42 protein-coding genes, 1 tRNA gene and 2 pseudogenes (2 of these 45 running past the window's edge) are annotated in these 57,671 nt (G+C 72.6%); 20 read left to right on the top strand and 25 right to left on the bottom strand.

The features are described from left to right. From FB465_RS36195 to FB465_RS01240, 3 genes are all read left to right on the top strand, one after another. Positions 1-435, top strand: the 3' portion of a protein-coding gene (locus FB465_RS36195) for a 3-oxoacyl-ACP reductase (RefSeq protein WP_145786785.1). Its footprint begins 333 nt before the window's first position; only the last 435 of its 768 coding nucleotides appear in the window; the start codon falls outside the window, past its left edge; it ends in the stop codon at positions 433-435. A gap of 142 nt (positions 436-577) precedes the next feature. After that, positions 578-1,063 carry a hypothetical protein gene (locus FB465_RS01245; RefSeq protein ID WP_145786783.1) on the top strand — a complete coding sequence of 162 codons (486 nt, stop codon included), beginning with the start codon at positions 578-580 and terminating at the stop codon, positions 1,061-1,063. A 2-nt stretch (positions 1,064-1,065) separates the two neighbouring features. Further along, the gene (locus tag FB465_RS01240) at positions 1,066-3,786 is read left to right on the top strand and encodes a M48 family metalloprotease (protein WP_145786781.1); all 2,721 of its coding nucleotides are present in this window, start codon (positions 1,066-1,068) and stop codon (positions 3,784-3,786) included. Positions 3,787-3,817: 31 nt separating this feature from the next. Here the strand turns inward: FB465_RS01240 and FB465_RS01235 are convergent, their stop codons facing one another. The 3 genes from FB465_RS01235 to FB465_RS01225 are packed head-to-tail and all read right to left on the bottom strand — an operon-like array spanning position 3,818 to position 7,877. Further along, positions 3,818-5,443, bottom strand: coding sequence for a thiamine pyrophosphate-binding protein (locus FB465_RS01235; protein ID WP_145786779.1), 1,626 nt, complete (start codon positions 5,441-5,443; stop codon positions 3,818-3,820). After that, on the bottom strand, positions 5,440-6,393 hold the full coding sequence (gene speB / locus FB465_RS01230; RefSeq protein WP_145786777.1) for an agmatinase: 954 nt from the start codon (positions 6,391-6,393) through the stop codon (positions 5,440-5,442). Before speB ends, FB465_RS01235 begins: the two co-directional genes overlap by 4 nt. A gap of 29 nt (positions 6,394-6,422) precedes the next feature. Further along, the gene (locus FB465_RS01225) at positions 6,423-7,877 is read right to left on the bottom strand and encodes a sodium:solute symporter family protein (protein WP_145786775.1); all 1,455 of its coding nucleotides are present in this window, start codon (positions 7,875-7,877) and stop codon (positions 6,423-6,425) included. Positions 7,878-8,068: 191 nt separating this feature from the next. On the opposite strand from FB465_RS01225, the gene FB465_RS01220 reads away from it, so the two are divergent. Next, positions 8,069-9,490 carry a PucR family transcriptional regulator gene (locus tag FB465_RS01220; RefSeq protein ID WP_145786773.1) on the top strand — a complete coding sequence of 474 codons (1,422 nt, stop codon included), beginning with the start codon at positions 8,069-8,071 and terminating at the stop codon, positions 9,488-9,490. Here the strand turns inward: FB465_RS01220 and thrS are convergent. The 4 genes from thrS to FB465_RS01200 form a co-directional block, all read right to left on the bottom strand. Further along, a complete protein-coding gene (gene thrS / locus FB465_RS01215) occupies positions 9,468-10,772 on the bottom strand; it encodes a threonine--tRNA ligase (RefSeq protein WP_281292316.1) in 1,305 nt (434 codons plus the stop codon). The genes FB465_RS01220 and thrS overlap by 23 nt on opposite strands. Positions 10,773-10,900: 128 nt before the next feature. Beyond that, a complete protein-coding gene (locus FB465_RS01210; RefSeq protein WP_246192433.1) occupies positions 10,901-12,973 on the bottom strand; it encodes an MMPL family transporter in 2,073 nt (690 codons plus the stop codon). Positions 12,974-12,987: 14 nt separating this feature from the next. After that, positions 12,988-16,689, bottom strand: a complete 3,702-nt coding sequence (locus FB465_RS01205) for an ATP-binding SpoIIE family protein phosphatase (RefSeq protein WP_170290453.1) — start codon at positions 16,687-16,689, stop codon at positions 12,988-12,990. A gap of 82 nt (positions 16,690-16,771) precedes the next feature. Next, on the bottom strand, positions 16,772-17,719 hold the full coding sequence (locus tag FB465_RS01200; protein ID WP_145786767.1) for an ROK family protein: 948 nt from the start codon (positions 17,717-17,719) through the stop codon (positions 16,772-16,774). 200 nt (positions 17,720-17,919) lie between these two features. On the opposite strand from FB465_RS01200, the gene FB465_RS01195 reads away from it, so the two are divergent. The 3 genes from FB465_RS01195 (at position 17,920) to FB465_RS01185 (ending at position 22,447) form a co-directional block, all read left to right on the top strand. Continuing rightward, positions 17,920-19,854: an FUSC family protein gene (locus FB465_RS01195; protein ID WP_246192432.1), complete on the top strand. Its 1,935-nt coding sequence runs from the start codon at positions 17,920-17,922 to the stop codon at positions 19,852-19,854. Between the two features lie 151 nt (positions 19,855-20,005). After that, positions 20,006-21,217: an MFS transporter gene (locus FB465_RS01190; RefSeq protein WP_145786765.1), complete on the top strand. Its 1,212-nt coding sequence runs from the start codon at positions 20,006-20,008 to the stop codon at positions 21,215-21,217. A gap of 471 nt (positions 21,218-21,688) precedes the next feature. Then, positions 21,689-22,447, top strand: a complete 759-nt coding sequence (locus FB465_RS01185; protein WP_145786763.1) for a LysM peptidoglycan-binding domain-containing protein — start codon at positions 21,689-21,691, stop codon at positions 22,445-22,447. An 84-nt stretch (positions 22,448-22,531) separates the two neighbouring features. On the opposite strand, the gene FB465_RS01180 is transcribed toward FB465_RS01185, so the two are convergent. Beyond that, entirely contained in the window at positions 22,532-23,335 is an 804-nt protein-coding gene (locus tag FB465_RS01180; protein ID WP_246193392.1) for a hypothetical protein, read from the bottom strand. Positions 23,336-23,482: 147 nt separating this feature from the next. Continuing rightward, positions 23,483-23,650: pseudogene (locus FB465_RS36500) on the bottom strand (helix-turn-helix domain-containing protein); the annotation flags it as partial. A 317-nt stretch (positions 23,651-23,967) separates the two neighbouring features. On the opposite strand from FB465_RS36500, the gene FB465_RS01175 reads away from it, so the two are divergent. Both FB465_RS01175 and FB465_RS01170 read left to right on the top strand, forming a co-directional pair. After that, positions 23,968-24,369, top strand: coding sequence for a hypothetical protein (locus FB465_RS01175; RefSeq protein ID WP_145786759.1), 402 nt, complete (start codon positions 23,968-23,970; stop codon positions 24,367-24,369). Positions 24,370-24,422: 53 nt separating this feature from the next. Then, positions 24,423-24,932: a hypothetical protein gene (locus FB465_RS01170; protein ID WP_145786757.1), complete on the top strand. Its 510-nt coding sequence runs from the start codon at positions 24,423-24,425 to the stop codon at positions 24,930-24,932. 276 nt (positions 24,933-25,208) lie between these two features. On the opposite strand, the pseudogene FB465_RS01165 reads toward FB465_RS01170, so the two are convergent. Continuing rightward, positions 25,209-25,892, bottom strand: a pseudogene (locus FB465_RS01165) (discoidin domain-containing protein); the annotation flags it as partial. 280 nt (positions 25,893-26,172) lie between these two features. Here FB465_RS01165 and FB465_RS01160 point away from each other — a divergent pair. Continuing rightward, positions 26,173-27,054 (top strand): hypothetical protein, encoded by an 882-nt coding sequence (locus FB465_RS01160; protein ID WP_145786755.1) that lies wholly within the window; start codon positions 26,173-26,175, stop codon positions 27,052-27,054. A 413-nt stretch (positions 27,055-27,467) separates the two neighbouring features. After that, a complete protein-coding gene (locus tag FB465_RS01155) occupies positions 27,468-27,818 on the top strand; it encodes a hypothetical protein (RefSeq protein ID WP_145786753.1) in 351 nt (116 codons plus the stop codon). 132 nt (positions 27,819-27,950) lie between these two features. Here FB465_RS01155 and FB465_RS01150 read toward each other — a convergent pair whose 3' ends face one another. After that, complete coding sequence (locus FB465_RS01150; RefSeq protein WP_425461237.1) at positions 27,951-29,444, bottom strand: M1 family metallopeptidase; 1,494 nt, start codon at positions 29,442-29,444, stop codon at positions 27,951-27,953. 186 nt (positions 29,445-29,630) lie between these two features. Between FB465_RS01150 and FB465_RS01145 the strand changes: the two genes are divergently transcribed. After that, on the top strand, positions 29,631-30,173 hold the full coding sequence (locus tag FB465_RS01145; protein ID WP_145786749.1) for a gamma carbonic anhydrase family protein: 543 nt from the start codon (positions 29,631-29,633) through the stop codon (positions 30,171-30,173). Between the two features lie 13 nt (positions 30,174-30,186). On the opposite strand, the gene FB465_RS01140 is transcribed toward FB465_RS01145, so the two are convergent. Next, positions 30,187-30,849, bottom strand: a complete 663-nt coding sequence (locus FB465_RS01140; RefSeq protein ID WP_145786747.1) for a response regulator — start codon at positions 30,847-30,849, stop codon at positions 30,187-30,189. After that, positions 30,846-31,979 (bottom strand): sensor histidine kinase, encoded by a 1,134-nt coding sequence (locus FB465_RS01135; protein ID WP_145786745.1) that lies wholly within the window; start codon positions 31,977-31,979, stop codon positions 30,846-30,848. The genes FB465_RS01140 and FB465_RS01135 overlap by 4 nt, the downstream gene beginning before the upstream one ends. A gap of 195 nt (positions 31,980-32,174) precedes the next feature. Between FB465_RS01135 and FB465_RS01130 the strand changes: the two genes are divergently transcribed. From FB465_RS01130 to FB465_RS01115, 4 genes are all read left to right on the top strand, one after another. Beyond that, positions 32,175-33,095: an ABC transporter ATP-binding protein gene (locus tag FB465_RS01130; protein WP_281292315.1), complete on the top strand. Its 921-nt coding sequence runs from the start codon at positions 32,175-32,177 to the stop codon at positions 33,093-33,095. Further along, positions 33,092-33,946: an ABC transporter permease gene (locus FB465_RS01125; RefSeq protein WP_145786741.1), complete on the top strand. Its 855-nt coding sequence runs from the start codon at positions 33,092-33,094 to the stop codon at positions 33,944-33,946. The genes FB465_RS01130 and FB465_RS01125 overlap by 4 nt, the downstream gene beginning before the upstream one ends. A 188-nt stretch (positions 33,947-34,134) precedes the next feature. Next, positions 34,135-34,223, top strand: a tRNA-Gln gene (locus FB465_RS35490). 453 nt (positions 34,224-34,676) lie between these two features. Then, complete coding sequence (locus tag FB465_RS01115) at positions 34,677-35,960, top strand: NAD(P)/FAD-dependent oxidoreductase (protein ID WP_145797061.1); 1,284 nt, start codon at positions 34,677-34,679, stop codon at positions 35,958-35,960. 168 nt (positions 35,961-36,128) lie between these two features. Here FB465_RS01115 and FB465_RS01110 read toward each other — a convergent pair whose 3' ends face one another. The 4 genes from FB465_RS01110 to FB465_RS01095 form a co-directional block, all read right to left on the bottom strand. Further along, on the bottom strand, positions 36,129-37,856 hold the full coding sequence (locus FB465_RS01110; RefSeq protein ID WP_145786738.1) for an ABC transporter ATP-binding protein: 1,728 nt from the start codon (positions 37,854-37,856) through the stop codon (positions 36,129-36,131). Continuing rightward, complete coding sequence (locus FB465_RS01105; RefSeq protein ID WP_145786736.1) at positions 37,853-39,634, bottom strand: ABC transporter transmembrane domain-containing protein; 1,782 nt, start codon at positions 39,632-39,634, stop codon at positions 37,853-37,855. Before FB465_RS01105 ends, FB465_RS01110 begins: the two co-directional genes overlap by 4 nt. A gap of 60 nt (positions 39,635-39,694) precedes the next feature. Next, positions 39,695-40,906: an FAD-dependent monooxygenase gene (locus FB465_RS01100; RefSeq protein WP_145786734.1), complete on the bottom strand. Its 1,212-nt coding sequence runs from the start codon at positions 40,904-40,906 to the stop codon at positions 39,695-39,697. A gap of 95 nt (positions 40,907-41,001) precedes the next feature. Further along, on the bottom strand, positions 41,002-42,612 hold the full coding sequence (locus FB465_RS01095; protein ID WP_145786732.1) for a serine/threonine-protein kinase: 1,611 nt from the start codon (positions 42,610-42,612) through the stop codon (positions 41,002-41,004). Positions 42,613-42,759: 147 nt separating this feature from the next. Here FB465_RS01095 and FB465_RS01090 point away from each other — a divergent pair, with 147 nt between their 5' ends. Beyond that, positions 42,760-43,683 (top strand): AurF N-oxygenase family protein, encoded by a 924-nt coding sequence (locus FB465_RS01090; protein ID WP_145786730.1) that lies wholly within the window; start codon positions 42,760-42,762, stop codon positions 43,681-43,683. A 68-nt stretch (positions 43,684-43,751) separates the two neighbouring features. Here FB465_RS01090 and FB465_RS01085 read toward each other — a convergent pair whose 3' ends face one another. The 6 genes from FB465_RS01085 to FB465_RS01065 all read right to left on the bottom strand — a co-directional run bounded on the left by FB465_RS01085 (position 43,752) and on the right by FB465_RS01065 (position 51,105). Then, on the bottom strand, positions 43,752-44,198 hold the full coding sequence (locus tag FB465_RS01085) for a hypothetical protein (RefSeq protein ID WP_145786728.1): 447 nt from the start codon (positions 44,196-44,198) through the stop codon (positions 43,752-43,754). A 52-nt stretch (positions 44,199-44,250) separates the two neighbouring features. Further along, positions 44,251-45,114 (bottom strand): C40 family peptidase, encoded by an 864-nt coding sequence (locus tag FB465_RS01080; RefSeq protein ID WP_145786726.1) that lies wholly within the window; start codon positions 45,112-45,114, stop codon positions 44,251-44,253. Between the two features lie 183 nt (positions 45,115-45,297). Beyond that, the gene (locus FB465_RS01075; RefSeq protein WP_145797060.1) at positions 45,298-49,056 is read right to left on the bottom strand and encodes an nSTAND1 domain-containing NTPase; all 3,759 of its coding nucleotides are present in this window, start codon (positions 49,054-49,056) and stop codon (positions 45,298-45,300) included. 216 nt (positions 49,057-49,272) lie between these two features. Then, entirely contained in the window at positions 49,273-49,923 is a 651-nt protein-coding gene (locus FB465_RS01070) for a class I SAM-dependent methyltransferase (RefSeq protein ID WP_145786724.1), read from the bottom strand. A gap of 58 nt (positions 49,924-49,981) precedes the next feature. Further along, entirely contained in the window at positions 49,982-50,302 is a 321-nt protein-coding gene (locus FB465_RS37375; RefSeq protein WP_281292314.1) for an acyl-CoA thioester hydrolase/BAAT C-terminal domain-containing protein, read from the bottom strand. Next, positions 50,299-51,105 (bottom strand): acyl-CoA thioesterase/BAAT N-terminal domain-containing protein, encoded by an 807-nt coding sequence (locus FB465_RS01065; protein ID WP_281292313.1) that lies wholly within the window; start codon positions 51,103-51,105, stop codon positions 50,299-50,301. Before FB465_RS01065 ends, FB465_RS37375 begins: the two co-directional genes overlap by 4 nt. Positions 51,106-51,458: 353 nt before the next feature. Between FB465_RS01065 and FB465_RS01060 the strand changes: the two genes are divergently transcribed. The 3 genes from FB465_RS01060 to FB465_RS01050 all read left to right on the top strand — a co-directional run bounded on the left by FB465_RS01060 (position 51,459) and on the right by FB465_RS01050 (position 55,668). Next, entirely contained in the window at positions 51,459-52,853 is a 1,395-nt protein-coding gene (locus FB465_RS01060) for an NAD(P)/FAD-dependent oxidoreductase (RefSeq protein WP_145786722.1), read from the top strand. A 72-nt stretch (positions 52,854-52,925) separates the two neighbouring features. After that, entirely contained in the window at positions 52,926-53,450 is a 525-nt protein-coding gene (locus FB465_RS01055; protein WP_145797059.1) for a methylated-DNA--[protein]-cysteine S-methyltransferase, read from the top strand. A gap of 106 nt (positions 53,451-53,556) precedes the next feature. Then, complete coding sequence (locus FB465_RS01050) at positions 53,557-55,668, top strand: SpoIIE family protein phosphatase (RefSeq protein ID WP_145786720.1); 2,112 nt, start codon at positions 53,557-53,559, stop codon at positions 55,666-55,668. A 44-nt stretch (positions 55,669-55,712) separates the two neighbouring features. Here FB465_RS01050 and FB465_RS01045 read toward each other — a convergent pair whose 3' ends face one another. Both FB465_RS01045 and FB465_RS01040 read right to left on the bottom strand, forming a co-directional pair. Further along, positions 55,713-57,143, bottom strand: a complete 1,431-nt coding sequence (locus FB465_RS01045) for an NF041680 family putative transposase (protein ID WP_145786718.1) — start codon at positions 57,141-57,143, stop codon at positions 55,713-55,715. A 138-nt stretch (positions 57,144-57,281) separates the two neighbouring features. Next, on the bottom strand, positions 57,282-57,671 hold the 3' portion of the coding sequence (locus tag FB465_RS01040; RefSeq protein WP_145786715.1) for an NAD(P)-dependent oxidoreductase. The gene runs 234 nt beyond the window's last position; only the last 390 of its 624 coding nucleotides appear in the window; its start codon lies beyond the right edge, outside the window — the gene reads right to left on this strand; it ends in the stop codon at positions 57,282-57,284.

The following is a 57,671-nucleotide window of genomic DNA, read 5'->3' as shown; positions in this document are numbered from 1 at the left end:
AACCTGACCAGCGTCTACCTCTGCTGCAAGTACGCCATCCCGCACATGCAGCGGCAGGGCAAGGGCTCGATCATCAACACCGCCTCCTTCGTCGCGGTGATGGGCGCGGCCACCTCGCAGATCTCCTACAGCGCCTCCAAGGGCGGCGTGCTCGCGATGTCGCGCGAGCTGGGTGTGCAGTTCGCCCGGGAGGGCATCCGGGTCAACGCGCTCTGCCCGGGGCCGGTCAACACCCCTCTGCTGCAGGAGCTGTTCGCGAAGGACCCGGAGCGGGCCGCCCGCCGCCTGGTGCACATCCCCCTCGGCCGGTTCGCCGAGCCGGAGGAGATCGCCGCCGCCGTCGCCTTCCTGGCCAGTGACGACTCCTCCTTCATGACCGCGAACACCTTCCTGGTGGACGGCGGCATCTCCGGCGCGTACGTGACTCCTCAGTGACGCTGCAGTGACGGGTGTGGCGCGCGACGGTTCCCGACGGGGGCCGTGGTGCGCCGCCTCCGCACGACGAGGGGCTGTCCTCCTGTCGGTGGAAGTTGATAGAACGTCATCTGACGTAACGTCAACAAGCCAAGGGGGGCAGATGGGGACGCGCAGGGAGCACGACTTCGTCACCGCGCACGCCCGGCGGGTGGTGGCGGCCGTGGCGCCGGAGGAGCTGGCGGCCTTCGGCGCCGTCGCCGAGGCGTACCGGCGTGACCCGGGCAAGGTGATCGCGGGCAGGCGGCGGTCCGACGAGGTGCTCGGGTCCGGCCTCGACGCCATGGTGACGCTGGTCTCCCCGGTGGCGCTGGCCGTGCTGTCCAGCGTGTACACGCATCTGCTGAACCGGGCGGGTGAGGAGCTGTCCCGGCGCGGGGAGCAGGGGCTCGGGAAGCTCTGGCGCCGGATCCGCCGGCGGCCGGCGGACGAGGCCGGGCCGGACAACGCGGTTCCGCCGTTCGACCAGCGGCAGTTGGAGAAGGTCAGGGAGGTGGCCACGGCACGAGCGCGGGCACTGGGCCTGTCGGAAGGGCAGGTCGACCTGCTGGTGGTCGCGCTCGTGGCGAGCCTGGACGGGGGCGAGTAGCCGTGTCCGAGCAGACCCTCGCCGGTGACGGCGGGCCATTACGCGGTGGCGCCCGGCTGTTCTCCACCCCCTCCGGCACTCGGCTGCGCTTCGCCACGCTGATCGGGCTCGCCCTCGGCACGACCGCGCTGGTCCACACCAACTTCGCCGGGCTCATGCTGCACCGCCAGGGCACCTCCGACCCCTCGGCGCGCTGCCAGGTGAGGAGCGGCCTGTACCTCCTCAGGGACGGGTGGTCGGATCCGGACGAGGGGAAGTGGCAGACCTACTGGGGCTGCATGCGGCACCAGACCGTGCCGGTCCTGACCTGGGTGCTCGTCGCGGTCCTCCTGCTGCTCCTGCTCGCGGCGGTCCTCCACCGGGTCCAGCCCACCTGGCGGGTGCGCCGCCGCCGGCTCGCCCCGCTGGACCTGAACGCCGACGCCGCACTCGCCGAGGAACTGGCGGCCCTGGTCCGCCGCGCGGAACTGACCGACCCGCCGACGTTCCTGACCGACCCGCTCGGCCATCGCACCGGGGGAGTGGCGTTCGGCCACCGCCGTCGCCGCCTCGTCTGCCTGGACGCGGGCCTGCTCGCCCTGCGCGGACGCGACCCCGAGGCCTTCCGGGCCGTCGTGCTCCACGAGCTCGCGCACCTCAGGAACCGGGATGTGACGGTCACCCACGCCACCCTCGCCGTCTGGCGCGCCTTCCTCGTCGTCACGCTGGTGCCGTTCGCGCTCACGATCGTCGACCCGATGCTGGTCACCGCCACTCCGCTCACGCTGCCCCGGTGGTCCCACTACACGCTGGCCTTCAACGCGAACACCGCTTGGCGGATCGTGGCGCTGGTGATGCTCGTCTACGCCTCCCGGGCCTCGGTGCTCCGAGCCCGTGAGCTGTACGCGGACGCCCGGGTGGCATTGTGGACGGGCACCGCCGACCCCTACCGGGGCTTCACCGACCAGGCCCGTCCCCGGTTCTGGCGATGGCACACCTGGTGGGCCAACCACCCCGGCAGGGCCGCCCGGACGGCTGCGCTGCAGCGGCCGCACTCGCTGCTGCGCCCCGGCGTCGGAGAGATGCTGGCCGCGGGCATCGCCGTGCAGATCACCTGGAACCACCTGTGGCAGACCCTGGTGACGGCGGGTGTGGCCAACGCGGAGAACAGCTGGCACATGGTCCTGCGGATCGCGTGGAGCTCGGCCGTGGCCGCGCTGTTGGGGGTGTCGGGCCTGCGGTACGCCGAGTTCCGGCGCGCGGGCGGCCGGGCACGCGGCGCCGCCGCCCTGTCGGGGCTCGCCCTCGGCCTCGGCCTGGTGGCCGGGCGGTTCCTCGACGTCGCCGCCGCCGGCCGTGAGCGCTCGCTGCCGGTCACCTGGATCGGGGCCGCGGACGCACTTCTGCTGCTCGGCTGCGCGACCGCCGTGTCCTGCTGGGCCGGGTACCTGGCCGGGCTGCTCGGCTCCCGGAGGCGGTCCCGGCACGGCCTGCTCGCGGCAGCGGCACTCCTGCTGCTCTGCTACGTCCTGCTGGGCCGCTGGACGGAGGAGGACGGTGCGGACGGAGTGCTCCGCTACCTGCTCGCCCCCGAGTCCGCCCAGCTGCGCCGCTATGCGGCGGAGGTGGGATGGACGACGTGGGACTCCGGGGCCGTCCATGCCGTGGTGTTCGCCTTCATCGAGGACAGCGACCGGGTGCTGATGGTCGCGGCCCTGGCAGCCCTGTGGCTGGTGCCGCTGTTGCTCGGGGGAATACCGATGCCGCGGGTCCGGGCCGCGCTGCTCGCGGGCCTGGGCGCCGGGGCGGCCTGGGCCGTCCTGGACGTGGCGCTGCGCGCGGCCGCCCACCGGTCGGTCGCGGCCGGAGTGAGGGCGGGGGACGCCTTCGCGGTGGTCTTCTCCTCCTGGGAGATCGTGGGTATCGCCGCCGTCCAACTGGTGCTGTCGGTGCTGCTCGCGCGCCGACGCTTCGGTCTGCCCTCAACGCTGCTGGCCTGCACGGTCACCGGAGCGGTAGGTGCTGCCGGTCTGGTGGGGCTGCACCTGGCCGACGGCTGCGGCCTGGTCGGGGCACTGGCCCGGACGACGTGCACCCGCACGATGGACGACGCGCTGGCGGCCCGGCCGCTGCAGGTCGTACCGATCCTCGGCACGGTCGCGGCACTCGTCGGGGCGGCGCTCGGCGGCGGCCTCCGGCTGCTGCGTGAGCGTACCGAAGGCCTGGCCGCCGTCCCCGACCACCGGGTCGCGGCCGGTGGCCGCACGGTGCGGGTCGTGGCGGTCGCGATCGTGGCCGCCTGTGTGGCTTCGGTGGCGTTCCCGCCGGCGGCCACCCGGGACGTGCTCAAGGTCGACGAAGCGGGGCGGAGCGCACCGCCTCCGAACCGCGGCGAAGCGGTGCGCGCCATCTGGTACGTGGGAGGAGGCTGGGACCGGATCCTGGGCGTTCAGCGGCGCATGGGGTGGATGTTCGAGGCGTTCCAGCCCTTCGACCCGGCCATGGCCCAGGACCGGTGTACGCAGCTCGCCTCGTCGGTGCGCGACGCTCGGGCCTTTCCGGCGCCACCCGAAGCCACGTCGGCGGAGGCCTGGACGGGCCTGCTCGACAGCGTCGAGCGCGGCGCCGAGCTGTGCGCGAAGGCAGCCGATCCGTTCGACGACAGCCTCATGAGCGAGTCCGCCCGGTCCTTCAAGGCGGCCAACGCGCGGATGGCGGAGCTGGTGGCCATGGTGCCGCGCTGACGGTGGGGCCCGTCAGCGCGGCAGTGGGCGGTCAGCCCAGGTGGGTCGGTTCGAACATCCGCAGCACGGCGGGGAGGACGACCACCGACGGCCCCGGTTCGGCGAGGGCCTTGGCGAGGTCGCGCTCCAGGTCCTCCGGGGTGGTCTCGGTCGCCGAGACGCCGAAGGACTCGGCCAGGCGGACGAAGTCCGGGCGGGCGAGCTCGGTCGCCGTCGCCTGGCCGAAGGTGTCCGACATGTACTCGCGCAGGATGCCGTAGCCCCCGTCGTCGACGATCAACCAGGTGACGTCCAGGCCGAGTTGGCGGGCCGTGGCCAGCTCGGCGATCGAGTACATCGCCCCGCCGTCGCCCGACACCGCCAGCACCGGCTCGCCGCGCCGGGCCGCTGCCGCGCCGAGGGCGGCCGGGAAGCCGTAACCGAGGCCTCCGGCGCCCTGCGCCGAGTGCATCGCGTTCGGCCGGCGGGCGTCGAAGGCCGACCAGGCCCAGTAGCCGAGGATGGTCATGTCGAAGAAGACCGGGGCGTCGTCGGGGAGTGCCCGCCGCACCGAGGCCAGCAGCTCACGCTCCAACTCCAGTCCCTGGGAGTCGAGTCGGGCCTGCACCCGCTTGAGCAGATCGGTCACGACCTGCTCGGCCCGCCCGTCCGCCTCCCTGGCCGGGATCGCGTTGTGCAGGGCCGCCAGGGCGAGCCGGGCATCGGCGTGGATGCCGAAGGCGGGGTGGTTGGACTCCAGCTTTCCCAGGTCGGCCTCGATCTGGATCAGCCGGCCGCGCGGGGCGAAGGTGTGGTAGTTGCTGGAGAGTTCGCCGAGCCCGGAGCCGACCACCAGCAGGACGTCGGCGTCCTCCAGGAGATCGGTGGTGTGCCGGTCCTCCAGCCAGGACTGCAGCGAGAGCGGGTGCTCCCAGGGGAACGCGCCCTTCGCGCCGAAGGTGCTCGCCACCGGAGCCCGCAACAGCTCTGCCAGCCGCAGCAGTTCATCCGTCGCCCCCGCTCGGACGACTCCACCGCCGGCCAGGATCACCGGCCGCTCGGCCTCGGCGAGCAGCACCGCGGCCTCCGCGACCAGCTCGGGCCGCGGCACGAGCGGACGCGGCTCGGCCCGCACCCCGGTCACCCGCGGGACGGTGGTCGGCGCGAGCAGGACATCCTGCGGGATCTCCACCCAGACCGGCCCGAACGGCGCGGTGAGCGCCGACTCCCAGGCCGCAGCCATTGCGGACGGGATCTGGGAGGCGGAGCGGGCGGTGTGCACCGACTTCACGATGTCGCGGAAACTCGCCTGCTGGTCGACCAGTTCGTGCAGGTAGCCGCGGCGGCGGCCGCCGAGCCCGGCCGAGGGGATCTGGCTGGAGACGGCCAGCACCGGGACGGACGCGGCGGCCGCCTCCTGCAGTGCGGCCAGCGAGGTGAGCGCGCCGGGGCCGGTGGAGAGGAACAGCGGAGCGACGGTGCCCGCCGTCCGGGCGTACCCGTCGGCGGCGAAGCCCGCGTTGTTCTCCACCCGCAGCCCGACGTAGCGCAGGGAGGAGCGGCGTAGCGCGTCGAAGAGGCCGAGGGCGTGCTGGCCGGGGAGGCCGAAGACGGTCTGGGCGCCCAGCGCGGAGAGGGACTCGACGACGAGGTCGCCGCCGTTGCGCACGAGCGTCACTCGGCCACCTGCCGGGCCATCAGGGTGACGAGCTCGTAGGCCGTGTGGGAGGCGGCCACCGCGGTGATCTCGGCGTGGTCGTACGCCGGGGCGACCTCGACCACGTCGGCGGAGACGAGCCGGCAGCCCGCGAGTCCGCGCAGGATCTCCAGCAGCTCGCGGGAGGTCAGGCCGCCCGCCTCGGGGGTGCCGGTGCCGGGCGCGTGGGCCGGGTCGAGCACGTCGATGTCGATGGAGACGTACAGCGGGCGGTCGCCGATCCGCTCGCGCAGCTGCTGGGCGATCTCGTCCACGCCACGGCGCATGACGTCGGCCGAGGTGACGATGCCGAAGCCCAGCTTCTCGTCCTCGGTGAGGTCCTGCTTGCCGTAGAGCGGGCCGCGGGTGCCGACGTGGGAGAGGGCGGAGGTGTCGAGGATGCCCTCCTCGACGGCGCGGCGGAACGGGGTGCCGTGGGTGTACTCGGCGCCGAAGTAGGTGTCCCAGGTGTCGAGATGGGCGTCGAAGTGCAACAGGGCGACCGGGCCGTGCTTCTTGGCGACCGAGCGCAGCAGCGGCAGCGCGATGGTGTGGTCGCCGCCGAGGGTGAGCAGGCGGGCGCCGGTGGCGAGCAGCTCGTCGGCGGCGGCCTCGACGGTCTCGACCGCCTCGTTGATGTTGAACGGGTTGGCGGCGATGTCCCCGGCGTCGGCCACCTGGGCGAGGGCGAACGGGGAGGCGTCCTGTGCCGGGTTGTAGGGGCGCAGCAGCCGGCTCGCCTCGCGGATGGCGTTGCCGCCGAAGCGGGCGCCGGGGCGGTAGGAGACGCCGGAGTCGAACGGGACGCCGACGACGGCGATGTCGGCGCGGCCGACCTCGTCCAGCCGGGGCAGCCGGGCGAAGGTGGCGGGCCCGGCGTAGCGCGGGACGCGGGAGGAGTCGACGGGGCCGCGGGGTTCGGTGGAACTCATGGTGGGTCAGCCTCTCTGGGGGCAGGCGGTCAGACGGTCGCGGCGGCGGGTTCGGAGCTCGCGGCCTCCGAACCCGCGAGGCGGCGGCGCCAGGCGTCCAGGACGGCGGCGTCGGTGGGCTTGGTGGCGAGGCTGACGGCGGCGTACGAGACCAGGCTCGCCAGCAGCCCGTAGTAGATCGGCTCGTTGGCCAGCACGCCGTCGACGGCCATCAGGACGACGACGCTGACGCCGCCCGCCACGATCGAGGCCAGGGCGCCGGCCGCCGTGCCTCGCTTCCAGACCAGTCCGCCGAGGATCGGCACCAGCAGGCCGCCGACCAGCAGGTTGTAGGCGACGGTGAGGGCCTCCACCACGTTGTCCAGCGCGATCGCGATGGCGATCACGGCGATGCCCATGACCAGGATGAAGATCCGGTTGCCGCGCACCTCGTCATGGTCGTCCTTCGGGGTGGCCCGGCCGCGCAGGCGCGACCAGATGTCGTTGTTGGCGACGGTGGCACAGGCGATCAGCGCGCCGGAGGAGGTGGACATCACCGCCGACAGCGCGGCGGCCAGCACCAGGCCCTTGACGCCCACCGGCAGTGCGCCCTTGACGATGGTGGCGAAGGCGTTGTCGGTGCTGCCGAGCGTGGGGTAGAGCACCTTGGCGGCGGTGCCGATGACGGCGCCCGCGATCGCGTACACCAGGCAGTAGATCCCGGCCACGGTGCCGCCGGTGCTGGCGATCTTGTCGGTGCGGGCGGTGAAGACGCGCTGCCAGATGTCCTGGCCGATCAGCATGCCGAAGGTGTAGATCAGCGTGTAGGTGAAGACGGTCTCCAGGCCGATGCTCATGGGGGAGAAGTACCCTCCGGGCAGCTTCTCCTGCATCGCGGCGAAGCCGCCCGCCTTGACCACCGCGATCGGCAGCAGCAGGAGCAGCACGCCGATGGTCTTGACGACGAACTGCACCATGTCGGTGATGGTGATCGACCACATGCCGCCGAGGGTGGAGTAGCCGACCACGATGACGCCGCCGAGGATGATCGCCGGGGTGCGGCCGAGGCCGAACAGCACGTCGAAGATGGTGGCGTAGGCGATGGTGGAGGTGACGGCCAGCATCAGGGTGTACGCCCACATGACGATGCCGGAGATCAGGCCGGAGGAGCCGCCGTAGCGCAGGTCGAGCATCTGGGAGACGGTGTAGACCTTGAGCCGGGCGATCCGGGCCGAGAAGAAGATGCTCAGGGCGAGCAGGCCGAGGCCGATGGTGACGACCATCCAGGCGCCCGACAGGCCGTACTTGTAGCCGAGGCCGACGCCGCCGATGGTGGAGGCGCCGCCCAGGACGATGGCGGCCATGGTGCCCGAGTACATCACCGGGCCGAGGCGGCGGCCCGCGACCAGGAAGTCGCTCTTGGAGCGGGCGCGGCGCATGCCCCACCAGCCCATGGCGAGCATGCCCGCCAGATACAGGACGATGATGCTGTAGTCGATGGCCATCCGGTCCTCCGCAGTCGGGGGTAGCTGGGGGATGTGGCGCGACCGGGCGTGCGCGGGCCCGGCCGGGGGAGACGGCCCGCCGGACGGGGGGAATCCGGCGGGCTCAGGCCATGACTCTAGGTGTCACGCCGACGGCCGATGAAGTGTATGTTCTGACCCTGATCACCCTCAGGGCAGGACGAACCATCCATATGAGCTCTCTCGACACCCCCTCGATCCCGCTGAGCGCGCTGCTCTCCCGGACCGACCTCGGCCTGCGCCAGGTCGCCGGGCCGCGCCAGGGGGACGTCCCGATCCAGTGGGTGCACACCTCGGAGATGGCCGACCCGGCGCCGTACCTGCTCGGCGGCGAACTGCTGCTCACCTCGGGGATCTTCTTCGGCGAGGAGGGCGGCGCGGCCTTCGACCACGACCGCTACGTCGCCCGGGCGGTCGAGGCCGGGGCGGCGGCGCTCGGCTTCGGGGTGGCGCCGGTGCACGACCGGGTGCCCGAGGTGCTGGTGGAGGCCTGCGAGCGGCACGGCCTGCCGCTCGTGGAGATCCCGCCGCCGACGCCGTTCGTCGCCGTCAGCCGCGCCCTGTGGCTGGCCCTGGCCGAGGCCCGGCACCGCGAGTTGCGGCGGGTCACCGAGGCGCAGCAGGCGCTCGCCACCGCCGCGTCCCGCCCGGACCCGCTCGCCGCGGTGCTGCGCAGACTCGCGGCGGCGCTGGACGCCTGGGTGGTGCTGCTCGACGCCGACGGCCGGGAGCTGCACGCCGCAGGGCCGCGCCCGGATGAGCCCGTCCCGGCCGAACTGGCCGCACTCGCCGCCCGGTTGCACGGCGACCGGCCGCTGGCCACCGGCGCCGCCCACGCGGGTGAGCAGCACCTGACGGCGCACGCCCTCGCGGGCACCGGCCTGGTCCTGGGCATCGCCGCCCGCCACCAGGACCCGGTGGACCGCTCGGTCGGCGGTATGGCGGCCGTGCTGCTCGCCCTGCTCAGCGGGCCGCGTCCGCGCACGGTGGCCTCCGGCGCGGCGGTGGTCCGGCTGATGCTCGGCTCCCGGCCCGAGGAGGTGGCCGAACTCCTCGGGCCCGGGCCGTGGTTGGTGGTGCGGGGACGACGGCACGGCCGCTCGGGACCGGCCGCGCTCGGCACGCCGTACCTCGACCTGGACGGGGACGAGCTCTGCGCGCTGCTGCCCGCCGACGCGCCCGTCCCCGAACTGCCCGGCTGGACGCTCGGGGTGAGCGCCCCGGCGCCCGCCGCCGAGCTCCCGCTCGCCGACGGCCAGGCCGCGACCGCCCTGCGCCGCGCCCTCGCCGGCGGGGCCGCGCTGCTGCGGCACCGCAGCCGGGACTGGGGCGTCGCGGAGCTGGTCCCGCAGGCCGAGGCCGCCGAGCTGGCCCGACGTCGGCTGGCCCCGCTGGACGGCTCCCCGGCCGTGCTCGACACCCTGCGCACCTGGCTGTCGCTGCACGGCAGTTGGGACCGTACGGCGGCCGCCCTCGGCATCCACCGCAACACCGTCCGCCAGCGGATCGCCCGCGCCGAGGCGCTGCTCCGGCTGGACCTCGCGGACCCGGACACCCGGATGGACGTCTGGTTCACCCTGCGCTGGCTGGACTGACCGCGAGGGCCTCCTCCCAGAGCTCGGTACGGCGTGCGGCGACCACCGCCTGAATGCGGCTCAGCGCCTCACCGGCGGGCATGGCCGCCAACCGTCGTCCGTCCCGCAGGCGCAGGGCCACCTGCCCGTCGGCGGCCTCCCTCGGCCCGATGACCGCCTGGTAGGGCACCAGCCGGGCGCCACGGATCCGGGCTCCGAGGGTGCCGTGCTCGGGCCCGGCGAGCTCCGCCCGCAGCCCCAGGTCGAGGCAGCGCCGCACCAGCTCGGCGGCCGCCGGCGCCTCGGCCTCGGACACCGGGACGGCCACCACCTGGACGGGGGCCAGCCAGGCCGGGAACGCCCCGCCGTGCAGCTCGATGAGGTGAGCGACGGCCCGTTCGACGCTGCCGATGATGCTGCGGTGGACCATGACCGGCCGGTGCTTGGCGCCGTCCGGGCCGATGTAGTGCAGGTCGAACCGCTCGGGCTGGTGGAAGTCGACCTGGACGGTGGACAGGGTGGACTCCCGGCCGGCGCTGTCCGCGATCTGTACGTCGATCTTGGGACCGTAGAACGCCGCCTCGCCCTCCGCGGCCTCGTACGGCACCCCCGCGCCCTCCAGGACCTCGGTCAGCAGTGCGACGGACCGCCGCCACATCTCGGGGGCGGCGACGTACTTGCCGCCCGGCCCGGGGAGCGACAGCCGGTAGCGGACGGGCCGGATGCCGAGCGCGTGGTAGGCCCGGCGGATGAGGTCCAGGGCGGCGCGGGCCTCCTCGGCGACCTGCTCCAGGGTGCAGAAGATGTGCGCGTCGTTGAGCTGGATCGCCCGTACCCTGGTCAACCCGCCCAGCACACCGGACAGTTCGGAGCGGTACATGCCGCCGAGCTCGGCCATCCGCAGGGGCAGTTCCCGGTAGCTGTGCGAGCGGGAGCGGAAGATCAGCGCGTGGTGCGGGCACAGGCTCGGCCGCAGCACCACCTGCTCCCCGCCGAGGTCCATCGGCGGGAACATGTCCTCGCTGTAGTGGGACCAGTGCCCGGAGATCTCGTACAGCTCCCGCTTTCCGAGCACCGGCGAGTACACGTGGCGGTAGCCCGCCCGGCGCTCGGCGTCGCGGATGTACTCCTCCAGGGCGTGCCGCACGGCGGCGCCGGCCGGCAGCCAGTACGGCAGGCCGGCGCCCATCAGAGGGTCGGTGTCGAACAGGTCGAGCTCGCGGCCGAGGCGGCGGTGGTCGTTCATCGTGGTCTCCTCGCGGACGGTGGGGGCGAGTGACCGAACGGCGAAGCCCCGGGGCACTCGCCCCGGGGCTTCGGACTCAAGACAGCAGTCAGCGCGCCGGGACACTCTCCGGCGTCGTCGTCACCATCGCAGCGCGCTTCATGCTCATGACGCTAGCAGCCGCCGGCTCCGCTCTCGACCGGATTTCAGCCTCGACGGGACAGTGCGCTGGGCCACCACATCCGGTGGTCCAGGTCCATGGTGAGCGCGGTGACCAGGACCGAGCGGACCACCAGGGTGTCCAGCAGCACGCCAAGGGCCACCGCGAAGCCGATCTCGGCGAAGCCCACCACCGGCAGGGTGCCCAGGACGGCGAAGGTGCTGGCCAGGATCAGGCCGGCCGAGGTGATCACGCCACCGGTGGCGGCCAGCCCGGCCACCGCCCCCGCACGGGTGCCCCGGTGCAGCGCCTCCTCGCGGACCCGGGTCATCAGGAAGATGTTGTAGTCGATGCCCAGCGCCACCAGGAAGACGAACACGAACAGCGGGAAGGCCTGGTCCGCGCCTTCGAAATGGAAGACGTGCGCGAAGAAGAACGCGCTGATGCCGAGCGCCGCCGCGTACGAGAGCACCACGGTGGCGATCAGCACCAGCGGTGCCACCACCGCCCGCAGCAGCCCGGCGAGGATCACCAGGACCACGGCCAGCACCAGCGGGATGATCACCTGGTTGTCGTGCTCGGCGGCCCGCCCGGCGTCCAGGATCACCGCCGTGCTGCCGCCGACCTTGGCGTCGGCGTCCGGGACGGCGTGCACGGCGGCCCGCACCCGGTCGACGGTGTCCTTGGCGGCCTGGCTGTCCGGCGGGTCGGCGAGGGTCGCCCGCAGCAGGGCCGTGCCCTCGCGGACCTCCGGTGGGCTCGTCTCGGCGATGCCGGGAACGGTCCGGGCCGCTTCCCGGACCAAGGGCGCCGAGGCGGCGGTGCTGAGGATCGACAGCGGGGCGCCGGTGCCGCCCGGGAAGTGCTCGGTGAGCACCTCCTGGCCGACCACCGAGTCGGGCTTGCCGGTGAAGGTCCCGGCGGTGCTCAGCCCGTCGGCGTTGAGCGAGACCAGGCCGACGCAGCAGGCCGCGAGTGCCAGCCCCGTGCCGACCCAGACCTTTCGCGGGCGCTCGCGGATCCGGGCGCCGATCCTCGCCCACCGGCCGCTCGCGGTCGGCTCGGGTGAGCCGTACGTCGGGCGGACCGGCCAGAAGACCCAGCGGCCGACGATGACCAGCAGGGCGGGCAGCAGGGTGACCATCGCCAGCAGGGCGACCAGCACGCCGATCGCGCAGACCGGGCCGAGGCCGCGGGTCGAGTTCATCTCGGCGACCAGCAGGCAGAGCATCGAGGCGACCACCGTCGCCGAGCTCGCGCCGATGGCGGGCCCGGCCCGGTGCAGGGCGAAGGCCATCGCCTCGTGGCGGTCCCGGTGCTTGCGCAGCTCCTCGCGGTAACGGGCGGTCAGCAGCAGCGCGTAGTCGGTACCGGCCCCCAGGACCAGCACGATCAGGATGCCGGCGCTCTGGGCGTTGACCGTCAGCCCGGCGTGCTTGGCGAGCAGGTAGATCACGGCCTCGGCGACGGTCAGGGCGATCCCGGCGCACAGCAGCGGCAACAGCCACAGCACCGGGCTGCGGTAGGTGAGCAGCAGCAGGATGACGACGACGCTGATCGTGGCGAACAGCAGGGTGCTGTCGATGCCGGCGAAGGCCGCGGCCTGGTCGGCACCGATGCCGGCCGGCCCGGTGACATGGGTCGCCATCCCCAGGCTGTCCGCCGCCGCGGTGGCCCGCAGGCTGTCCACGGCCGGGCGCAGGTCCTGCCAGCCGCCGGTGCCGATGTCGACCGGGACCACGGTCTGCATGGCCTGCCCGTCCGTGGACAGTTCGGGCCCGACGACCGGGCCGAGGACGTGTGGGGCGGTGGCGAACGCCGTCGCGTCCCGGGCCGCCTCCGCCCGGTCCGCGAGGGTGATGCCGTCGGGCCGCTCGTAGACCACCACGGCCTGGGCGATGTCGACGGGCTGGAAGGCGCGCTGCTCGTTCAGGACCTTGGTCGACTCGGCACTGCCCGGCAGCCAGCTGGACGCCTGGTTGTCCTCCGCGCTCATCAGCTTCCCCGCGAGCGGGCCGGCCACCGTCACCAGGACCAGCCAGAGCACCAGCACCACCCACTTGCTGCGCCGGCCGCACGGAAGCGCGGACATTCTGCGGGCGGTGAGCTGTGTCGCCATTCGTGCTCCCGGGGTCAGTGAGGACTGCCCGGCGGGAGCTCGAGCTCGAACCAGACCACCTTGCCCTCGCTGGTGCTGCGGCTGCCCCAGCGATGGGCCAGCTCGTTGACCAGGTGCACCCCGCGGCCGCCCTCGTCGGACTCCCGGGCCCGGCGCAGCCTGGGCGCATGACTGTCGATGTCGGCAACCTCCACGGTCAGCAGCCGGTTGCGGAAGATCCGCAGCTCGGTGGGCGCCCCGGCGTGCACCAGGGCGTTGGTGATCACCTCGCTGGTGAGCAGCTCGGACAGGTCGATGAGCGGGTCCAGACCCCAGGAGGCGAGCGTCTTGCGGGTGAAGCGGCGGGCGTGGCCGACCATCGACAGGTCACCGGCCAGCGGCAGGACGGCGAGCCGGGAGGAGTCGACGGGAAGCGCGTGCGCCATGATCACGGCGATGTCGTCCTGGCCGGAGTGCGAGGCCAGCGCGGTGAGCACGGAGTCGCAGGTCTGCTCCAGGGTGGGGCGGCGGTCGGCCACGGTACGGCGCAGCACGTCCAGGCCCTCGTCCATGTCCTGGCCCCGGCGTTCGATCAGACCGTCCGTGTAGAGCACCAGGATGCCGTCCTCCGGCAGCGTGAACTGGACACTCTCGAACGGCACGCCGCCGACACCCAGCGGGGCACCGGTCGGCAGGTCGATCAGGTACGCGGAGCCCTCCGGGCCGGCGACGACCGGCGGCAGGTGGCCGGCGCTGGCCGCCGTGCAGGTGCGGTCCAGGGGGTCGAAGACGACGCAGACGCAGGTGGCGAACTGGCCCTCGCCGACCGCCGCGGCCGCCTCGTCCAGGCGGCGCATGACCCGCGCCGGCTCCATGTCCAGCGTGATCAGCGTCCGGGCCACCGTCCGGAGCTGGCCCATCGTGGCCGCCGCCCGGATGCCGTGGCCCATCACATCGCCGACGACCAGGGCGACCCGCCCGCCGGAGAGCGGCACGACGTCGAACCAGTCGCCGCCCACCTCGCTGATCACACTGCTGGGCAGGTACCGGTACGCGATCTCCAGCCCCAGCGTGCGGTGCACCTCCTGCGGCAGCAGGCTGCGCTGCAGGGTCAGCGCGGTGTCCCGCTCGCGCCGGTACAGCCGGGCGTTGTCGATCGCGACGGAGGCACGGGAGGCCAGTTCCTCGGCCAGCGCCACATCCGCCGGCCCGAACGGCTCGGGGTTGGACGTCCGGATGAACTCGGCGCCGCCCAGGACGATGCCCCGGGCCAGCAGCGGCACCATGATGTAGGAGTGGACGCCCGCCTCCAGACTGGGCGCGACCCGGTCGGGCTCGGCGACGATCCGCTGCAGCGCGGCCTCGTCGACCTCGGGGACCAGGATCGACCGCCCGCTGCGCAGGCTCTCCGCGTAGACCTTGGCCGACCGGGACGCCTCGCCGACCGCGTCCGCGGCCCCGGCCATCACCCCCGTCTCACCGACCTCGCCGACCGCCACGGCGCGCAGCATCGCCCGGCCGTCGCGCGGCACCGGCTCCGGTTCCTCCCCCTCCAGCACCGACTCCAGCAGATCGACGGTGACGAAGTCCGCGAACCGCGGGATCACCACCTCCACCAGCTCCCGCGCGGTGCGGTTCAGATCGAGCGTGGTGCCGATCCGGGTGCTCGCCTCGTTGAGCAGGGCGAGGCGCTGCTGGGCCGTGTTGGCCTCCTCCAGGGCCAGCTGGCGCTGCCTGGCGGCGTCCCGCTCACGGGTGTACAGCAGGGCGTTGTCGATCGCGACCGCCGCCCGCGCCGCCAGCTCCCCGGCCAGGGCCAGGTCCTCGTCGTCGTAGGGGCGCTCCGTCAGATTGCGGTAGAACGCCGCCACCCCGACCGCCGCTCCCCGCGCGATCAGCGGCACCACCATCACCGACCGGACCCCCTCCTCGCGGATGCCTGCCGCGAGCGCCGGGTCCTCGGTGAACCAGGTCATCGAGGCCTCGTTCAGGTGGGGCACCAGCACCGGGCGGCGGTGGGCCAGCGTCCAGGCGTACGGGGTGGCCGGGTGGAAGCGGTGCACGTTGCCGACCGGGGCCACCGGACGCATCCCGGAACCGGGAACGCTGTGGAAGGCCATCCGGCGCAGCACCGCCGAGCGGTCGGCCAGGCTGGGGGTCACCGTCTCCGAGCCCTGGACCAGCGCGTCCAGCACCTCCACCACCACCGTGTCGGCCAGCCGGGGCGTCGCGACCTCGGCCAGCTCGCGCGCGGTCTGCGCCAGGTCGAGCGTGGTGCCGATCCGGGCCGAGGCGGTGTTCACCAGGGCCAGGCGCTCCTGGGCCGCCTTGGCCTCGCGCAGCGCCTGCGCACGGGCCAGCACCGTCTCGTGCTGGCGCAGGTACAGACGGGCGTTGTCGATCGAGACGGCCGCCCGGGAGGCCAGCTCGTCGCCGAGGGTGGTGTCCTCCTCGTCGAAGGACACCCGCTCGCCGCGCCGCGAGTAGACCACCATCCCCAGCACCGTGCCCCGGGCGACCAGGGGAGTGATCCGCACCGGGCGTGAGCGCTTGCCGCGGTAGGCCGCCACCTGGTCGTCGGGCATGCCCGTGCTGAGCAGTGGCAGTTCCCAGGACGGCGTGATCACCGTCCGGCCCGTCGCCATCGCCTCGGCGTACGCGGAGTCGGGCGGTATCCGGTAGACGGCCTCGGTCGGCAGGTGCTCCACCGGGTAGTCCGGGTCGATGGTCGCGAGGGCGAGGCGGCGGACCAGCTGGTCGCCCGAGCCGCCCCCCTCGGGCTCCCCGGAGACCAGCCGCTCCAGGGCGAAGACCCCGCTCACGTCCGCCACCCGGGGCACCATCGCGTCGGCGAGCTCGCGGGCGGTCTGCCGCAGGTCGAGCGTGGTGCCGATGGACGCGGTGGCGTCCACCAGCAGGCCGAGGCGCTCCTGTGCGCGGGCGGCCCGTGATTCGGCCCGGTAGCGCTCGGTCACGTCGACGATCGTGGAGCTCACCCCGAGGATCTCCCCGGTCTGCTTCTCGAGCCGGAAGTAGGAGGCCGACCAGGCGTGGTCGTGCTCGGGATCGCCGGGGGTGCGGCCGTGCGAACGGGCGTCGATCACCGCGTTGCCGCTGGACAGTACCTGCCGCATCACCTCCTCGATCTCCTCGCCGTTGATGCCCGGCAGCACCTCGATGACCCGCCGGCCGAGATGCTCGGGCACCGGCAGGCCGTTCACCCGCGCCAGCGCCTCGTTGAGCCGGACGAACCGCATCTGCGGGTCGTAGACCGCCATCCCCACCGGGGACTGGGTGAAGAAGCCGTCCAGGACGGCGAGATCGGCCTGGAGGCGGCGCAGCACGGTCACGTCGGAGGCGACCGCGAGCACCAGCGGCTGCCCGTCGGGGCCGGTGATCGGGTGGGTCCGGAACTCCAGGTTCACGTGGTGGCCCTCGCGGTGCTTGACCGGGAAGACACCCGACCAGCCCCGGCCGCGCAGAATGCCGTCGAACAGGGCCAGCACCCGTGGGCGCTGCTCGTCGTTGACCAGGATCTGAGCCGCCAGCGTCCCGACGGCCTCCTCGGCGCTGTAGCCGAGGAGCGCCTCGGCGTCCGAGCTCCAGTGCAGGATGCGGCCGTCTGCGGCGATCAACGCGGTCGCGATCGGGACCATCATCAGGCCGTCACGTTCCTGCTCCCCGCCCGCCGTGGCGTAGCGGGGCTCTGTACCGGGGCCCTGCTCGTCGGTGTGCATGTCACGCAACCGCCCGGGGATCAGACTTCCGCCCTGCCATGGTCCCATGGCCCCGGGCGCTCGCTCCATGCGAGGCGCAGGGTCAGCCCCCGAGCCGGTGGGCGGCCACGGCGGCGGCGCCGACCAGGCCCGCGTCCGTGCCCAGCAGCGCCCGGTGGACCTTGATCCCGGCGGCGAACGGCAGCGCCGCGTACGTGGTCAGATGGCCGCGCAGCGGATCGAGCAGCAGGTCGCCGACCTGGGCGACCCCGCCGCCGATGACCACGGCGTCGAGCTCGACCAGCGTCGCGGTGGCGGCGATCCCGGCGGCCAGCGCCCGGGCGGCCCGGTCGTACGCTGCCAGGGCGACCGGGTCACCGGCCCGCGCCGAGGCGGCGACCGCGACCGCCGAGCGGTCCTCGGTGGACGGCTGCCACCCGCTGCGCAGGGCGTACCGGGCGATCGCGGTGCCGCTGGCGAACAGCTCCAGGCAGCCCCGGCTGCCGCACGGGCAGGGCTCCCCGTCGAGGTCGACCGTGATGTGGCCGATGTGCCCGGCGTTGCCGGTCGTCCCGGTGTGCAGCGCGCCGCCCAGGATCAGGCCGCCGCCGACACCCGTGGAGACCACCATGCACAGCACGTTGTCGTACGGGCGGGCGGCGCCGAACCGGTGCTCGGCGGCGGCGATCGCGATCCCGTCGCCGGCCAGCACCACCGGGAGGTCCGTGGCGGCCGGGTGGCCGGAGAGCCGCTCGACCAGCGGGAAGTGGCGCCAGCCCCCGATGTTGACGGGGCTGACGGTGCCTCGGCCGGTGTCCACCGGACCGGCGCTGCCGACACCGAGCCCGCGCACCCCGGCCCAGGCCGGCGCCTCGGCGAGCTCCTCGAGGGCGTCGAGGACGGCCCGCAGCACCGTCTCCCCGTCGGCGGTGGAGGGGGTGGGCCGCTGCGTACGGGCGAGCAGGGTGCCGTCGTCACCCACCACCGCGGCCGCGATCTTGGTACCGCCGATGTCGATGGCGGCGAGCGGCCTGGCGTCGGTGGCGTTCACGTCCGTCTCCTCCCGTGGCGCGGCCGGACGGGCGCGCTGCCCCCGATTCTGGCACCCGGAGGGCGGGTTCCGGCACCCGGAGGGCGGGGGACCGACACGCGCTCGTAACGAGGACGCAGCGGCTGCGACAACGGCCGCCCGTAGGCTGCGAATCCACCCCCTTCTTCTGTGAGGAGGCCCGTTCTTCCGTGAGGAGGCCCGTGCACCGCCCGGAATTCCGACCCCCGGCCTGGCTGGTCCACCCGCTGCGCTGGCAGCGAGCGCCGATGCCCTGGCCCGCCGTCGCCCGTGGTGCACTCGGCATGGGCCCGCTGCTCGCCGCGGGACTGGCCACCGGACACCGCTCGGCGGGGGTGGTGGCCGGGCTCGGGGCGATGTTCGCGGGAGTCAACGACCGGCCGGGCACCCGCCGCACCGGCGTGGTCCACATCGGCCTGCCGGCGCTCGCGGGCTCGCTCGGGCTGTTCGGGGCCGTGGTCACCGGCTGGTGGGCGCTGCCCCTGCTGACGGTGACCGGGCTGGTCTCCGGAGCCCTGAGCGTGGCCGGTCCGGTCTGGTCGGCCGCGGCCCTGCAACTGCTCGTCCTGACTGCCGTCGGTGCGGGAATGCCGGCCGACGGGCCACCCTGGCTGATGGCCGGGTGCTTCCTGGGCGGTGCGCTGTGGGTCCTGCTGCTGAGACTGGCCGTCAGGTCCCCCCTCGCGGGCGGCGCCCTGCGCGGCGAGCGGCTGGCGGTGGCCGCCGTCTTCGACGCGCTCGCGGACGCCCTGGACGCCGTCGGCACCCCGAGCGCCGAACCGGCCCGGCGCCGCCTGACCGCAGCCCTGGACCGCGCCGACGAGGCCCTGCGCCTGTGCCGGGTGCTGAGCCTGCCCGGCCGCTCCCGGAGCGCGGACCTCCAGCTCGCCGAACGGTTCACCGCCGCGGCCGCCCTGTGCGAGGCGAGCGTCGCGCTGCTCTGGGAGGGCACACCCCTGCCCCGCCGGATCGCCGAGGGCCCGCGCCGCCTCGCCGCAGCCGTACGCGCCGGACAGCCGCCCGGTCCGCTGCCCGCGCCCGTCTCGGACACCGCAGCCCGCAGTGCCTTCGACCGCGCCGTCCTGGACGCCACGCTCGCCTTCGCCGGGACCGCGCGCGACTCGGCCGCCGGCGCTCCGCGCGCCCGCGCCGGGCGCGGCGCCCATCCCGTCGGCCCGGCCGGACGGGAGTACGGGCTGCGGGTGGCCGTCTGCGTCTCCGTCAACACGGCCGTGGCCCTGCTGCTGCGGACCGACCACTGGTACTGGCTGCCCGCGACCGCCGCCTTCCTCGTCAAGCCCGACTTCGGGCCGCTCTTCTCCCGGGTCGTCAACCGCTTCGTCGGCACCGCCGCCGGCGTGCTGGTCTTCGCCGCCCTGAGCACTCTGTCGGGGGGAGGACTGCTGCCCGTCCTCGCCGTGACGGCCGGTGGAGTGCTGATTCCGGTGGCGGGCCGTCACTTCGCCCTGCAGACGGCCGTGATCACCGTCACTGTGCTGGCCTTCGTCTCGACCGGCGGTGACAGGCAGGCCGCCGGAACCAGGCTGGCCGACACCGCGCTCGCCTGCGCGATCGTCCTCCTCGTCGGCCACCTGCCGCGCCTGGCCGACACCCACGCCCGGGTCGGACACCACTTCGCCCTCGCGCTGCGGCACACCCAGAGCTACCTCGAGCACGTCCTCGCGGGCGGCCCGGCCGCACCACCGGACGTACCGGCCCGAGCCGAAGCGCGCGCCGGTGGAGCCGACGCCGGGTCGGCTGCGGAACGTGCCACCCTGCGCCGGGCGGCCTACCACGCACTGGCCGAGGCACGGGTTGCCGCCGAGACCGCCTCCGCCGAACTGCGGGCCGGCCGCGACTGGCGCCCCGTCACCGGCGGCGCGGAACGGATCGCCGACGCCGCGACCGCCTGCGCCGTCCGCCTCGAACACGGCCGGCCCCGCCCGTCCGAACCGGTCGCCCGCCAGGTCACCGCCTCGCTGGCCGCGATGGCGGACGCCCTCGACGGCCTCGGCCCCGCCGCCCCCGAACTCGGCCCGGCCCCCGACGGCTGCCGGACCCTCACCGACATCGTCACCGAACTGCACCTCATCAGAGCCCTCACCACGGCGGCCTGACCTGTCGTGAGCAGCGGCCTGACGGTGGCGCGGACCGCCCGCGGGCAGCCGATAGACTCGCCCGGCACAGCCCTCCCGGCGGTCAGCGGCGACCGCCCGTCGCCCGTGCAGGCCCAGCGCCGACGGGCAACCCCCATCTCGGAGACCTCCCATGCCGCTGGCGCTCGTCGCCCTTGCCATCACCGCCTTCGCCATCGGCACCACCGAGTTCGCGGCAATGGGCCTCCTCCCGCAGGTCGCGGACGGCCTGCACGTCTCCATCCCCCAGGCCGGGTGGCTGATCTCGATGTACGCGCTCGGCGTGGTCATCGGCGCCCCGCTGCTCACGGCCGCCGCCGCCCGCCTGCCCCGCAAGGCCGTCCTCATCGGGCTGGCCGGGCTGTTCACCGTCGGCAACCTGCTCTGCGCCATCGCGCCGAACTTCGCCCTGCTGGCCGCGGCCCGCCTGATCACCGGGCTGCCGCACGGCGCCTTCTTCGGTGCCGGGGCGGTCGCCGCTGCCGAGCTGGCCGCCCCGCACCTTCGGGCGCGGGCGGTGTCGGTGATGTTCTCCGGGCTCACGGTCGCCAACATCCTCGGCGTCCCGGCCGCCACCCTGCTCGGCCAGCACCTCGGGTGGCGGGCCGCGATGCTGGTGGTCGTCGGCATCGGAGCCTTCGGCACCCTCGCGATCGCCCGCCTCGTGCCGCCGTTGCCGAGCCACCCGCAGGCCGGGCTGCGCCACGAGCTGTCGGCCTTCCGCAGCGGACAGCTGTGGCTGGCCCTGGGGACGGTGGTGTTCGGCTGCGCCGGCCTGTTCGCCTGCTACAGCTACATCACCCCGATGCTCACCGAGGTCTCGGGCTTCGGCACGGGCTCGGTGACGCTGGTCCTGGCCCTCTTCGGGGTCGGCATGACGGTGGGCAACGTCGTCGGCGGGTACGCGGCCGACCGGGCGCTGCGGCCCGCGATCTGCGCGGCGTTCCTGTTGATGGCGCTGGCCCTGGCGGCCTTCTCGGTCACCGCCCGGGCCCAGTGGTCGGCCGCGCTGACCGTGGTCCTGATCGGACTGTTCGGCTTCGCCACCGTGCCGACGGTCCAGACCTTGGTGCTGGAGAAGGCGCGGCGGGCTCCGACGCTGGCCTCGGCGACGGTGCAGGGCGCGTTCAACCTGGCGAACGCCCAGGGCGCCTTCCTCGGTGGGCTGGCGCTGAGCGCGGGCTTCGGCTGGACCTCGCCGGCCCTGGTGGGCGCGGGACTGGCCGGTCTCGGCTTCCTTGTTGCCGCCGTCTCCTGGGCCGTCGATCGGCGGCCCGGCAGTGAGCGGGGGGCCGTCGTCGCCGGCGCCGTCCCGCATCGGGAGCAGCTCGACGCGGTGTCCTGAGGGCTGTTGTGAGCGGAGCCACCCCGAGCCTCCGTCCGGCAAGATCCACTCTGACCGTCGGTCCGCGGCACGTTGCAGACGGTGGAGAATGTGCCCGGCCTCACGTGGCCCGGGGTGTGGTGGCGGGCACATCGGGCGGTTTCCCGATCTTGGAAGGTGCCGGAAATTCGGGGGTGCGGACGCGTGCACACCCCCTCCTTACTGGCGGTAACGGCACGTTGAGCTGGGAAAACCCGAAAATGCTTGGCATCGCCCCAGGCGCCTCGTAGCTTCGAAACCAGTGCAACGAGCACTTCCCGGGTTCACCCCCGAAGGCACGCCCGCCGGTTCACCGGTGGCGCTGGTGCGCGGAGGGTGCCGGGGCGGTGTGCCGCGTAAGAGACGCCGGCAGCCGCTCATCGAGTGAGACGCGGATTCCACCCCTCGTGGGTGTCGTCATGCTGTCCGCCCGGGAATTCCGAGAGGATACGCATGACCTTCCGTAACGAGACCGCCGCTGCCACCACGACCTCCGCCCCCAAGCGCAACCGCGTGCGGATGGCCCTGATGGGCGGCGCTCTGGTCGCCCTTCCGGTGGCCGGCCTCGTCACGGCCACGTCGGCCTCCGCCGCCTCGGTGTCCACCTGGGACGCCGTCGCCCAGTGCGAGAGCACCGGTGACTGGAGCATCAACACCGGCAACGGCTTCTACGGCGGCCTGCAGTTCACCTCCAGCACCTGGGCCGCCTACGGCGGCACCCAGTACGCGCCGCAGGCCAACCAGGCCACCAAGGCGCAGCAGATCGCCATCGCCGAGAAGGTGCTGGCGGACCAGGGCCCCGGCGCCTGGCCGGTCTGCTCCGTCAAGGCGGGCCTGACCAAGGGCGGCGCCGCCGCCCAGGTCGACACCGGCTCCTCCTCGTCCTCCGCCGCGGCCTCGCGCTCCGAGACCCGCGCCGCTGCCCCCAAGGCCGCCCCGCAGGCCGCCGCGCCGAAGACCGAGGCCCCCAAGGCCGCTGCCGCCCCGAAGGCTGCCGCTGCCCCGAAGGCCGCCACGCCGAAGGCCACCAAGGCCCCTGCGGCCCCGGCCAAGAAGACCAACGGTGGTACCTACACCGTCAAGAGCGGCGACACCCTGAGCGACATCGCCGCCGCCAAGGGCCTCGACTGGAAGACCCTGTACAGCAACAACACCGGCGTCGTCGGTGGCAACCCGAACCTGATCTTCCCGGGCCAGGTCCTCTCGGTCTGACCCGTCCGCCAGGACACCCCAAAGGCCCCTCCGTCCCGATCCATCGGGACGTAGGGGCCTTTCGGCGGTTCAGGGGGACGATTGTCAGATCCGAAGGCTGACGAGTGCTGTCTCCCACTGGGCTTGGCTCGTACCGGTGAGGGTGCAGCCCTCGTGAGCGGAGGTGCGACGGAAAGCAATCGTGAGCCGATATGAGGACAATTGAAGTTCGGGCAGAAGCTGCCAACCCGGCGTCAGAGCAGGTGCGGGGCCGCTGTTGCTCCCGATCGCTGCTATCACGAGGTCTCCGGGTGCGCAGCCGGTGGGGATGCCGGCTGCGATGGTCCGGTTGCTGTGGTCGTAGGTGCCGAATCCTGCGGCTTGGCCTTTGGCTGCGGATATGCCGTGGAACTCTTCGACGGCGATGTGGTGTTTGCTGGCCTGTGGCCAGGTGATGGTGAGATGGTCGTCGGCGTGCAATGGGCTGACCTTGAATGCGGTGAAGAGCGCGGTGCGGTGGTGGAACGGGTCGGTGACGTCCGCGACCATGTCGTAGTGGTTGCCGGCCGTGTCTGTGACGGCGATCGTGCCGGCGGTGGTGCTGGTGAGCATGAGGGCTACCACGAGTGCGTCGCCTGACGTGACCGGGTGGTCGACTCGCAGGTCGGTTCCTGTGGAGGAGATGATCTGCGCGTCGGCGGCGATGCGGGCGACATGGGCGGAACGTTCGGAGGGCTTCGACGGGGTTTCGCCGGCTGGTGCCGGCCATAGTGCCGCGATGGCGGTCGCGAGGCAGGCAGTCGTTGTTGCGATCGCGGCCACGAGTGTGGCTCGGCGGGTACGCGGAGGTGCGGCGGGGCGCGAAGCGGGGTCGCCGTCCGTGTCGGCCGGCTCTTCGTCTTCTCCCATAGGTGGAGGATCGATCGCCGGCTGATCCGCGCCGGCGGCGGCTGGTCCGCCGGGACCGGGGAACGTCAGGTGGTGTGCCGTGGCCTGGGTCGGCTCGGGCGTGGGCGTTGGTGATCCGTGACCGGCAAGGCACATGAGGCTCTCGTGGTCGTCGCCGTCCAGGCCGAGTGCCTCAGCGAGCAGCCGTACAGACTCGCGGTGAGGTCTGGCGACCCTTCCGCGTTCCAGATCCCCGAGCGCCCGCACACTCAGGCCCGAGCGTTCCGCGAGCTGCTCCTGTGTCAGTCCCGCTTGGATCCGCCGGGCACGCAGCACCTCGCCGAGCTTTCCCCCGTCCACATGCCCCCCAGCGTGACCTCGTTGTGCATTCTTGGCGAGTACACCACATGACGGCCTCCGGGGAAACTGCCGATGTTTCTGCCGGTGCCATCTGCCTGGTCATCACAGCCGTGTTCCGCGAAAGATGACGCAACACGCCGGGAAGGTCCTACTACCGGCCCGCACCTACAGGCTCCGCCGCTCGGCGGACTGGGTCGGCGGGACACCGTGCTGTGTACGCAGGGTTCATCGACGAGGGGAAGGGCACTATGGGTAGGTCGCGCCTGATACGGCGTCTGGGAGGCGTTGGTGCAATGGCGGTGCTGGCAATCGGCATGGTGACCGGCATATCCGGCACGGCACATGCCGGGGGGTACGGCTGCAACGGGAACCTGGTCTACTCGCAGGACTACTACGGCGAAGGCGCCTACACCAACACCGTGGTGGCGCACGTCTACGGCTACTGGGACGGCGCCAACAACTGCGAGGTGGCGGTCAAGAAGGTGTTCGTCGGCCAATCGACCCGGACGAGCCTCCAGGTCTGGTCGAACACGGACCCGAACAGCCCCAAGGACGACACCGGCTACTTCTCCTGGTATGCGGGACCGGTCAGTGTTCACGGGATCGGATCATGTATCTGGGACGAGGTCGCCATGTGGGACGCGAGCGGGAACGAAATCGCTCAAGCCCACAGCGGCGCGCACAACTGCAGCTGATCAACGACACCTACCGGCCCGGGACGGGGCCGCCCCATTGAGGAAGGGGACTCATGAAGCTCCGTCGCTCCGTTGCCCTCTGTCGTCGTGTCGCGGGCAACGAACGATGTGGCTTGTTCGGTCGTCATGTTGGAATCGGTCTTCAGGAAGGCATTCCCATGCGTGTGCGAAAGGCGATAGCCGCCCTCTCCATCGCGAGCTTCGCGGTGATGGGTACCGTCGTGATGGCGCCGGCCGCCCAAGCCGGCGGCTACGGCTGTTCAGGCGGTCTCTCGTGGTCTGGCCCCGTGGCCAACGGCACGGTGTACGACTACTTCGACGGCACCAACAACTGCTCCGTCTTCGTCAAGTCGACCTACGCCGGAACTCTGACGTACATGGACATCCAGATCGAGAACAGCTCCGGCACGCAGGGCAACCGCGACCCTGGCTATTTCAGCTCGTACGCCGGCCCGTCGCGCGTCTATGGAGTCGGGAAGTGCGTCCGTGAATATGTCTTCGAGGAGGACCCCGACGGCCTGGTGATCACCTCGCAATACACCCCTTGGCACTCCTGTGGTTGATCCGTTCGGGCTGACGTCTCGGCGGTAGGTTCGACCTGCCGCCCACTGCGCGGAGCTACGACCTTCCACGATCTGCTGACGTAGTTGACGTGCCGATGTTCCCAAGCACGAGCCGACACGTCGTGCTCGCCAGGTGCTCACTCGGCGGCGTCCCGTCGCTGTGGAGAAGTGGGGTGGTACGGGCTATCTCTGTCGGACTGCCAGGTCGGTCATGCCGGCCGCGCCGCCAGATCGGCGGCGCGGCTGGGCAGTTGTCCGGCCCTCTTTTCGTGGCAAGATCACGTCAAGTGCCTCGGCGGGCTTGGCTGTCGGGGGAGCGACGTTCTCGAAGTCGGCGAGGTCGATGGTGAAGGTCGGGGACTGCGCCGTCGAGGCGACCTGGAGGCGGATCTTCGTACCGGCGGGCAGCGTGGACCCGAACATGGTCCGGGCCTCGTCGTAGAAGTGGTGCGGGTTGGTGTCGCCCGGGTTGTTGTTGAACGGGTAACCCCCGTAGTACCAGCCGTACTTCGACGTGAGGCCGACGCTCTTCAGCTTCGACCCGTTGGCCAGCAGGTCGATCGAGGCGTCGCGTCCCCTGCCGTCCGCCGTGTCCGGGAGGCTGTAGCGGAAGTCGACGGCGTTGGCCGGGGCGCTGAGCGTGAACTCGACGAACTGGCCCACCGCGCTCAGGGTGACGGCCTGCCGGCCGGAGGCCTCCGAGGGCAGGTGGCCGTAGAGCCGGTCGGGGCCGATGACGGTGCCGTTGGTGGCCGCGTACTCGGCCTCCTGCTCGATGAACGGCACGGTGGCCCCACGGCCGGGGACCGCGAGCGGCGAGAGCGCCGGTACGCCTGCGGCGTGTGCCGCACCGGCGTTGGCGAGGACGGCCGTCAGCAGGCCGACGGTGCCGAGGGCGGTGGCGGTGAGGACGGCGACGGTGCGGGCGACGCGGCGTTGGGGTGGTGGCTGTGGCTGCATTGCGGCTGCACATCCTTGCTGGTCGGTGAGGTGCTCCGGGTGGGGGGCCAGGGTCGAGCTCTCGCGCGCGGGTGGCGCGGATTCCGCCGAGCGAGGAGAGACTATGAGCGCTGCTGAATGAAGTCCATATGAAGGCGCAAAATATGAACGAGAGGTGCGTAAGTTTCCGACATGATCAGCGGGGCTGCGTCTGAAGGCGGACGCGCCGGCGGCGCGCCAAAGGGGTGAAGCACCGGGCGCGCCGAGGACTGCGGGTGCTCCCGGCGGGTACGCGGAGAGCATGCGACTTCCCCACAGGCCCCGCCCGTCCGGCGACGACCCCCTCAGCAACTCCTCCGCAGTTCCCGGGGAGGCGGCCGAGGAGCTCGCCGCGCTGTCCACCGAGATGGAACGCAGCCTCCCGGACGCCGCCCCGGCCGCCCGGCAGGCCTGGTACCGCGAGCACGGCCGCCGACGGGCCACCGCGCTGCTGTCCACTCTCACCCGGATGCTGGGCCGGGGCGGCCTCGTCGTCGCCAAGGGCGCGGGATACGGCGGACGGGCGCTCGCCGAGCGGCTGGTCCAGAGCGCGCCGCGGATCCCCGTCCGGAAGCTGGCCACGCTCCGGGCCCAGTACCCGGACGCCACCGGGCCCGAGGAACTCGCCGACCGGCTGATCACGGGCGCGTGCCGGGCCTCCGGTGCGCTCGGTGCCGGAGTCGGCGCGGCGGCGATGATGCCGGTCCCGCCAGCGCTGCCGGTGGAGATCGCGGCGGAGACGCTGGCGGTGGCGGCCGTGGAGATCAAACTGATCGCCGAGCTCCACGAGGTGTACGGCGTGCCGGCCGCCGGCAATGTGACCCAACGGGCCACGGCCTACGTCACGGCCTGGGCCAACCGGCGGGGGATCGACGGCTCGCTCCTGGTCCGGCCCGCCGGTCTCGCGGCGATGGCGGTCGGCTCCGAGGTGCGGCGCAAGGTGAGCAAGCGGCTGACCCGTAGTTCACTGCGTAAGCTGCCCTCCATGCTGCCGTTCCTGGTCGGGGCGGGGATCGGCGCCACCCTCAACCGGCGCGAGACCCGCAAGCTGGCGGTCCAGGTTCGAACGGATCTTCAGCACCGCACCCCGGCCGACGCCGGGTACTGGACCGCGGTTGCACCGGGCGGTGACGTATCTGAATGACGACGTCATGAGCCAGTGGACCATTCGCCGGTCGCGATGGACGCCGCCGGGCCCGTGCCGTCCGGCTCGTACGTGTCATTGCTGCAGCGGCGCCCGCCGATCGCTGATCACGTGCGAGGCGATCGCGCTGATGCCCGCAACGTGTGAGTGCAGGTCTGATCCACCGTCCGCTGGCGGACCAAGTCCCTCGTCTGCTCGTTAGGATCGAGATTTCGAAGCACACGTGGGGGGCGGAGTACATGGGGAAGCCGAGAGTTGTAAGCCGGCGTGGGTGGATGTTGCTAGGTGGGCTCGTCGTTCTGGCCGGTGGTGCCGGCGTGTACGAGGCGACTGCTGATGGTGCTGTCCCGGAGCGCAAGAAGGTGAGGACGGACGTTGAGCCACTTCAGCGCAGGTTCCTCGCGATAGGCCGGTTGTCCGACCCGCACTGGCTGGGCTACAATCCGCACGACTCGGGCCGCGAGTGGCTCCCGGACCAGGACCCGCGGATCCGCGTGGTCGGGGTCGCGCGCCTTCCTGCAGGCGCGGTCAAGTCGATCATCAGTGCGCCGGGGTACGCCTTCGAGCCCTCCGCCCCGGCCCAGCTGCCGGAGGCACTGGCGGAATTCCTGCCCAAGAACGCCGAGTGGGTGAGTAGCGCCGGCTACGACAAGCACATCACCAACTCGCACTACGAGGGCAGGTTCCATTTTGCCCCTGCGACGGACCACGTGTATTTCGACACGATCAATCCCGAGATCGTGGACGGCTCACACCCGCAGTAGGTCGGCGGAAGGGGGGCCAGCCGGCCGGGCGGCGAGATGGCGACCCGGCCGGTCGGCGGATGCACGGGGGAGCGCGGCCTTTCCAGAGAGAAGCTGACGGTTCATCAGGGCAGTAGCCCGCTCGCCGATGAGTCAGCCGACGTGGTGCTCGTGGAGGCTGTTGGTCGCCTGGATCTGCTTCCACGAGCGTGGCTCGTGCACCGGAGCGGTTGCCGCTGCCGCGAGGCCGGCTGCCGGGGCCGTGGTGGGGTTGGCCGGCTTGGCTGCGGTCAAGAGCCAGACCTGCAGCAGGTCGCCGAGCTTCTGGCCGGAGATCCGCTCGGCGAGGTCCTGGAACTGGGCGAGGGTCGCGTTGCCGTACCGGTGCTCGGTGGGCCAGGCCTTCAGGATCTCGAAGAACTTCTCGTCGCCGACCGCGTTGCGCAGCGCCTGGACGGCGAGCGCGCCCCGGTCGTAGACGGCGAGGTCGAACTGGTTGTCGGGGCCCGGATCGCCCGGCTTGACGGTCCAGAAGGCGTCGTCGGCCGGGTGGACGGCGTAGACGTAGTCGGCGAGCTCCTGTGCCGTGCCCTCGTTCTCGTGCTCGGACCAGAGCCACTGGGCGTACCGGGCGAAGCCCTCGTTGAGCCAGATGTCGCTCCAGCGCTCCAGTGAGACGCTGTCGCCGTACCACTGGTGGGCCAGCTCGTGGACGACCACCGAGGTGTTGGAACCGCCGGCGAACTGCCGGGGGCTGTAGAAGACCCGGGTCTGCGTCTCCAGGGCGTACCCGGTGCGCACGTTCGGGACGTACCCGCCGACCGCGCTGAACGGGTACGGGCCGAAGAGGGTGCTCAGCCAGTCGACGATCTCGCCCGTGCGCTGGACGCTCGCCCGCGCGGCGCCGTCGTTGTCGCCGAGGTCCTTGCTGTACGCGTTGACGACCGGCAGGCCGCCGGCCGTGGTCTCGGTCGAGACGTCGAACTTCCCGATGGCGATGGTCGCGAGGTAGGTGGCCTGCGGCTTGTTCTCGCGCCAGTTGTAGCGCGTCCAACCGAGCTTGGAGCTCTGCGAGACCAGCACGCCGTTGCTGATCGCCTGCGTGCCGTCCGGGACGAGGACCGAGACGTCGAAGGTGGCCTTGTCGGCGGGGTGGTCGTTGCTCGGGAACCACCACCAGGCCGACTCGGGCTCCCCGGCGGCCACGCCGCCGTCGGGCGTACGCAACCAGGCGGTGAAGCCGTAGCGGACGACCTTGGACGGGATGCCCGAGTAGCGTACGACCACGGTGGCCTGCGCGCCCTTGGCCAGCGGCGCGGCGGGGGTGACCTCCAGCTCCTGCTCGCCGGTGGCCGCGAAGGCGGCCTTGCGGCCGTTGACCAGCACCTCGCTGACGTCAAGGGCGAAGTCGAGGTTGAAGCGCGAGAGGTTCTGGGTGGCGGTGGCGAGGATGGTCGCCGTGCCTTCGAGCTGGTCGGTGGCCGGCTGGTACTTGAGCCGCAGGTCGTAGTGCGACACGTCGTAGCCGCCGTTGCCGTACGTCGGGTAGTACGGGTCGCCGATGCCCGGGTCGCCCGGGGTCGCCGACGCCGCTGACGCCGGGTTCGCCAGCAGCAGGAGCGCCGCGCTGACGGCGGAGACGATCATCCTCTTGCGCACGGGGGTCCTCCGGTGCGGTTGGTGGACGGAACAAACCTGACGGTAGGTCGGATCCGCGGCTCGGTAACCGGGTTCACGCGCCTCGTTATGAAATGTTCATGCTAGGAAGTGGAGGTGCGGAGTGTGATCTCCTAGGGCAGACGTACGTACGGCCAGACCGAGGGAGAGAACACCATGGCAGAACCACTGATCGCCGCCGTCGCGGGCCTGACGCCCGACATCCACCCGACGGCCTTCGTCGCACCGAACGCCGTGGTGGTCGGATCGGTCGGCGTGGGCGAGCGTACGAGCATCTGGTACGGCGCGGTGCTGCGCGGCGACTCGGGGACCGTCACGGTGGGTGCGGGCAGCAACATCCAGGACAACTGCACGCTGCACGCCGACCCCGGCTTCCCGCTGGTGGTGGGGGACAGGGTCACGGTCGGCCACAACGCCGTCCTGCACGGCTGCACGGTGGAGGACGACGTCCTGGTCGGGATGGGGTCCGTCGTCCTCAACGGTGCCCGCGTGGGCGCCGGATCGCTGATCGCGGCCGGTGCCGTCCTGCCGCAGGGTCTCCAGGTGCCGCCGGGCTCACTGGTGGCCGGGGTCCCCGGCAAGGTCCGGCGCGAGCTGACGGAGGAGGAGCGCGCGGGGATCAAGGTCAACGGCGAGGGATATCTGATGCTGGCTCAGGCACACGCGGAGGCCGTGGCGGAGGCCACGGGGAAGGCCTGACGCCCGGACGCGGTCAGCGGCCCGGTGTGACCAGCCCCATCTCGAAGGCGGTGATCACGAGTTGCACCCGGTCGCGCGCGCCCAGTTTGGTGAACAGCCGCGCCACGTGTGACTTGGCGGTGGCCACCGAGATGAAGAGGTCGTCCGCGATCTCGCTGTTCGAGAGGCCGCGTCCGACCAGGGTCAGCACTTCCCGTTCCCGCTCGGTGATGCCCTCGACCGGTCGCAGAGAGCGCTCGGGGGCAGGCACGGGCTGTCGGACGAAGTCCGCGATCAGACGGCGCGTCACCCCCGGCGCGATCAGGGCGTCGCCGGCGGCTACCACGCGGACCGCCGCGAGGATGTCGTCCAGGGCCATGTCCTTGACAGCGAAGCCGCCGGCACCGGCGCGGAGTGCGCCGTAGACGTGGTCGTCCTCGTCGAAGGTGGTCAGGACGAGGACGCGCGTCGTCCCCGGACCGGCCGTGATCAGGCGTGTGGCCTCGATCCCGTCCATGCCGGGCATCCGGATGTCCATCACCACCACATCGGGGCAGAGGTCCCTGACCAACCGGACCGCCTCCGCGCCCGTCGCGGCCTCACCGACGACGTCCAGGTCGGGGCTGTCGGCCATCAGCACGCGCAGACCGGACCGCACCAGGGGCTGGTCGTCGGCGAGCACGACACGGACGGTCATCGGACCTCCGCCTGAGCCGCGTTCAGGTCGGGCAGCGGAAGAACGGCCGCCACCCGGAAGCCGCCCTCGGGACGCGGTCCGGCGCTGAAGCGCCCGTGCAGCAGGCTGACGCGCTCCCGCATGCCGGTCACACCGAATCCCGCGCCCGTTGCGCCCGCCGTCCCGTGCCCGTCGTCGACGATCTCCACGGACAGCTCCTCCTCCCCGTAGTCGATGGCCACCCGGCAGTGCCCGGTGCCGGCGTGGCGGACCACGTTGGTCACCGCCTCCTGCACGATACGGTAGGCGGACAGCTCGATGTCGGCCGGTAGTTGACGCCGCTCCCCGCCCCACCGCACCTCGACGCCAACCCCCGCGTCCGCAGTCGCCGCCGTCAGCCGGTCGATGTCCGCGAGGCCCGGCGCGGGAGCGAGCGGTGCCTGCCCCGAGGCCGCGTCCGGGTCGGCCTGACGAAGCGCCACCAGCGTGCGCCGAAGGCCCGACAGGGTCTCCCTGCTGGTGGCCTCGATGGCCCGAAGCGCCTCGCGGGCCTCTGCGGGCTGCGTCTCGATGACCCGACTGCCCACCCCGGCCTGGATGGCGATGATGCCGATGCTGTGCGCGACCATGTCGTGCAACTCTCGGGCAATCCGCAGCCGTTCGGCGGTCACGGCCTCGGCCACCTCCTGCGAACGCAGCGCCACCGCGTGCTCGCGGCGCTCGCGGACCAGCAGGCCGACCATGCAGGAGCTGGCCATCGCCAGGAGGGCGATCACGCCGGAGCCGGTCAGCTCGTACGGACCGTGGGAGAGCGCGGCGATGCTCGTGGCCTGCACGACGAACGTCACGGCGACCGCAGGAGCCGAGACCCGCCAGGTCCGGGTGGCGACGATGAGGCCCAGGGCGACATCCACCGCCAGGAACGACAGGAACCGGCTCTGGCTGAAGTCCTTGCTCAGGAACGCCGCGCAGAGGGACCCGAGCAGCGTCAGGGCCAGGGCCGGCAGCGGCGTCCGCCGGAGCAGAGCGACGAGCAGACCCGCGGCCAGCATCGACTCGACGGCCCGGAGCGTCGCGGAGCCTCCCCCCGGCGCGCCCCCGACCAACAGCGTCAGCACGACGACGTACAGGGCACCGCCGCCCCAGGCCATGAGCCATCTTCTCGTCCTCGGCGACGTACGTTCCGGAGACGGGGTGGTCGAGGTGGCGTCCATGCCGTGACCTTAACCGGCCGTTGCCCGACGAGACATCAGCCCGCAGGTGTAAGCCCACGGGCCAGTGGTGTCCGCGCGATTGCCACCCTCGGCCCCATGCCCGTGCGGGGCCCGCCCGGCAGGGTTGGCGTTGTGATCGAAGTCAACGAACTCACCAAGAACTACGGCGGCAGGACCGCCGTCGACCACCTGTCCTTCACCGTCCGGCCCGGCCAGGTCACCGGATTCCTCGGACCCAACGGAGCCGGCAAGACCACCACGCTGCGGATGATCCTCGGCCTGGACCGGCCCACCGAAGGCACCGCCACCGTCCACGGCATCCCCTTCCACCACCACCCGCGCGGCCTGCGCCACGTCGGCGCCCTCCTCGACGCGGGCCAGGTCCACGGCGGGCGCAGCGCCACGGTGCACCTGTCCGCCCTGGCCCGCAGCAACGGCATCCCGCTGCGCCGGGTGGGGGAGGTGCTGCAGGAGGTCGGCCTGGCCGAGGCGGCCCGGCGCCGGATCGGCGGGTTCTCGCTCGGGATGAAGCAGCGGCTCGGCATCGCCGCCGCACTGCTCGGCGACCCACCGGTGCTGGTGTTCGACGAGCCGATCAACGGCATGGACCCGGAAGGAGTGCTCTGGGTACGCCGGCTGTTCCGCCGTCTGGCCGCCGAGGGCCGCACGGTCTTCCTCTCCAGCCACCTGATGGCGGAGATGGAGAACACCGCCGACCACCTCGTCGTCATCGGCCAGGGCCGGCTCATCGCCGCCGAGTCCGTACGGAGCTTCGCCGCCCGAAGCACCCGTCCCAGCGTCCTGGTGCGCACGCCGCAGGCCGCCGAGCTGACGGCGCTGCTCACGGCAGCCGGCGCGGCCGTCGAACCGGAGGGCTCGGCGGGAGCGGAGAGGCTCGCCGTGACCGGACTGCCCGCAGACCGGATCGGAGCGCTCGCCTTCGAGCACGGGATCCAGCTGCAGGAACTGACCACCCGAAGCGCCTCGCTGGAGGAGGCGTTCATGGAACTGACCGCCGACAGCGTCGAATACCTGGCAGGAGAAGCCCGATGACCACTCTCGCCTCCCGCGTTCCCGTGCCCTCGGCCGCGCCCGTCGCCGAGCCGCCGGCCCGCTTCAGCGACCTGCTCGCCTCGGAGTGGATCAAGATGCGGTCGCTGCGCTCCACCCAGTGGACGCTCATCCTCACCACGCTGTTCGTGATCGGGTCCTCCGCGGCGGCGGCGCTGGCGGACTCCGACAACCTCGCGAACACCGGCCCGGGCGCCAGGCAGCTCGCGGAGTTCCTGCCGTTCGACGCCTATCCGCCGGCCGGGTACATGACGCTGATGCTCGTTGCCGGCAGTATCGGCGCGCTTGCCGTCGTCAGCGAGTACAGCAGCGGTCTGATCTGTACCACCACGGTGGCCGTCCCCGCCCGCGGCTCGGTGGTGCTGGCCAAGGCGGCCGTCGTCACCGCACTCTGGACCGTGCTCGGCACGGTCATCGCCACCGGGTCGTTCGCCGTCTCCCAGGCCATTCTGAACGGGCGTCACGCCGGGGTCTCGTTCACCCACCCCGGTGTGCTCCGGGCCCTGGTGGCATCCGCGCTGCTGGCCCCTGTCTGCGCCCTGATCGGCCTGGGCATCGGCGTCCTGATCCGGCACAGCGCGGCCGGCATGGTCACCTGCGCCTTCACCCTTCTGATGCTGCCGCTGCTCTTCTCGTCCGGCAGGCGGTGGTCCGCCGACCTCAACCACGCGATGGTCGGCACCGCCTGGAAGCGCCTGGTCCAGAACTGGGGGCCGGCTCCCGGTGACGGCTTCCACTACGCCACGATCGCCGGGTCCTGGGTCGTGTACGCGCTGTGGCCGCTGGTCGCGATCGTCCTCGCGCTGATCGTGGTGCGGCGCCGCGACGTCTGAACCCGCCTCCGGGGGACGCGCATCGCGCGCCCCCCGGACAGCACGCGGGGCTGTGGGGTCAGCGCCGGGTCAGTGCGGTGTCAGGGCTCTGGGGAATAGTCATGGGTGTGAGGAGGGGCCAGCGAGAACCGGGGCCTCGCCGCACAGGGGACGGCCCGCAGCGTGCGCGAGGGGGGTTCGTTCCGTTGGGAGAGGTGCCCGGAGTGGTTTATCGGGGACCGGGGTTCTGGCTCCGGTCGGGTGCAAGCCCGCGCAGGTTCGAATCCTGCCTTCTCCGCCCAGGAAACAACAGGACGGTCTCGACGCGGACGGCGGACGGCGGGCCGCTGGTCGGTCACCACCGCGTGCACGCGGTGCGGGCACACCCGTTGGAGATGGCGGGCGACCTCCCGTCCGCGCTCGTCCACTACCGCGCTGCGGCGGCCCGTACCACCAGCATCCCTGAGCAGCGCTTCCTGACGGCCAGGGCGGCCCGGTTGCGTCACGCGCGCGTGAGCAGCGGTCGTTGTGGCAGGGCGGAGTCTGCAGCGGGGCTTCGTCGGGACAGGTCCTGACGGCTCCGGCGCGAGGTTCGAGAACGGCGCCCTGGTCGAACGCACGGACGGGGCCGTTCCAGCCTGATCAAACATCACCCGATCCACAACTCTTGACAACTGCTCATGTTCCTGACAGCACTGGCACTGCACCACTCCCACGAACGGCACCACACCCCGAAGGGAGCGATCAGCGCATGACCAGGCCTGAGAGCGCGGGATACGACTACGACGTCATCATCAGTGGAGCCAGCCTCGCCGGCAGCGCCGCAGCGATCTTGCTCGCTCGACGCGGTGTCCGCGTCGCGCTGCTGGAACGCCGCTCGGACCCCGAAGCGTACAAGGTGCTGTGCACCCACTCCATCACGGCCAACGCCTACCCGGTGCTGGACGAACTCGGCCTCGTCCCCGCTCTCGAGAAGGCGGGAGCCGTCCGCAACGACGCCCGCTGGTACACCCGTTGGGGATGGATCGAGCCGAGGGCAGCGCCGGCTGGCCCCGAGCTACCGTACGCGTACAACATCCGGCGCAGCACCCTCGACCCGTTGATCAGGTCCCGTGCGGCGAAGACCCCTGGCGTCGATCTGCTCCTCGGTCACCAGGTGACCGGGCTGGTCCGGGAAGCCGGGCGAACCGCTGGGGTGCGCGCGTCGACAGCACAGGGCGAGCGCGAGATCCGGGCCCGCCTGGTGGTCGGCGCCGATGGCAAGGACTCGGCCGTGGCGAAGTTCGCCGGGGTGCCTGCTCGGCTGCACGAGAACGCGCGGTTCGGCTATCTCGCGCACTTCCGCAACCTTCCGCTGCACGGCGGGATCGGTCACACCTGGTTCCTCGAACCCGACATGGCGTACGCGTTCCCGAACGACGACGGGGTGACGGTCATCGCGGTGCTCCCGGACAAGAAACGGCTGCCCGCATTCCGGGAAGACCTGGAGGGCAGCTTCTTCGAATTCGTCCGCGCCCTGCCCGAGGCACCGCCCATCGACGCCGCCGAGCGCATCACGAAGATCATCGGCACTGTCAACTACCCGCTTCACAGCCGCAAGCCGACCGCACCGGGCGTCGCGTTCATCGGCGACGCCGCCCTGACCGGCGATCCCCTGTGGGGAGTGGGGTGCGGGTGGGCCCTGCAGTCCGCGCAGTGGTTGGCAGAGGCGGTCGCCTCGGCCGCAACCGGTCGGGGCGACCTCAACAGGTCGCTCGCGCTGTACGCACGCACACACCGGCGCCGGCTGCGCGGTCACCAGTACCTGGCCGTCGACTTCGCCAAGGCCCGTCCGTTCAACCCCTTGGAGCGGCTGGTGTTTTCGGCGGCAGCGCGCGATGAGTCGGTGGCGCGGCACGTGCATCTGTTTGCATCCCGCCTGATCGGTCCGCTGCGCTTCTTGAACCCCGTGGCACTGGCCAAGGCTTCGGCCGTCAACATCAAGCATCGCGGGGCGGCTGTGCCACCCGCGGACCTGTCACACACAGGGTCATGACCGGCGCCCCTCCCACTCCGCTCGCTCTCGGCAGCTTCCACAGAAAGGAACGCTGAACCGCTCCGGGGGCCTGTGGAGGCTTGATTCCATCAGGCCATGGCACGTCCGTCGAGGATCTCGATCGCCCATCGCTTGGGCTGGACCTGGAATCCGCGCTGGTCGGGGTTCCTATCGGTTCCACGATTGCCAGAGGGCGGCGTAGGGGCCGTTGTTGGCGACCAGGTCCTCGTGCGGGCCCACCTCGGTGAGGCGGCCGTTCTCCATCACGGCGACGCGGTCGGCGTCGTGGGCGGTGTGCAGGCGGTGGGCGATCGCGATGACGGTGCGGCCCTTCAGGACGGCAGCCAGGGCGCGTTCGGTGTGGCGGGCGGCTGTCGGGTCGAGAAGCGCGGTGGCCTCGTCCAGGATCACCGTGTGCGGGTCGGCCAGTACCACCCGGGCCAGGGCGAGTTGCTGCGCCCGGGCGCCGTCCAGCCGGTGACCGCCGGCGCCCAGTTCGGTGTCCAGGCCGTTCGGCAGCTCGTGCGACCAGCCGACGGCGGCCAGGGCGGCGAGCAGTTCGGTGTCGCCGGCGTCCGGCGCGGCGATCTGCAGGTTGTCGCGCAGGGTGCCGAGGAAGACGTGGTGCTCCTGGGTGACCAGGACGACCTGGCGCCGCAGCCGGTCCGGGTCGAGGCCGGCGATCGGGACGTCGCCGACGGTCACCGTGCCGGTGCGCGGCTCGTCCATGCCGGCCAGCAGCCGGCTGAGCGTGGTCTTGCCCGAGCCGGACGGGCCGACCACGGCCAGCCGCTCGCCCGGACGGATCGTCAGGCCGACCCCGTGCAGCACGTCGTCCCGGCCGTCGTAGGCGTAGCGGACGTCGGTCACCTCGATCCGGTCGTCGACAGGCTCGGCTGAGCGGGCCGGCGGGGTCTGCGGGGCGTCGGCCAGCCCTTCGACCCGGGCGAAGGCGGCGCCGCTGCTCTGCAGCTGGTCGATCCAGACCACGATGGTGTCGAGCGGCGGCTCCAGCTGGCGGACGAAGAGCGCGGCGGCGACCGCTGAACCGAGGCTGACCATGCCGTGCGCGTGCAGCAGGCCGCCGGTCAGCAGGACCACCACCACCAGCACGGTGTAGGAGGCGCTGACGATCGGGAAGAAGACGTTGCGCAGGAACAGGGTCCGCTCGCGGGTGCGGCGGCACTCCTCGACGGCGGTCTCGCCGGTCGCGATCCGGCGCTCCTGCAGGCCGAGCGCCTCGACCGTCCGGGCGCCGGAGGCGGTGGCGGCGAGGATCTCGGCCAGCGCGGAGTTGGCGGCGCCCTCGTCGAGGTAGCCGGAGCGGGCCCGGCGCAGGTACCAGCGGGCGCCGGACCAGATCCCGGCCATCCCGACCATCCCGCAGGCGCCGAGCAGCGGCTGGACGGCGATGATCGCGCCGACGACGAACACGATCTGCACCAGGGCGACGAACACGTCCGGGGCGGCGTCCCGCAGCGCGGTGCCGACGGCGGCGACATCGGTGGTGCCGCGCGTGGTCAGGTCGCCGGTCCCCGCCCGTTCGACGGTCGCCGGGGGCAGGGCCAGGGCGCGGTCGGCGAACTGCTCGCGGACCCGCGCCGAGGTGCGTTCCCCGAACCGGTGGGCGACGTAGCGGGCCTGCCGGGACAGCAGCAGCTGGGCGAGCGCGCCGGCCACGATGGCGAGCGCCAGCAGGTCGACGGTGCGGGTGCCGGCGCCGGCCGAAACCTCGTCGATGATCCGGCCGAGCAGCCACGGGCCGGCCAGCCCGGCGAGGGCGGCCAGCGCGTTGAGGGCGAGCAGGGCGGTGAAGCCGCGGACGTCCCGGCGGATCAGCGCCAGGGTGGCCCGGCGGACCGCGGCGGGGCCGGCGACGGGGAGGCGGGCGCTCATCGGACGGTCTCCTCGGCGCGGTGGGGGGCCGGTACGGCGGTGCCCTCGGCCTCGGCGCGGCGTGGGGTCGGCAGGGCGGTGTCCTCGGCCTCGGCGCGGGAGACCAGGGCGCGGTACCCGGGGTGGTCGCGGAGCAGGTCGCGGTGGCGGCCGGTGGCGGCGACCCGGCCGTCGACCAGGTACTGGACAGTGTCGGCCTGGTCCAGCAGGAGCGGCGAGACGCCGGTGACCAGGGTGGTCCGTCCGGCGCGGGCGCGGCGCAGGCCGGCGGCCATCGCGGCCTCGGTGTGCGTGTCGACGGCGGAGGTCGGTTCGACGGCGAGCAGCACCTCGGGGTCGGCGGCCAGCGCCCGGGCCAGCCGCAGGCGCTGCCGCTGGCCGCCGGACAGGTTGCGGCCGTCCGCCTCGATCGGGGAGTCCAGGCCGTCCGGCAGTCCTCGCAGGACGTCAAGGGCGGCGGCGGCCTCCAGGGCGGCGAGCAGTGCCTGGTCGTCGGGCCGGTGGCGGCCGGAGAGGACCTCGCGCAGCGGGCCGGCGAAGAGGGCGGCCTCGTTGTCCGCGACCAGGATCCGGTCCCGGACGGCGGACAGGGCGAGGGAGTCGAGCCGGACGGTGCCCCACTCGACGGCGGTCGCGGCGAACCGGCCGAGCCGGTCGACCGCGGCGGCGGCGTCCTGCGGCCGGCCGCAGGCCAGGACGGTCAGCCGGCCGGGGAGCAGCTCGACACCGGAGTCCGGGTCGCGCAGCACGGTGGGCGAGCCGGGTGCGTCGGCGCCGTCCGGGCGGGTGCCCGGGTCCAGCGCCAGGAAACGGACCACCCGGGCGGAGGCGACCAGGCCGCGGCTGATGTCCTGCCCGCTCTCGACCAGGAACTGGACGGGGAAGACCAGCACCGCCACGTACCCGTAGACCGCGATCAGCTGACCCACCGTGATGTCGCCGGCGGCGGCGAGGCGGGCGGCCGGCCAGGTCACCGCGGCGAGAAACAGGGTGGGCAGGCCGACACCGAAGGACTGCAGCCAGCTGGTCACGGCGCCGACCCGGTAGCCGTCGGCGCGCAGCTCCTGCGAGTCGTGCCGGTAGCGCTCGGCGTAGGTCTCCTTGCCGCCCAGGCCGTTCAGCACCCGCAGCCCGCCCACCATGTCCTCGAACCGGGCGGCGAGCCGGCCCTGCCGTTCGCGGTAGCGGGTCTCCGCGCCGCGCAGCCGGCCGAGCAGCGGCCCGACCGGTACCGCCATCAGCGGGACACCGAGCAGCACGACGGCGGCGAGCAGCGGGGAGACGGACAGCAGCAGGACGGCGACCGTGCCGATCGCGATCAGCGAGCCGATGCCGGGGCCGACGAAGGTCAGGGTCCGGGCGATCTGGCCGACGTCGCCGATACCGATGGTGACCACCTCGCCGGAGGTGACCAGCCGGGGCAGCGCCGCGCCGAGCCGGACGGACTGCCGGATCACCACCCGGACGGTGCGGAAGGTGGCGTCCATCCGCAGCCTGGTCATGGTCCGGTGGCGCAGCATGCTGATCCCGGCGTTCAGCAGGCCGGCCACCAGGATGGCGGCGGTCCAGCCGACCAGCGTGCGCGGGCGCCCGGCCCGGAGCCCGTCGTCGACGGCGCGGGACAGCAGGTACGGCTGCAGAGTCAGCATGAGCATCCACACGATGCTCAGCACTGCCCCGGTGGCCACCCGCCGCTTCTGCCTGGCGGTCAGCCAGCACAGATAGCGGGCGGCGCTGCGGATGTCCGGCGTCCCCGGACCGTCGTTCAGATCGTGCACCGTCGCACCATACTTGCAGCTTCCCGGCGCGGAGCTCAGCGGGAGGCTGTCAGACACGACTCAGAGCGGGTGTCCGCCGAAGCCGCCTGTGCCGTCCAGCTGCTGCTCCCACCACGGTGTCATCAGCCGGGTGTCCATCGAGGTCCAGTCCGGTGTCCGTTCCACCTGGGCCCGGCCGAGGCGGCGGCCCAGTGAGACGAGCGCGCGGCCGACGTCTCCGCGCGCGCTCTCGTAGCCGGCCAGCAGGTCCTGCCAGGAGTCGGACTGCTGCCAGGCCGACTCGAAGGAGTGGGCGTCCTGCAGGGCCTTCGCCGCGCCGCTGGTCGCGTGCGGGCGCACCACCGTGGCGGCGTCACCGGCGAGCAGCAGGCGGCCCGTGGCGCGGCGTGGGGTCTCGAGGTCGTAGATGGGCTGGACGAAGGTCCGCTCGGCCGGGGTGAGGGCGATCACCCCGGCCCAGTACGGCGGGAGGTGCTGCTCCGCCAGGAGGCCCAGGTGCTGGGTGAGTTCGTCGGTCACGGCGCCGGGCGGGACGCTGGTCGGGTCGTCCAGCTCCAGCGCGGTGTCGGGGGGAGCGGCGAAGAGGACCCAGTTCACCACCGGACCGTCCGACCCCGGGCCCGGGATGCGGTAGAGGACGCAGTGACCGCCCGGAAACCCGACGGTGACGGCGTCCGTACCGGACCAGGCTGCCGCGGGCCGCCCCAGCGCCTCCAGTCGCTCGGCGGGGAAGCTGCCGCGCCAGCAGACGTACCCGGCGTAGTGCGGCCGTACCCCGGGGCAGACGGCGTCGCGCACCACTGAGCGGTACCCGTCCGCACCGACGACCAGGTCGTACTCCTCGCCGGCCCCGGACTCCAGCCGTACGCGGGCGCGGCCTGGCTCCGCCGTCACTCCCGCCACCGTGGCCCCCAGCCGGTACGCGACCGTGTCGGGAGTGCGTTCACGCAGCGCGCTCCAGAGGAGCCCCCAGTGGTAGGACCGGAACGGGAACGGTTGGTCCCACATCAGGCGGCCCAGGTCGCTCCCGTCCTTCACCAGCCAGCGACGCCGGGTGAGCCGATGCCAGGCGATGCCGCCGTCGAGGTGGCCGGCGGCCTCCAGCTCCGCGTACCGGTCGTTCTGGATGCACAGCCCCACACCCCGGTCCTCCAGCCCTCCGGGCGTGCGCTCCAGTACGACGACCTCGTCGGCCCCGCCCCGCGCCGCCGCCGACGCGAACGCGCAGCCCGCGATACTCCCGCCGACGACGGCGACCGTCCCCCCGCGCATGGCTCTCCCCTTCCGGTAGTCACCGCCCGTGCACGACCATACGTTGCGCTTACGGCTTCTGACTCCATGTCAGGGATTTCGACCGGAGGCCCGGATCAGGCTCCCGGGCGGAACTTCGCGCCGGCGAGCTCGCCACCGGAGACGCTCCCGACGCAGCGGAAGACGCGGACGCCCTTGGCGAAGTCGGTCGGCGAGGGCGGGATGAAGTCGGTCTCCCAGTTCTCCGGGGGGATGGCGAGTGCGCTGCCCTTCCGCGAGCGGGTGAGCACGTCGGTTGAGCAGAGGCGGAGAAGGAGTGGGTGGTCCTTCAGCTCGTGCTGGTTGTTCGTCATCCGGTCGGCGGGCAGTGGGGCGATGGCGAAGGTCTCCCAGTAGTGGGGCTTCGTGCAGTCGGTCCGGGTGACGGTGACGAGACCGCTGATGGCGACCAGGCCGCCCCAGCACTCGGCGGTGGCCGGGCAGCGGGCGCCGGCCCCGGCCACGTCGGCGGCGGGGCAGCCGTCGGTGACCGACGGCACGGTGAAGTCGACTCCGGCGGAGGAGCTTCCGCCCCGGGTTTCGGCCGGGCGGGAGGACGAGGTGGAGGGGGCGGAAGCTTTGGTGTCGTCGCTGGAGTCGTTGTCCTGGAGTGCCAGGAAGCCGGTGACGGCCAGTCCTGCCGAGGCCAGGGCGAGTAGGGGTACGCCCACGAAGGCGAACCGCCGGCGCCTGCCCCCGATGGTGGCCGGGACGGTCTCGGCCGCAGCCGTGATCTCCGGCTCGGTGGCGGACGCCTGAGGGACCGTGGGCCGGGCGTGGAGCGGCACCTCGGCGGCGGGCCGGACGGGGGAGGGGCCGGCGAGGGGGACCGTGCCCAGGTCGACGGAGTCCAGGGCGTCCCGGAGCATCGCGGCGTCCGGCATCCGATCGGCCGGATCGGCCGCCATCGCGTGCCGCAGGATCTCGCTGAGCGCCGGCGGTACTCCCGGAAGGTCGGGAACGGGCTGGGTGTGCCGCACGATCAGCTCGGCCAGGCTCAGATCGCCGTCGTCCGGATAGTGCGGCGGTCTGCCGCGGAGCAGGGCGTAGACGGACGCGGCGAGGGAGTAGACGTCCCCGGCCGGGGACGGGTCGGCCATCCGGAAGGCCTCGGGCGGAGCGTAGGCCGGGGTCAACGAGCCACGGGTGACCGAGAGTTCATGTCCGGGTCGGGGCATGGCGGCAAGGCCGAAGTCGGTCAGGGCGACGCTGTTGTACCGGTTGATCATGATGTTGCCCGGCTTGACGTCGCGGTGCAGCACCCCGGACGCGTGCGCGGCGGCCAGCGCATCGGCTATCCGGACGCCGATGGCGCGCGCCTCCGTCGCCGGGAGGCGGCCGGACGTACGCAGCCGGTCGGCGAGCGAACCGTTCGGGCACAGCTCCAGCACCATGAACGGCCGGCCGTCCGCGAGCACCCCCGCGTCGTACAGCGCCACGACGTTGGGGTGGCTGGAGAGCTGGCCGGCCGCCGTGACCTCGCGCAGGAACCGCTGCCGGTCACGGGTGTCGGACAGCACCCGGCTGTCGATCTTGAGTGCCACCTCGCGGCCGACGGCCAGCTGGTGCGCCCGGTAGACGGTGGCGAAACCGCCCTGGCCCAGGACCTCGACGACCCGGTAGCCAGGCGGTTCCGGAAGCTCGGTGCGCACCTCGGAGTTCCCCCACAGCGATCCCCCGACGATCATCCATCCACGCGACCCCCGGGGGAGCGTAGGGCGGCGGCGGTCCGACCCTATCCCAGCCCGGGGCCGTGCAACCGTCAGCTCTATTGACGCACTGTCTAATACTCTCTAGCTTCTGGGTGAGGGGACATCGGGACTGGGGAGCTGCTCATGACGACGACCGAACGCACGCCGCACACCGAACCGGGAGCCGAGGAACACGACCGGGCGCGACAGCGTACGGCCGAGCGGCTGCTGGCCTCCTCCGCGAAGCTGTCCTTCGACCCGCTCAAGGACGTCGACTGGTCGTCCGGTCCGGAGCCGGGCCGCTACTACGGACCGCCGAAGCGCCTCTCCCTCTACGGGACTTCGCTGTGGGACGGCCTGACGGAGGACCAGCGGATCGAGCTCAGCAAACACGAGGTGGCCAGCGTCGCCAGCGTGGGCATCTGGTTCGAGGAGATCCTGATGCAGATGCTGCTGCGCCACGCCTTCGACCGCGACCCCACCACCGCACACGTGCAGTACGCCCTCACCGAGATCGCCGACGAGTGCCGGCACTCGGTGATGTTCGCCAGGATGATCTCCTGGATGGGGGTGCCGGCCTACGGCCCCGGAAAGGTCGCGCACGAGCTCGGGCGGATCTTCAAGGCCGTCTCCACGCACAGTCAGACCTTCGGCGGGACGATGTACGTCGAGGAGATCCTGGACGCCTTCCAGCGGGAGATGATGAACGACGACTCCCTGCAGCCGTTGACCCGCCAGGTGTCGCGGATCCACGTGATCGAGGAGTCCCGGCACATCAGCTACGCCCGCGAGGAGTTGCAGCGCAAGCACCTCGGCCCGGTCCGCCGGTGCTGGGAGCAGCTGACCCTCGGCGTCATCATCTACTTCTCCACCACCCGCCTGATCCACCCCCGCCTCTACGCGGCCGTCGGCGTGGACCCGCGCGAGGGCCGCAAGGTCGCCCGCCGCAACCCCTATTGGCACACCACGAGGCGGGAGATGGCCGCCAAGGTCATCGGCGTGCTCGACCAGGCCGGCCTGGTCGGCAGGACCAACCGGTGGCTGCTGCGCGCGGCGGGTGTCCTCTAGGACGGCCGCAGGGGTGGCCCTCTGGAGCGAGCGGGGCCACCCCTGTGGTCACGGGCGGTCTGCCAGGTCTACCACCAGCTGGTGCAGGTGATCACACCGTCCTGGGTGTACCCGCAGGCGCGGAACATGTAGGCGGAGTTGCTGCTGGTGGCCTTGGCCGCCGAGGTCTTCGAGGAGCCGTTCCCCTTGTCGACCTGGAACGGGCCGCACTGCAGCCAGGTCCGCCCGCCGTCCTGGGTCCAGTCCATCCAGACGCTCTCGGAGGACGTGGTGGCGCCCTCGATCTTCGCGAAGCCGTGGCCGCCGGCGGACTGCAGGGTGATGGTGTCGCCGAAGTGGGAGACCGAGCGCTGCACGGTGCCCGAGGCGTTGTCGGAGATGTCGACGAACCCGTTGGCGCCGTGGGAGCAGTCCGCGGCAGACGCCTGCGCAGGGCCGGCCGGCCCGACGATCAGCAGGCCGGCGCCCAGCGCGAGGGCGGCGGTGGTCGAGGCGAGGGTACGCAGCTTGAACATGGTGATCCTCCTGGAACGGTGACGAAGGGTCACGAAGGGGGATGAGGGACGGTCAGGTGCAGGCGGGGACGCCGTCGAGCCAGGCGCCGCCCTGGAGGTAGATGTTGGTGACCCACGCCCGGTAGTCCGGCAGGTACGACCAGGCGTCGTTGGTGTAGCCCTCGGCGGTCACGCTCTGCGCGTGCTTCTGGCAGCCGACGCGGACGGTGGTCGGCCCGGGGAAGGCGTAGACGCGGGCACTCTCCATCGAGGCCTGGGTGTGCGTCCACACGCCGGTGCCCCAGGTCCGGAAGGTGGTGCCCTGCACGGGCCCGGGGTTGATCCGCACCGCGCCGAAGTAGTCGCCGCCCAGCCGCACGTCGCTGATCATGATGCGAGTGCCGGACTGGCGGGCCTCCACCATCTTCCCGCCGCCCAGGTAGAGGGCGATGTGGTGGAGGTTGTCGGACGTGCCGTAGGCGAGCAGGTCGCCCGGCAGCAGCGGAGCCAGGCCCTGGGAGGCGGTGAAGCGCTCCGCCGCGTGGACGGTGTAGTACTGGCTCGAGGCGGGTCCGTTGAGGATGTCCTGGCCGACCGCCTGGGCGTAGGCGTACCGGACCAGGCCCGAGCAGTCGAAGCCGAACCGCTCGGCGTCGTGGTCGCTGGCCGGGTCCACCCCGTCGGGGTGGCCGTAGGTCGGGCCCGGCTGCTCGCCGTGGCCGCCGCCCCAGGTGTACCAGACGCCGATCTGCTGACAGGCCGTCCGCACCGCGCTCTCGGCCGCCGCCGACGCGCCGGGGGCCGGCACGTCGCATGCGCCGTCCGCGGCTGCGAGCGTCGTCGGGGGCGAGGTGGCGTGGGCCTCGGACACCGCAGGCCCGGCGGCCAGGGCCAGGGCGGCGAAAGTTGTCGCAGCCGCCGTGAGTCGGAAGGTCATGGCAGAGCTCCACTCATCGAGGGGTGCCTCGGCCGGCTGCGGGACCACACCGCCGCACCGGTCGGGCCGATGCCTTGAGCCTTCCCAACCGGGCGGCGCGATGCCAGGAGGCAGCCGTCGCCCGTACCAACAGGAAACGGGAAACATCCCGGGAAACCCCGCCCCACCTGCGCGGACGCCCCGTCAGGAGCCGGGGCAGCCCGCGTCGTACGGCTGATCCGGGAGGAGCTGCGCCCAGCGGCTCCGGTCGGTGCTGCCCGCCAGCCGGCAGACCGCCTCGGCCCGGTTGCCGGGGTCCGCGTCCCAGAGGCGTACGGTCCCGTCGTTCCCGCTGCTGGCCAGCGTCCGCCCGTCCGGGCTGAAGGCGACGCCCCAGACCGCACTGGTGTGTCCGGTGAGGGTGGCGGTGAGCCGCTGTGCGGTGGTGTCCCAGAGGCGTACGGTGCCGTCGTTGCCGCTGCTGGCGAGGGTGTGGCCGTCGGGGTTGAAGGCGAGGCCCCGGACGGAGCCGGTGTGGCCGGTGAGGGTGGCGGTGAGCCGTTCTGCGGTGGTGTCCCAGAGGCGTACGGTGCCGTCGTTGCCGCTGCTGGCGAGGGTGTGGCCGTCGGGGTTGAAGGCGAGGCCCCGGACGGAGCCGGTGTGGCCGGTGAGGGTGGCGGTGAGCCGCTGTGCGGCGGTGTCCCACAGACGTACCGTCAGGTCGTCGCTTCCGGTGGCCAGGGTCCGTCCGTCCGGGCTGAAGGCGACGCTGTTGACGAAGTCGGCGTGACCCGTGAGGACGGTGGCGAGGCGCTGCTCCCGGACGTCCCAGATCCGCACCGTACGGTCCTCGCTCGCCGAGGCCACCCAGTGCCCGTCCGGACTGAAGGCCAGGGCGAGGACCGAGCCCTGATGGCCGGTGAGCGTGGCGACCGGCCGGCCCCGCGCGACGTCCCAGAGCCGCACCGTGTGGTCGGCGCTCCCCGAGGCGAGCAGGCTCCCGTCGGGGCTGAAGGCGACGCCGAACACCGCGCTCTCGTGCCCGGTGAGCCGGTGGCGGAGGCGGCGCTGCGCGACGTCCCACACCCCGACCGCATGGTCGGCATCGGCCGTGGCCACCAGCCGTCCGTCCGGGCTGAACGCGGCCTTCCACACCTCGGTGAACGGACGGGGGATCAGGGCGGCGATGCCGGGATCCCAGAGCACCGCGGACTGGTCGAACCCTGCGGTGGCCAGCTGCCCTCGGCTGCTCACCGCCACCCCCTGGACGTAGTCGGTGTGCCCGGCGAGGGTGGCGGTGATCCGGCTGCTCGCCACGTCCCAGAGCTTGACGGTGCCGTCGCCGCTCGCGCTGGCCAGCGTGGTCCCGTCCGGGGTGTAGGCCACGCCGTTGATGTCGTCGGTGTGGCCGGTGAGGGTGCTGGTGTTCTGGTGGGTGGTGGTGTCCCAGAGGCGCAGGGTGCGGTCGGCGCTGCCGGAGGCGATGGTCCGTCCGTCGGGGCTGAAGGCGACGCCCAGGATGTCGTCGGTGTGGCCGGTGAGGGTGGCGGTGTTCTGGTGGGTGGTGGTGTCCCAGAGGCGCAGGGTGCGGTCGGCGCTGCCGGAGGCGACGGTGCGTCCGTCGGAGCTGAAGGCGACACTCAGGATGTCGTCGGTGTGGCCCGTCATCACGGCGGTGTTCTGATGAGTCGTCGCGTCCCAGAGCCGGACGGTGCGGTCGGCGCTCGCCGACACGAGGCTCCGCCCGTCCGGGCTGAACGCCACCGCGCGGACCAGGCCGGTGTGCCCGGCGAGGGTCGCGGCGAGGCGCCGGCCGGCGACGTCCCACAGGCGGACCGTGCCGTCCGAGCCCGCCGAGGCGGCCGTCGCGCCGTCCGGGCTGAACGCCACCGACCGTACCCGGCCGCCGTGGCCGGTCAGGGTCACCAGGAGCGTGCGGTCGGCGACGTTCCAGAGCTTGACGGTGTCGTCCGAACCCGCCGTGGCGAGCAGCCCGCCGTCCGGGCTGAAAGCGACCGCGTTCACGGCGCCCGTGTGCCCGGTCAGCCGCCCGAGGAAGGGCTGGGCCTGGGTGCTCAGCAGGGCGCCGCGTGCCTCGACCGTCGGTGCGGTACGGAACGCGGCACGGGCCAGCAGCATCGCCGCCTCCGGCCGGCCCACCGCCAGAGCGGCGGAGCGGGCCGCCATCGCCCGGGACTGCGCCTCCCGACGCTGCGTCAGGGCACCGGCCCGCTGCTGGTACGCGACACCGCCGGCGGCGAGGGTGAGGACCAGGAAGACGGCCAGGGTCAGCAGGAGCCGCCGCTGCCGGCGGGCCTGCCGCTCGGCCGTACGGCGCTGTGCCTCCTCGGCGGCGCGGCTCGCGTCCAGGAACGCCGCCTCGGCCGGGCCGAGTTCACCACGCCGTCCGCCGTCCTCGACCCACTCCCGCGCGGTCGCCAGCTTGGTCCCCCGGTGGAGCAGCGCCGGGTCGTGCTGCTCGCGCTCCCACTCCGCCGCCGCCTCGGCCAACTGCTGACGGCCCAGCAGGGCGGTACGGTCGACCTGGATCCAGCGCCGCAGCCGTGGCCAGGCGCGGAGCAGCGCCTCGTGGGTGAGCTCCACCGTCTCGCGGTCCGCCGTGACCAGCCGGGCCCGGACGAACGCGTCCAGGACCGCCGCTCCGGCTTCCGGGTCGTCGGGCAACTGCTGAAGCAGGTGGCCGCGTTCGGCCCGGGAGCGGGTCTCCTCGCCGCCCTCGCGGAGGTGGACCAGCCGGATCAGCAGCCGACGGGCCGCCTGCTGCTCGGCGGGACCGAGCCGGGTGAACACGTCCTCCGCCGTCCGGGCGATCGCGCCGTGGATGCCGCCGGTGTGCAGATAGCCCTCGACGGTCATCACCCGGCCCTGCCGCTGCTGCCAGGTTGCGCGCAGGGCATGGGAGAGCAGCGGCAGCGCCCCGGCGGCGGAACCGGGCAGTTCGTCCGGCCCGCCCAGATCGCGGAGCAGCAGCTCGACCAGACCGGGCTCCAGCACCAGCCCCGCCTCCTCGGCGGGCCGGGTGATGGACGCGCGCAGTTCGGCGCCGCCCATCGGCGGAAGGGCGAGCGAACCGTGGGTGAACACCGGGGCCAGCTCCGGGTGTTCGAGACAGCGCCCGCAGAAGTCCGCCCGCACGCCGAGCAGCACCGCCGCCGGCGGCCGACGGCCCGCCAGCGGTGTGGAGAGGGCGGTGAGGGCGCGGATGTAGGACCGCCGTTCGGCCTCGTCCGCGCAGAGGGTGAAGGTCTCCTCGAACTGGTCCACCAGCAGGAGCAGCCGCACGCCGTCCTGAGCCGGGTCGGCCGGCCTGAGGGCGTCGGCCAGGGCTTCCGGGGTGTCGCGCAGCTGGTGCGCGGTGACGGCAGGGGCCGTTCCCAAGGCGGGGGCCAGGGAGTTCAGCAGGGCTGTCAGCGGCTCCGCGGTCGGCGTGCAGGCCACGACGGGCCAGTCCGCCGAACCCGCCACCGGCAGCGCGCCGCTACGCAGCGCCGGCAGCAGCCCCGCCATCAGCAGCGAGGACTTGCCCGCACCGGACGGCGCGATCAGCGCCAGTGCTCCGCTGCCGACCCGCTCCGCCAGCCGGTCGACCAGCGAGGCGGTGGTCCGCTCCCGCCCGAAGAACCACCGGGCCTCGTCGGGGCCGAAGGCCGCCAGTCCCGGGTACGGGCTCTCCGCGCGGGCCTGGTCCGCGGGAGCGGGAGGGGGCACGGTTCGGCCCTCCGCCACCGTGACCAGCCGCACCAGCGCGCCGCCCGCGTTCAAGGCCTCGTCACATCGGCGCGCGAGGTCGGGGGTGACGGGCTTGGTGCCGTTCTCGATCTTGCTCAGGTAGCCCTTGCTGTAGTGGAGCAGCCGGGCGAGGTCACTCAGTGAGAGCTGCTGTTCGGACCTCAACTCCCGCAGTCTGGAGCCGAACTCGCAGCCCGTGCCGACCGGGTCCATGCGCACCCCCACGGTCCTCGCCCGGGACGGCCCTGCCGACCTGCCCCTTGCTGTGGCGTGTCCATGCTACGTTCTGCGACTCCGCCGACCGCGGGGCTGCGCCGGGGGATGCTTCGTTCGGAGTAGCGGAGCCGTACAGAGCTCGGACACCTGAGCTACGGGCGAAATCCCGTACGCCCGGAGTGCCGGTGACGGTCCGTCGGCCGAAGCCTCGTGCTACGCCGCCGGCTTGCGAGCCAGGAGCTGGATTCCTGCCGACTCGTGCCCGTTCATGGTGCCGACCGTGATGTGCCGGGTGTCGACGGTGTCGAAACCGGCGAGCAGGGAGGAGAACCAGTCCCTCGGGTGGTGGCGGCAGACCGCGCCGTCGCTGGTCTCGAACACGCCGTAGCTGCCGTAGTGTTCGGCGAAGCGGGCGTAGCGGTCGCGATTGCGCTCGTCCTCCTGCAGCAGCAGGTCGCTGACGTAGAGCAGCCCGCCGGGCTTGAGGACACGGCCCACCTCGCCGACCAGCTGCCGTTGCGCGTCATCACCGGGGATGCAGGTGAGCACCGCGAAGAGCAGGACCACGTCGACGCTCGCGTCCGGGTCGGCCAGGGTCGGCGGCGTGTCCAGCACGGCGAAGCGCATGGCGGGGTGCAGGGCCCGGGCCCGGGCGATCATCCCCGGCGAGGTGTCGACGCCCGCGAGGCTGTCGAAGCCCTGCTGCTCGAGCGCGGCCATCGTCCTGGCGTACCCGCAGCCGTAGTCGAGGATCGCGGCGTGCCGGCTGACGTCGTCCAACCACGGCAGGTGCACCGGGTGGGTGAACGTCTTTGTCGCGGCGGCGGCGTCCCAGTAGGCGACCTGGCTGTCGAGATCGGACACGGTTGATGCCCCTCGACCCTCGGGAGCTGACCAGTCCACCGCGTCGGAGGTGAGCTGATCACTGCGCTGGGCCGGCGAGGAACGCCAGGACTCTGGGCCAGCCGTCCGCCTGGGCCGCGGCGTTGCCCGCGCGGGTGCCCCCGACGTCCTTGAGCGCTCCGGTGCTCGGGCTCAGCCACCGGGTTCCTACGGGGAGGAAGGGGAAGGTACCCACTCCGTGGCCGGCGTCCGGGTAGACCAGGGCCTGGTGTGGGTGGCTGTCGTGGTTGGCGTCGAGTTCCCCGCTGAGCTGTCGTGCCCACCCCGGCGACGGCCACACCCGGTCGTCGGCTCCGGCGATGGCGAGGACCGGGCCGCTGACGCGGTCGAGCGGGATCAAACCCGCGGCGATCGGTCGGCCGTCCTTGGTCCAGGCCGGCCCCCGGCCGGGAGACCGGGGTTCACCTGCACCGACGGACTGTAGACGACCACGCCGTGGATCAGGTCCGGATAGTCCTCGCCGAGCAGCAGGGCCGCCTCGCTGCCCCGCGAGTAGCCCAGAGCAATCACGTGTGCGGGGTCCGCTCCGGGCTGGGCGGCCAGGACGCGTGCGGCGGTGGCGAAGTACTCCAGCGGGATGTTCTGCAGAGTGGCGGGCAGCCCCGGAAGGTTGAAGTAGCCCAGCGCGAGCGCGGGGTAGCCGTGCGAGGCGAGCAGGGCAGCCGTGTACTTCACGCTGTTCCCTCCCTCGGAGCCGCCGAACAGCAGCACCGCCGGGTGCCGCGAGGCACCCGCCGGTGGAAGGAACAGTTCACCGGCCACTCCGGCCGAAGCCGGGGTGAGCGCCTTCGAACCGACCCCGCCGGCCACCCACTGGCGGGTCAGGGTTCGCGTGGTGAGCTTCCGGCCGTGCGAGGTGACGCTGATCGTCACCTCGAAGGAAGGCCGCACCTCCGGGTTGACCGGAATGAAGGCGGCCTGGTCCGGGTCGCCCGACACCGGGTTCATGGACCAGAACAGGCCCATACCGTCCTTGCCCTGGTACGAGCCCGAGACGGGTGCCGTCGAATCCAGAGCGACGACGCCGTGAGCGTCGGCGCGGAAGACGGCCTGCGCCTGCCACGCCTTGTCCTGGTGGTCCGTCGCCTCGGAAGCGACGGTGATCTCGTCGTGCGGCGCGAGCCCGGTGATCCGCAGATGCACCGCCTGGTCCGCCAGGGCACTCGGGGCGTCGACCTCGATGACGGCCTTGCCGCTGGTCCCGGCGGGTGCCCGTGCATGCGGAGCACACGATGACAGCCGCCGCCATCACGGCAGCCCAACCCCGCCCCCGAGCCACAGCACACCCCCCCCGCTCGCCGAGCCCTCAACGATCCTCAACATCCCCCAGAGGGTCAACCCTTCGGGGCCCGCGCCTGCCGGGTCGACCCAGGGCGCCTGACATCCCTGCCACCTCGAGCGCATGATCCTGACAGGTTGGGCGTTGTCGCTCGTCTGCGACGCGCAGTAGCGTCCGCTCACAGGCAGCAGCAGTCACACGGACAACAGGGGCACCAATGACCACCGTCAACGGCGGCATCTCCTTCTGGTACGCGCAGACCGGCATCCCCGTGCCGCGCGAGCCGCTGCCCGCCGACGCGACCGCCGACGTGTGCATCGTCGGCGGCGGCTACACGGGCCTGTGGACGGCGTACTACCTGAAGCAGGCCGTGCCGAACCTGCGGATCACCGTGCTGGAACAGAAGTTCTGCGGCTACGGGGCGTCAGGACGCAACGGCGGCTGGCTCTACAACGGCATCGCCGGCCGCGACCGGTACGCCGCGCTGCACGGCCACGAGGCCGCCGTCGCGCTGCAGCAGGCGATGAACCGGACCGTCGACGAGGTGGTGCGCGTCGCGGGGGAGGAGGGCATCGACGCCGACATCCACCAGGGCGGCGTGCTGGAGGTGGCGTACTCCCCGGCCCAACTCGCCCGGTTGAAGGCGTTCCACGAGGCGGAGGCCGCCTTCGGTGAGAAGGACCGGGTGCTGCTGAGCGCCCGGGAGTCGGCGGAGCGGATCCGGGTGGCCGGGACGGTCGGCGGCTCCTGGACCCCGCACGGCGCCCGGATCCACCCGGTCAAGCTGCTCCAGGGACTGGCGAGCGCCGTGGAGGCGCTCGGCGTGACGATCCACGAGTCCACCCCGGTGACCGAGATCAGACCGCAGCGCGCCGTCACGCCGTACGGGACGGTGCGTGCCACGTACGTGCTGCGCTGCACGGAGGGCTTCACGGCCTCGGTCAAGGGCCAGAAGCGGACCTGGCTGCCGATGAACTCCTCCATGATCGCGACCGAACCGCTGCCCCAGCAGATCTGGGACGGCATCGGCTGGGAGGGCCGCGAGACCCTCGGCGACATGGCCCACGCCTACATGTACGCCCAGCGCACCGCCGACGGCCGGATCGCACTCGGCGGGCGCGGCGTCCCGTACCGCTTCGGCTCGCGCACCGACAACGACGGCCGCACCCAGGCCTCGACCATCGAGGCGCTGCGCGAGATCCTGGTCCGCTTCTTCCCGGCCACCGCCGGAGTGGGCATCGAGCACGCGTGGTCGGGGGTGCTGGGCGTGCCGCGCGACTGGTGCGCGAGCGTCGAGCTGGACCGCGCCACCGGACTCGGCTGGGCCGGCGGCTACGTCGGCAGCGGGGTCGCGACCGCGAACCTGGCGGCCCGTACGCTGCGCGACCTGGTCCAGCGCGACTCGGGCCAGGGCGGCGACACCGAGCTGACCGGCCTGCCGTGGGTCGGCCACCGGGTACGCCGCTGGGAGCCCGAGCCCTTCCGCTGGATCGGCGTGCAGGGCCTCTACGCGGCCTACCGTGGCGCCGACCGCCGCGAACTCACCGGCCGCACCGCCAGCACCGACCCGGTCGCCCGCCTCGCCGACCGCATCTCCGGCCGCGGCCACTAGCCGCTTCGCCGAATCGTCATGTCCGTTTTCCGCTAGTTCCTCGCCGGATCATGCCGCACAGTGGACAGCGTGATGAACGAGGAACACCCCACGACCCTCTACCGGACCATCGACAGCCCGCTGGGCACTCTGATGCTGGTGGGCGAGGAGTCGGCGTCCGCAAAGGGCGGCGTCGCGCTCGCATCGGTATCGATGACCGGGCAGAAGAACGCCGCCGTCGTGCAGGAGGAGTGGCGCCACGAGCCCGAGGCGTTCACCGAGGTCGTCCGGCAGATCCGGGCGTACTTCGCCGGTGATCTGCAGACCTTCGACCTCGACTACACCACCCACGGCACCGAGTTCCAGGAGCGGGTCTGGCGGGCACTGGACGCCATCCCGTACGGGACCACCACCACGTACGGCGGCCTCGCCGAGCAGATCGGGGCTCCGCGGGCAGCGGTCCGGGCCCTGGGTGGCGCGATCGGTGCCAACCCGCTGCTCCTCGTCCGCCCGTGCCACCGGGTGATCGGTGCGGACGGCTCGCTCACCGGCTACGCGGGCGGTGTCGACCGCAAGGAGCACCTGCTCCGCCACGAGAGCGACACCCACCCCGCCTGAGCTGCTCCGGTCCCGCTCCTGATCTTGATCGGTGGTCGATGCGGCGGGATCGCGGGACGATGGTCGGTAGCTGCTCCTCCCGGGCGCGCGCCAGGAGAGACCGACCATGGATGAACCGGGTACCGCTGAGGGCCGAGTCGCCCCCGAGGGCAGCCCGGAGGCCACCGACGCCGAGCTGATGCGCTGGGCGTTCGACCAGGCTCCGACTGCCCTGGTGATCTACGACGCCCACGGCCGGCTGCTGCGGATCAACGAGCGGATGTTGAGCCTGGGCAGCGGGCTCTCCGAGGCCGACATCCGCGGGCGCCGCCTGACCGACTTCATCCAGGGCCCCGCGTTCACCGAATCGGAGCGGCTGATCCGCAAGGCGGCGGCCACCGGTGAGCCGGAGTACTTCGAGAGCTACTCCCGACTCCCGGCCGAGGACCGTCCGCACTCCTGGGCGATCACCTTCACCCCGCTCAAGGACTCCACCGACCGGGTGCGCGCCGTGAGCGTTGCGGTACGCGACTTCACCGAGCAGGACCTCACCAGGCACCGGCTGGCCCTGCTGAACGAGGCCGGCACCGTCATCGGCAGCACCCTGGACGTGACCCGTACGGCCCAGGAGCTCGCCGACGTCACCGTTCCGGCCTTCGCCGACTTCACCGGCGTCGACCTGCTCGAGGGCGTCTTCCACGGCGAGGAACCGTCCGCCGGCCCGGTCACCGGCGAGATCCGGCTGCGCCGCACCGCGCACCGCGCCGCCGAGGCGGGCTACTCGGAGGTGGTGGTCGGGGTCGGCGAGTCCGGGACGTACCCGGAGTTCACGCCCCCGGCCCGGTGCCTCCTCAGCGGTGAAGCCGCGCTCTACCGGAGCACGGACCCGGACGTCGTCCGCTGGCTGGACCAGGAACCGGCCCGGGCACAGTGGGCCCGCCAGAACGGGATGCACTCCCTGATCGTGGTGCCGGTCCAGGCCCGCGGCACCACGCTCGGGGTCGCCGTCCTCATCCGGCACGCGACCACGCCCGCGCCCTTCGGCGAGGACGATCTGCTCATCGCCAGGGAGATCGTCAACCGGGCCGCCATCTGCCTCGACAACGCGCGGCGCTACACCCGCGAGCGCACCACCGCCCTGACCCTCCAGCGCAGCCTGCTGCCGCAGCACGCGCCCAGGCAGCCCGCCGTCGAGGTCGCCACCCGCTACCTGCCCGCGGGCGCGCAGGCGGGCGTCGGCGGCGACTGGTTCGACGTGATCCCGCTGTCCGGCACCCGCGTCGCCCTGGTCGTCGGGGACGTCTTCGGCCACGGCCTCCACGCCAGCGCCACCATGGGGCGGCTGCGCACCGCCGTCCGCACGCTCGCCGACGTCGACCTCCCGCCCGAGGAACTGCTCGCCCACCTCGACGGCCTGGTCTCCAGCCTCAACGCCGAGTCGGACGCCGCCCCGCCCGGGGACGGCACCGGAGAGATCGGCGCGAGCTGCCTGTACGCGATCTACGACCCGGTCTCCCGCCGCTGCGCCCTCGCCCGGGCCGGCCACCTGCCGCCCGCCGTCCTCACCCCCGGCGGCACCGTCGACCTCATCGACCTGCCGGCCGGGCCCCCGCTCGGGCTCGGCGGCCTGGCCTTCGAGTCCACCGAGGTCGAACTGCCCGAAGGCAGCCTGCTCGCCCTCTACACCGACGGTCTGGTGGTGTCCCGCGACCGTGACATCGACGAGGGCGTGGCGGCCCTGCGCCGTACCCTCGAACGCCCCGCCGCCTCGCTCGGAGCGCGGTGCGACGCCGTCCTGCAGGCGCTGGTCGCCGACCATCCCGCCGACGACGTCGCGCTGCTCCTCGCCCGTACCCGGGCCCTGGGCGCCGACCAGGTGGTGACCTGGGACATCCCGGCCGACCCCGCCTACGTCGCCGAGGCCCGCAAGCAGGCCTCCCGGCAGCTCGGCGCCTGGGGACTGGACGACGCCGCCTTCGTCACCGAACTGGTGGTCAGCGAACTCGTCACCAACGCGATCCGCTACGGCAGCCCGCCGGTCCGGCTGCGCCTGATCAAGGACCGGACGCTGATCTGCGAGGTCTCCGACGCCGCCAGTACGGCCCCGCACCTGCGCCGGGCCCGGATCTTCGACGAGGGCGGGCGCGGCCTGATGCTGGTCGCCCAGTTCACCGACCGCTGGGGCACCCGGCACACGCCCACCGGGAAGACCATCTGGACCGAGCAGCACCTCCCCTGAGAGCAGACTAAGACCGGTCGGTCTAAGCTTGATCTTTAAGGCTGCTACTCGGCCCCGCCGCGTCTAGGCATGTCCGCTTTGCGCTGTTTCACCCCGACCGGGTGGCGAGGTGCTGGGGCGGATGTGCGTCCCTTAGGGCGGCCCGGGCCGGGACGGGATGCTTTCGGCGCGCGGGCTGGAGTGCCCACGGCCCGCCGGATGCGGGGATAGCCGCGCCGGACCCGGCCGGGGGTGAGCTGATCCGGTGCCAGGGGCTTCTCCCAGGGGCGCCGCAGGTCCTCGGCCAGGGGTCGGGCGAGCCGGAGTTGCGTGTAGGCGGCGAGGATCAGCCACACCCATCGATCGGCCTGTTCGGGTGTGCGAAGGCGGGGGCGGGTCAGCCCGAGCGTCTGCTTGAGGAAGCGGAAGGTGTGCTCGATGTCGAATCTTCGAAGGAAGATCCGCCAGAGGCGGTCGACGTCGTGTGCGGTGGCGTCGGGGTCGCTGTGCCACAGCCATAGCGGCTTGGGGTCGCGGTTGCCGGGCAGGTATTCGACCGCGAGGTGGAGCAATGTTCCCTCGACGATGGGGAGTTCACCCTCGTGGTCGGCCCAGGAGCCGCGTCGCTCCAGCTTCGGGTGCAGGTGTCCCCAGCAGCGGGCGGTGACCTGGCCGAAGCGGTCGTGGACGCCGGTCGACTCCTGGGCCGGTGCCGGGTGAGTCGCGGCCTGTGCCAGACGGAACTCCGCTCCGTGCCGGGGCTGACGCCCAGGCCATGAGCCGTGGCGCTTGCCGGCCGGGGCGTGCATCACCCGGTCGGCGCGGATGCGTCCCAGCAGCCGCACCGGCTCCTCGCGCAGCATCCAGGTCAGGCGCACGATGTCGTAGCCCGAGTCCAGGACGAACAAGACCGGCGGATCGCCCGGGCGCCACTGCCCGGCCTGCTCCAGGCGGGCGATGAGGTCGCGGATCTGGGTGGCGGTGACCTCGGTGGGATCGTCCCCGGGCCCCAGCCGCACCGCGTCCAGCGGCCCGGTCCACGAGGAGCGTCCACCACCCAGGGCCGCCGCGACCTGGTAGGGCCAGCCCGGAACGGTCTGGCGCCTGCCGTCACACCGGCACGGTCGGTGGCAGTGCAACCGCTCCGGTGAACACTCAGCGTCCGGACGCGGCCACGGGGTGACGTCCAGGGCGATGGACAGCTGCCCGTCCGCCCCGCGCGGCAGTCGCAGTCCGGCCAGCGCGATCCGCAGGCGGGACACGTCGATGTGCCCCTGGGCCAGTGCGTCGTACATCGCTCCGTGCCCACGCCGGTGCACCCCCGCCAGCGAGAGTTCCGGCAGGGACGTCACCGGCCCGGTGGCGCACAGAACCGCATCCACGAGCTCGAACAGGGCATCCGCCCGCAACGTCAAACACTCGTACAGCTCACGGCGAAACCGGGACAACCCGGCCAGGGCCTCGACGCGCGCGGCGCCGTCTTGCAGACTGTCCATCACGGCCTTTGGGTTGATCGACTGTCGACTTCAGCGAGAAGACACGATCACCCAAGGGCCGCCCAGCTGTCAGGCGAACGACGAACCCCACCAAGACATGATCTTGGTGGGGTTTAAAGCCAAGCTAAGGCAGGGGAGTCAGCCGCCGAGGATGGCGGTCCGGTGGAGCCAGGTGGTGTCCTGTACCTGGGCGAGCATGAACTCGGCCACGTCCGCCCGGCTGATCCTCGGCATGCCGTGGGACTTCAGCCGGGAGTGCACGCCGTAGCTGCCGGTGCGCGGGCCGTTGGTGAGGCTGACGGCGTAGACGAGCGTCCACTCCAGCCCGCTCGCGCGCAGCGCCGCGTCCGCCGTGGCCTTGTCGGCGAACAGGCTCCTCATCGCGACCCGGTAGGCCAGCCACATCACCAGCCCGGCGTCGTCGGCAGTGTTGCCCACGCCGTAGGCGGACAGGACGATGACCCGGGACACGCCGACCGCCTTCAGAGCGGGGACCAGCGCGGCCGTGGAGCGACTGGCGATGTCGGA

It is taken from the genome of Kitasatospora atroaurantiaca (assembly GCF_007828955.1).
GTDB lineage: Bacteria > Actinomycetota > Actinomycetes > Streptomycetales > Streptomycetaceae > Kitasatospora > Kitasatospora atroaurantiaca.
The sequence above is the reverse complement of the archived record's forward strand: the minus strand, read 5'-3'. Positions and strand labels throughout refer to the sequence as shown.

What these genes read in the sequence shown, in the direction of transcription:
- FB465_RS01245 (WP_145786783.1), top strand. Translation starts at nt 578, where the DNA reads ATGGGGACGCGCAGGGAGCACGACTTCGTCACCGCGCACGCCCGGCGG.
- speB (WP_145786777.1), bottom strand. Translation starts at nt 6,393, where the DNA reads ATGAGTTCCACCGAACCCCGCGGCCCCGTCGACTCCTCCCGCGTCCCG.
- FB465_RS01225 (WP_145786775.1), bottom strand. Translation starts at nt 7,877, where the DNA reads ATGGCCATCGACTACAGCATCATCGTCCTGTATCTGGCGGGCATGCTC.
- FB465_RS01220 (WP_145786773.1), top strand. Translation starts at nt 8,069, where the DNA reads ATGAGCTCTCTCGACACCCCCTCGATCCCGCTGAGCGCGCTGCTCTCC.
- FB465_RS01210 (WP_246192433.1), bottom strand. Translation starts at nt 12,973, where the DNA reads ATGGCGACACAGCTCACCGCCCGCAGAATGTCCGCGCTTCCGTGCGGC.
- FB465_RS01205 (WP_170290453.1), bottom strand. Translation starts at nt 16,689, where the DNA reads ATGCACACCGACGAGCAGGGCCCCGGTACAGAGCCCCGCTACGCCACG.
- FB465_RS01190 (WP_145786765.1), top strand. Translation starts at nt 20,006, where the DNA reads ATGCCGCTGGCGCTCGTCGCCCTTGCCATCACCGCCTTCGCCATCGGC.
- FB465_RS01185 (WP_145786763.1), top strand. Translation starts at nt 21,689, where the DNA reads ATGACCTTCCGTAACGAGACCGCCGCTGCCACCACGACCTCCGCCCCC.
- FB465_RS01180 (WP_246193392.1), bottom strand. Translation starts at nt 23,335, where the DNA reads ATGGGAGAAGACGAAGAGCCGGCCGACACGGACGGCGACCCCGCTTCG.
- FB465_RS01175 (WP_145786759.1), top strand. Translation starts at nt 23,968, where the DNA reads ATGGCGGTGCTGGCAATCGGCATGGTGACCGGCATATCCGGCACGGCA.
- FB465_RS01170 (WP_145786757.1), top strand. Translation starts at nt 24,423, where the DNA reads ATGAAGCTCCGTCGCTCCGTTGCCCTCTGTCGTCGTGTCGCGGGCAAC.
- FB465_RS01160 (WP_145786755.1), top strand. Translation starts at nt 26,173, where the DNA reads ATGCGACTTCCCCACAGGCCCCGCCCGTCCGGCGACGACCCCCTCAGC.
- FB465_RS01150 (WP_425461237.1), bottom strand. Translation starts at nt 29,444, where the DNA reads ATGATCGTCTCCGCCGTCAGCGCGGCGCTCCTGCTGCTGGCGAACCCG.
- FB465_RS01145 (WP_145786749.1), top strand. Translation starts at nt 29,631, where the DNA reads ATGGCAGAACCACTGATCGCCGCCGTCGCGGGCCTGACGCCCGACATC.
- FB465_RS01140 (WP_145786747.1), bottom strand. Translation starts at nt 30,849, where the DNA reads ATGACCGTCCGTGTCGTGCTCGCCGACGACCAGCCCCTGGTGCGGTCC.
- FB465_RS01135 (WP_145786745.1), bottom strand. Translation starts at nt 31,979, where the DNA reads ATGGCCTGGGGCGGCGGTGCCCTGTACGTCGTCGTGCTGACGCTGTTG.
- FB465_RS01125 (WP_145786741.1), top strand. Translation starts at nt 33,092, where the DNA reads ATGACCACTCTCGCCTCCCGCGTTCCCGTGCCCTCGGCCGCGCCCGTC.
- FB465_RS01115 (WP_145797061.1), top strand. Translation starts at nt 34,677, where the DNA reads ATGACCAGGCCTGAGAGCGCGGGATACGACTACGACGTCATCATCAGT.
- FB465_RS01110 (WP_145786738.1), bottom strand. Translation starts at nt 37,856, where the DNA reads ATGAGCGCCCGCCTCCCCGTCGCCGGCCCCGCCGCGGTCCGCCGGGCC.
- FB465_RS01100 (WP_145786734.1), bottom strand. Translation starts at nt 40,906, where the DNA reads ATGCGCGGGGGGACGGTCGCCGTCGTCGGCGGGAGTATCGCGGGCTGC.
- FB465_RS01095 (WP_145786732.1), bottom strand. Translation starts at nt 42,612, where the DNA reads ATGATCGTCGGGGGATCGCTGTGGGGGAACTCCGAGGTGCGCACCGAG.
- FB465_RS01090 (WP_145786730.1), top strand. Translation starts at nt 42,760, where the DNA reads ATGACGACGACCGAACGCACGCCGCACACCGAACCGGGAGCCGAGGAA.
- FB465_RS01085 (WP_145786728.1), bottom strand. Translation starts at nt 44,198, where the DNA reads ATGTTCAAGCTGCGTACCCTCGCCTCGACCACCGCCGCCCTCGCGCTG.
- FB465_RS01080 (WP_145786726.1), bottom strand. Translation starts at nt 45,114, where the DNA reads ATGACCTTCCGACTCACGGCGGCTGCGACAACTTTCGCCGCCCTGGCC.
- FB465_RS01075 (WP_145797060.1), bottom strand. Translation starts at nt 49,056, where the DNA reads ATGGACCCGGTCGGCACGGGCTGCGAGTTCGGCTCCAGACTGCGGGAG.
- FB465_RS01060 (WP_145786722.1), top strand. Translation starts at nt 51,459, where the DNA reads ATGACCACCGTCAACGGCGGCATCTCCTTCTGGTACGCGCAGACCGGC.
- FB465_RS01055 (WP_145797059.1), top strand. Translation starts at nt 52,926, where the DNA reads ATGAACGAGGAACACCCCACGACCCTCTACCGGACCATCGACAGCCCG.
- FB465_RS01050 (WP_145786720.1), top strand. Translation starts at nt 53,557, where the DNA reads ATGGATGAACCGGGTACCGCTGAGGGCCGAGTCGCCCCCGAGGGCAGC.
- FB465_RS01045 (WP_145786718.1), bottom strand. Translation starts at nt 57,143, where the DNA reads ATGGACAGTCTGCAAGACGGCGCCGCGCGCGTCGAGGCCCTGGCCGGG.